This window comes from Streptomyces sp. NPDC040610, assembly GCF_055594065.1.
On sequence record NZ_JBVIXA010000011.1, the window covers coordinates 228153 to 284746 of the forward strand.

Sequence of the window (56594 nt, forward strand, 5' to 3'; positions counted from 1 at the left end):
GGGCGGAGATCAACACCGAGGGGATCATCAGCGAGGTCGAGGCGGAGCCGGACCTGCGCACCCGGGTCCGGCTGCTGTTCGCCGAGGCCATCAGCTCGGCGTCCGCCGACCCGCTGGAGGTCTCGCTGCTGGCGACCGCCTCGCACCCCCAGGTCGCCGCGGCGCTGCGGCGGGTCACCGAGCGCCGGGTGGCATACGTCGCCGGCCTCTTCGCCGCCCTCGGCTTCCCGGAGGGCGAGGCGCGCCGCCGCGGGCTGCTCGCGTACTCGGTGTATCTGGGCCACGCCCAGCTCGGCCACGCGGCGCCTTCGGTGCTGCCCGGCGAGGACGAGTTCGCCGCCTATCTGGACGAGGCGCTGGATGTGCTGATGGCCCGGCCCTGAGACGCGCCGCCGTCCCGGGTCAGGGATGCGCTAGGGTGCGGGGCATGTTCGCGCACTCGACCCAGAACTGGTGGTGGCCCGCTCCTTCGGCGGCCCACTGACTGCGCGTACCCAGACATCGCGAAGGCCGCCCGAGGGGCGGCCTTCGGTGTTTTCCGGCAGCGTTCCGGACCGGCCGTTCCTCCCCCGTCCGCTCACGGAGAAGGAACAGCCCCATGGATCCGCGGAACCTGCTGACCGACGACCGCCCGTCACCCACCACCACCCTCGACCGACTGCTCCAGGAGCAGACCCCTTTCGCTCTGCTGCGCCGCCGCACCCCCGGCCGTGACCACGACACGGTGGAGGTCCTGCGCGGGCCGGTCACGACCTGCGACCGCCTCGCCGACCTGCCAGACGGCCTCGCCCTCATCCCCTTCCGGCAGATCAGGGAGCGCGGCTTCGAGGTGACCGACGACGGCACGCCGCTCGCGGTCCTCACGCCCGAGGAGACGTACGAGATCCCGCTCGCCGAGGCCCTGGCTGCGCTGCCCGACCACGAGGTGCGGGTGGCGGAGGGCGCCTTCGACGTGAGCGACGAGGCGTACGCGCGGACCGTCGGCCGGGTGCTGCGGGAGGAGATCGGCGGCGGCGAGGGCGCCAACTTCGTGATCCGGCGGACGTACCGGGGCGAGATCCCCGGGTTCGGACGGGCCGACGCGCTGGCGCTGTTCCGCAGGCTGCTCGTGGGTGAGCGCGGGGCGTACTGGACGTTCGTCGTGCACACCGGAGGCGAGGACGGGCGGACGCTGGTCGGGGCGAGCCCGGAGGTGCATGTGCGGATGTCCGGCGGGACGGTCGTCATGAACCCGATCAGCGGGACGTACCGCTATCCGCCCGAGGGCCCCACGGCCGACGACCTGCTGCGGTTCCTCGCCGACGGCAAGGAGACCGAGGAGCTGTCGATGGTCGTCGACGAGGAGCTGAAGATGATGTGCACCGTCGGCGACCGCGGCGGGGTGGTCGTCGGCCCCCGGCTGAAGGAGATGGCCCACCTCGCGCACACCGAGTACGAGCTGCGGGGCCGTTCGTCGCTGGACGTGCGGGAGGTGCTGCGGGAGACGATGTTCGCGGCGACCGTCACCGGCTCGCCCGTGCAGAACGCGTGCCGGGTGATCCGGCGGCACGAGACGGGCGGGCGCGGCTACTACGCGGGCGCGCTCGCGCTGATCGGCCGGGACGCGGGTGGCGCGCAGACCCTGGACTCGCCGATCCTGATCCGCACCGCCGACATCGACGCGCGCGGGGGTCTGCGGGTGCCGGTCGGCGCGACGCTGGTGCGCGGCTCGGATCCGGCCGGGGAGGTGGCGGAGACGCACGCGAAGGCGGCCGGGGTGCTCGCCGCGCTCGGTGTGCGGCCCGGGCGGCCGCGGCACGAGAGCGCGCGGCCCGCGCTCGCCGACGACCCCCGGGTGCGGGCGGCCCTCGACGGGCGGCGGGCCGGGCTCGCCCCGTTCTGGCTGCGGATGCAGAAGGGGGCCTCCCCTGCTCGAACGGAGTCGAGCGCTCGGGGAACGTCGGCGGAGCTGTCCGGGCACGCGCTCGTGGTCGACGGCGAGGACACGTTCACGGCGATGCTCGCGCATGTGCTGCGCTCGTCGGGCCTGACGGTGTCGGTGCGCCGCTACGACGAGCCGGGCCTCGCGGACGCGGCCCTCACGCATGCGGGACCCGTCGTCCTCGGCCCCGGTCCTGGCGACCCCGCCGCCTCGGGGGACCCGAAGATGCGGTTCCTGCGGGCGCTCGCGGCGGAGCTGGTGCGCGGCCATCGGCATCCGGTGCTCGGGGTGTGCCTGGGCCATGAGCTGATCGCGGCCGAGCTGGGCCTGGAGATCGTGCGCAAGGAGGTGCCGTACCAGGGGGCGCAGACGACGGTCGACCTGTTCGGGCGGGCGGAGACCGTCGGCTTCTACAACAGCTTCGTGGCGCGCTGCGACGAGGAGGCGGCCCTCGAACTGGCGGCGCACGGGATCGAGGTGAGCCGGGACCGGGCGAGCGGGGAGGTGCACGCGCTGCGCGGTCCCGGGTTCGCGGGCGTGCAGTTCCACCCGGAGTCGGTGCTGTCGCTGCGTGGGGCGGACGTCGTGCGGGAACTGCTCGGTCAGCTGCGGGGCGCGGCGGGCACGAGGACGTTCTCGGAGCGGCGGCCCGCCTGATAGTCGAGGACGTTCTGGACGGTGGTGTCGATGATCTGGCTCACGGCGTCGACCGTGTAGTACGCCTGGTGGGAGGTCACGACGACGTTCGGGAAGGTGACGAGACGGGCCAGGGTGTCGTCCTCGACGGCCTCCAGGGACTTGTCGAGGAAGAACAGCCCGGCCTCGGCCTCGTACACGTCGAGGCCGACGCCGGTGAAGCGGCCCGCGCGCAACTCGCTCACCAGCGCGTCGGTGTCGATCAGGCCGCCGCGGCTGGAGTTCACCAGGATCGCGTCGTCCTTCATCGCGCGCAGGGCGCTGGCGTCGATGAGGTGGTGGGTGGCGGGCAGCAGCGGTACGTGCAGGCTGATCAGGTCGGACTCGGCGAACAGCTGTTCCTTGCCCACGTACTTCATGCCGAGCGCGACGCACGCGGGGTTCTCGGCGACGTCCCAGCCGAGGAGATTCATCCCGAAGCCGTGCGCGATCCGGGTGAAGGCCTCGCCGATCTTGCCGGTGCCGAGCACTCCGGCGGTGCGGCCGCGCAGGTCCCGGCCCATCAGGCCGTCGAGGCGGAAGTCGAAGTCGCGGGTGCGGTTGCTTGCGCGGACGATGCGGCGGTTGACGGCGGTCGCCAGGGTCCAGGCGAACTCGGCGACGGAGTAGGGCGAGTAGTACGAGACGCGGGCGACCGTCAGGCCCAGGCGCTCGGCGACCTGGAGGTCGATGTTGTTGAAGCCGGTGGAGCGCTGGGCGATCATCTGCGTGCCACCGGCGGCGAGGGTCTGCAGGACGCGGTTGTTCAGGCTGGCGTTGACGCTGGTCGAGATGATCTCGTACCCGGCGGCGATGGGGGCGGTGTCCTCGTTCAGGAAGACGTCCAGGCACCGGGTGTCGTGGTGCGGCGCGAAGGCCTTCTCGATGAGGGGGCGCTCGTCCGCCTGGACGCCGAAGGCAAGGATCTCCACGGTTGCTCCCGGTCTCGCGTGCGTTGCCCCCGCGCCGCCGAATATACGGTCCCGCCGCTCCACCCGCCGCCCGACGGCGCGATGCGGCCGGGGGCCGGTCGCGCGGGTCAGCCGAAGAAGACGCCCACCTCCTTGTAGAGGGTGGGGTCGACCGTCTTGAGCTTGGCGGTGGCGTCGGCGATGGGGACGCGGACGATGTCCGTGCCGTGCAGGGCGACCATCTTGCCGAAGTCGCCGTCGCGCACGGCGTCGATCGCGTGCAGGCCGAAGCGGGTGGCGAGCCACCGGTCGAAGGCGCTCGGCGTGCCGCCCCGCTGGACGTGCCCGAGGACCGTGGTGCGGGCCTCCTTGCCGGTGCGCTTCTCGATCTCCTTGGACAGCCACTCGCCGACGCCGGAGAGCCGCACGTGCCCGAAGGAGTCGAGGGTGCCGTCCTTGAGGACCATCTCGCCGTCCTTGGGCATGGCGCCCTCGGCGACGACGACGATCGGCGCGTAGGAGGCCTTGAAGCGTGAGGTCACCCAGGCGCACACCTGGTCGAGGTCGAAGCGCTGCTCGGGGATGAGGATGACGTTGGCGCCGCCCGCGAGCCCGGAGTGGAGCGCGATCCAGCCCGCGTGGCGGCCCATGACCTCGACGACGAGGACGCGCATGTGCGACTCGGCGGTGGTGTGCAGGCGGTCGATGGCCTCGGTGGCGATGCCGACGGCCGTGTCGAACCCGAAGGTGTAGTCCGTGGCGGACAGGTCGTTGTCGATGGTCTTCGGTACGCCGACGACGTTGATGCCGTACTCGTCGGTGAGGCGGGCGGCGACCCCGAGGGTGTCCTCGCCGCCGATGGCGATCAGGGCGTCGACCTCGTACTTGGCGAGGTTCTCCTTGATCCGTCGGATGCCGTTCTCGACCTTGAGGGGGTTGGTCCGCGAGGAGCCGAGGATGGTGCCGCCGCGCGGCAGGATGCCGCGGACGGCGGGGATGTCGAGCTGGACGGTGTCGCCTTCGAGCGGTCCGCGCCAGCCGTCGCGGAAACCCACGAAGTCGTACGCGTACTCCTGCACGCCCTTGCGGACGACGCCCCGGATGACGGCATTGAGTCCGGGGCAGTCGCCGCCTCCGGTCAGAACTCCGACCCGCATGGAAATGTCCCTTCGCCGCGATTGCGCTGACGCGGGCCACGCTAATGGTGATCCGCGTCACTTCGGCATGGGACGAACCGTGAATTCCGGGGCGTGGTACGGGAGTTGCGGTGGAGAGCGGGGCTCCGGTTCACCCGAAGGAGGTCATGTCCCGGCGGAGTCGTCGGTGTCGAGGCCGCGCTCGATCGCGTACCGCACGAGTTCCACCCTGTTGTGCAGCTGGAGCTTGCCGAGGGTGTTCTGGACGTGGTTCTGCACGGTGCGGTGCGAGATGACGAGGCGTTCGGCGATCTGCTTGTAGCTGAGGCCCTTGGCGACCAGGCGCAGGACCTCGGTCTCGCGGTCGGTGAGGCGCGGGGCGCCCGGCTCGTCGGGGGTCGCGGGCGCGGGCTCGGAGGCCAGGCGGCGGAACTCGCCGAGGACCAGGCCCGCGAGGCCGGGGGTGAACACGGCGTCGCCGACGGCGGTGCGGCCCACGGCGTCGATCAGCTCGGCGGTGGACGCGGACTTCAGGAGGTAGCCGGTGGCGCCGGACTTGACCGCCTCCAGGACGTCGGCGTGCTCGCCGCTGGCCGACAGGACCAGGACGCGCAGGGCGGGGTTGGCGCCGACGAGTTCCTTGCAGACCTGCACGCCGGGCTTCAACGGCAGGTTCAGGTCGAGGACGAGGACGTCGGGCGCGGCGGCCTGGGCGCGACGCACGGCCTGTTCGCCGTCGCCCGCGGTCGCCACCACGTCGAAGCCGGACTCGGCCAGGTCCCGGGCGACGGCGTCGCGCCACATCGGGTGGTCGTCGACGACCATGACCTTGACCGGTGCGGCGGCGCCCGCCCCGGTCGACGCGTCGGGTCCCGCCGCGCCCTGTTCGTCGCGCTCGTGCTCGCTGCTCTTGCCACTCATTGGGTCGCTTCCGCCTTCCCCCGTACGTCCCGCGCGGCGCGCGGGACTCTCAGTTCCACTTCCGTGCCCTGGCCCGGCACCGAGATCAGCTCGGCCGTGCCCCCGATGTCCCGCAGCCGCCCCCGGATGGACAGCGCGACCCCGAGCCGCCCCTCCCCCTCGGCCTGGGCGAGCCGCCCCTCCGGGATGCCGGGGCCGTCGTCGCGCACCGTCACGACGACGGCGTCGGGCTCGTCCTCGACCAGGATCCAGGCGCGGGCGTCCGGCCCGGCGTGCCTGCGGACATTGTCCAGGGCGGCGCCGACCGCGGCGGTCAGCTCCCTGGCGGCGTGCGGCGCGAGCGGCACCGCGGCGCCGGGCTCCGACAGGGTCACCTTCGACCCGGCGAAGGGCCCGAGGAGCAGGCGCAGGTCGCAGCCGGTCGCGCCGGTGGTGCCGTCGTCGCCGGGTCCTTCGGGGTCGTCGGGTTCCTCGACGACCCGGACGACGGCGCCCTGGGAGACGTCCTCCGAGGCGTACGAGATGGGGATCAGGCCCCCGGCGACCAGGGTGCGCAGGGCGACCTCCTGCTCGCCCGCCATCCGGCCGAGCTCGGCCGCCTCGCCGCCGATGGCGGTGCCGCGGCGCTGCACCATGGCGAGGACCTGGAGCACGCTGTCGTGGATGTCGCGGGCGAGGCGCTCGCGCTCGCGGGTCGCGGCCTCGATCTCCAGGGCGCGGGCGAGGGTGCGCTCCGAGGCGCGGGCGACCTCCACGACGTAGCCGATGGCGATGGAGGCGATGCAGACCAGGAGGACGTTGTGGACGGTGTCGCGGCTGAACGCGCCGCGCTGGACGACGTTGGCGACGCCGACGAGCAGCGAGGCGAAGGCGGCCCAGCGCCAGCCGCCCTTGATCGCGAAGGCGAGCACGGCTCCGGCCGTCCATATGGACGGCAGCGTCGGCCCGCCGTCGACGACCCGCCAGTGCTCGACCGCGACCGGCGTCAGGAGAATGCCGGTGAGCGCGACCCCGAGGTCGACGGCGAGGAAGCGCTTGGTGCAGCTCGCGGCGCCGGAGACCTTGGGGACGGTGGCGAGGGTCCAGGCGGCGAGCACCGCGTAGTAGCCGATGGCGAGCCAGGGGCGGGCGAAGGTGGAGTACCCGGCCACGAAGAGGCCGATGGCGTACAGCATGGTCAGCACGCGGTACGCGGTCAGGGCGCGCCACAGCGGCTGCTCGACCGACATTCGCATGACCTTTTCGCGCCTGGCCACTACCCCACCCCACAGGACGCCGTCGTGCGCCCCTCTCCCACGGACGCCCCTCTACACGGACGCGGCTACGCGCCGGACCGTTCCTTGGCCGCCGCTTCCTTTACGGCCGCTTCCTTGGCCGCCGCTTCCTTCTTGGCCGTCTCCTTCGCCGCCTTGGCCGCCTCGCTGAGCTGACGCTTCGCGGCGGTCGCGTAGATGTCGACGTACTCCTGGCCGGAGAGCTTCATGATCTCGTACATGACCTCGTCGGTCACGGCCCGCAGGACGAAGCGGTCGTGCTCCATGCCCTGGTAGCGGCTGAAGTCCAGGGGCTTGCCGATGCGGATGCCGGGCCGCATCAGCTTCGGCATCACCTTGCCGGGCGGCTGGATCTTCTCGGTGTCGATCATCGCGACGGGGATCACGGGCGCGCCGGTGGCCAGGGCCACCCGGGCGAGGCCGCCGGGCTTGCCGCGGTAGAGGCGGCCGTCGGGCGAGCGGGTGCCCTCCGGGTAGATGCCGAACAGCTCGCCGCTCTCCAGGACCTCGATGCCGCTCTTGATGGCCGCCTCGCCCGCGCCGCGCGCGCCCGAGCGGTCCACCGGGAGCTGGCCGACGCCCTTGAAGAACGCGGCCGTCATCCGGCCCTTGATGCCGGGCGTCGTGAAGTACTCGGCCTTGGCGATGAAGGTGACCTTGCGGTCGAGGACCGCGGGCAGGAAGAAGGAGTCCGAGAAGGACAGGTGGTTGCTTGCCAGAATGGCGGGGCCCTCGGCGGGAATGTTCTCGAGGCCTTCCACCCAGGGCCTGAAGGCGAGCTTCAGGGGCCCTCCGATGGACAGCTTCATTGCGCCGTAGATCAAACCGAGTGCCTCCTGTGTCTGTGGATCAGACCATAACCCGAGTGGGGCCCGCGCTCCTTCCGGAGCGGGCCGACCGCCCCGGCCGGTGCCGGTGCCGGGGGCGTCCGGTATGCGCGACGGCCCTGGTCGGTGTCAGTCCGGTCGCGTACGGTGAAGTACCCCCCGCTCTCTCGAGAAGGAGACCGAAGGTGCCGGTCCTCCCCGGAGCCGAGCCGTACCGCCACGAGGGCGGCGAGGTCGGCGTCCTGCTGTGTCACGGCTTCACCGGATCCCCGCAGTCGCTGCGCCCCTGGGCGGAGTATCTGGCGTCGCGCGGCCTGACGGTCTCGCTGCCGCTGCTGCCCGGCCACGGCACCCGCTGGCAGGACCTCCAGGTCACGGGCTGGCAGGACTGGTACGCGGAGGTGGACCGCGAGCTGCGGACGCTGACGGAGCGGTGCGCGGAGGTGTTCGTCCTCGGCCTGTCCATGGGCGGCGCGCTCGCGCTCAGGCTCGCCGCGCGGCACGGCGACGCGGTGCGCGGCGTGGTCGTGGTCAACCCGGGGAACAAGGTGCACGGCCTGGCCGCGCACGCCCTGCCGGTGGTCCGCTTCCTGGTGCCGACCACCAAGGGCATCGCGAGCGACATCGCCAAGCCGGGCTCGGAGGAGATCGGGTACGACCGGGTGCCGCTGCACGCCGCGCACTCGCTGCGCCGGTTCTTCCAGGTCGTCGACGCCGACCTGCCGCAGGTCACGCAGCCGCTGCTGCTTCTGCACAGCCCGCAGGACCATGTCGTGCCGCCCGCCGACTCCGCCCGCGTGCTCAGCCGGGTCTCGTCCACGGACGTCACGGAGATCCTGCTGGAACAGAGCTACCACGTCGCGACGTTGGACCACGACGCGGACCGGATCTTCGAGGAGAGCTTCTCGTTCATCGGCCGGCTCGCCCCCAGCGCAGGCAAGGAAGGGACGGCCACCGGTGGCTGAGCAGCATGACGCGGAGGAGAGCCGCGAGGACGACAGCCGCGAGCCGCAGGAGCAGGCGGTGCCCCTCGACGAGGACGCGGCCTGGCGCGCCATCGTCGCCGGGTACGGCGAGGAGCCCGCGGACCCGCCCGGCGCCAAGCCGTTCAAGTCCGTGGAGGACCTGGCGCTCCTGGAGCCGGAGACCAACGGCCCCGCGGGCGGCGACACCGACGGCGCCGGGAGCGGCGGCAAGGGCGACGGCGCCGGGAGCGGCGGCAAGGGCGACGGCGCCGACAAGGGTGCCGACGGCGCGGGCAAGGCGCTCGGCAGCTCCGTCTCCTTCGCCCCGGGTGTGGGCGGCGGGGGGCCGCGGGACTACAGCGCGGCCGAGGCGTCCGAGGACGACTTCGACGCGGACGACGAGGGGCACTTCGTGCCGCCCGAGCCGCCGCCGCTGCCGGACGCGGAGGTCACCGCCAAGTTCGCCTGGCTCGCCGTCATCGGTGGCCCGCTGCTGCTGTTGCTCGCGGTGCTGCTCGGGTGGCAGATGACGTGGTGGCTGACGACGCTCGGGATCGGTGGGTTCCTGGGCGGGTTCGCCACGTTGGTGCTCCGCATGAAGGGGGACGACGAGGACGACGAGGATCCTGGCCGGGGGGCCGTGGTCTAGGGGCGGTTGCCCCGGTCGGGGGGTGACCCTTGGCCGGGGGCGCCGTCGATCGCGCTTCGCGCTCGTCCTCAAGCGCCGGACGGGCTGATATTGGGCCGGACTCCCCTGCGGGTGGGACAGCGTGCCGCCGAATCGGCCTCCGGCCTCGTCCTCAAACGCCGGACGGGCTGGTGGGTGGTACCCGTAGGGCCGCCAGGACCGGCAAGTGGTCCGTTGCCGCGCGGAGGTCCGCGTCCGTCACGCCCTCGTGGCCCAGCGGGACTCCGCAGCCCAGGATCTCGATGCCCTTGGTGGCGAAGATGCCGTCGATGCGCTGGTGCGGGTCGGTGGGGGTCGAGGTGTACTCGCCGCCCCAGGGCTCGGTGGCCCAGCAGTCGCGGAGGCCGTCGGCGAGTCTGCGGAAGGAGCGGCCGTCGGGGCGGTCGTTGAGGTCGCCGCCGGCGACGGCGTGCTCCACGCCCATCCCGGCGAGCTGGTCGAGGAGCATCCCGCTCTGCTCGTACCGCTCCTGGCTCTGCAGGCTCAAGTGGCAGCTCAGCACGCCGAGCCGGGCGCCGCCGAAGCGCACCACCGCCGTCGCGAAGCCGCGCCGGTGCAGCCCGGGGGTGAGCGGGAGCAGCACGTCCTCGGTGCGCTCGACGGTGGCCCGCAGGGAGCACAGCAGCGCGGGCCCGGCGGCGGTCCCGCCGCCGGAGAGCATCACCAGGTCGGTGGCGCGGGCGAGCCGGGCCAGCTTCTTGCGCCAGCGGAAGAAGCGGGGCGCCTCCTGGATCAGGACGAGGTCGGGCGCGCACGCGTGGATGACGCGGGCGAGCGCGTCGGTGTCGTCGCGCATGGAGCGGATGTTGTAGCTGAGCACCCGGACGACGGCCGAACCGTCCTGTTCGGTGCGGGAGTTGGGCAGCGCGGGTGTCGGGCTCGTCGGCATGGCGATCAAGATACGGGAAACCCCGGGCGGGCCGGAGAATTCCGGCCCGCCCGGGGTTTCTGCGCTGCGCCGGGGCTCACCCGTGCGCCGGGCTCACATGATGGGGTCGGGCTCCCGGGCCAGGTCGGCCGCGCCGACCATGCCCGCCTTGTTGCCCAGCTGCGCGGCGATCACCTCCGCCTGCGGACGCCACTGCGCCCCGACGAGCCACCGCTTGAAGGACTTGCGGATCGGGTCGAGCACCAGCTCGCCCTCGTCCGAGAGGCCGCCGCCGACGATGAACGCCGAGGGGTCGAACAGCGAGGCCAGGTCGGCGAGTCCGGCGCCGACCCAGCGGGCCAGCTCGCGGTAGGAGTCCACGGCGACGAGGTCGCCCTGGCGGGCGGCCATGGAGATGTGCTTGCCCTCGATGCCGTCGGGGGTGCCGTCGCCGAGGGAGAGCAGGTACTCGGCGTTCTCCGGGGTGGCGTTGGCGCGCTGCTTGGCGTACCGCACGAGGGCGCGGCCCGACGCGTACTGCTCCCAGCAGCCCTGGCTGCCGCAGCCGCACAGCAGGCCGTCCGGGACCATCCGGATGTGGCCGAACTCGGCGGCCACGCCGAAGTGGCCGCGGCGCAGCTTGTTGCCGATGATGATGCCGCCGCCGAGGCCGGTGCCGAGGGTGATGCAGATGGCGTTGCGGTGGCCCTTGCCGCCGCCGAACTTGTACTCCCCCCAGGCCGCGGCGTTCGCGTCGTTCTCGACGACGACCGGCAGGCCGACGCGCCGCTCGACCTCGTCCTTCAGCGGTTCCTGGCGCCAGTCGATGTTCGGTGCGAAGTAGACCGTGGAGCGCTGCCGGTTGACGTATCCGGCGGCGCCGATGCCGACGCCGACGATCTCGTGCCCGGCCCGGGCGCCCTCGACGGCGGAGGCGATCGCGTCGACGATGGCCTCGGAGGTGCCGGGGGTGGGCACCTTGAACGTCGACAGGATGTGACCGTCCTCGTCGACCACTCCGGCCGCGATCTTCGTGCCGCCGATGTCGACGCCGATGGTGAGTCCCATGAATCCCTCAGTTCGATCGAGCCCCGCTACGGCCCACCGTACCCGAGGGGGGTCAGTCCAGATCGATGTGTTCCCCAGGTCCGGGGCCCTCGTCGCGGCGATCCGAACCGTCCGGGGCGCCGGGGGCGGTGTCGTCGCGCGTCCAACGGGCCTCCTGGCCGGTGACCGCGCTGCGGTAGGCGGCGAGCAGCTCCGCACCGGCCGCCGCGAGGTGGTCGAAGACGTCGGGGTTGCGTTCGATGACGGGCTCCACGGCAGCCTTCGCCTGCCGGACGACCTGCTGCACCGTCTCCTGCACGGCGCCCTGGGCGACCGCGCCGAGCAGCGGTGACTGGAGCCCCGAGAGTTTGTCGGAGACGGCGTCGACGAGCTTGCGCAGCTCCTCGGCGGCGGAGCCGGGCGGCGGCCCGTACTGGGCGCGGCGGCGGGCCTTCTCCGCGGCGAGGTCCTCGGCGCAGGCCGTGGCCCACGCGTCGGCGTCGGCGGGGGCGGGCTCGGGGCGCTCCGGCTCGGAAGCGTCGCGCTCGGTGGCATCGCTCATGACGGGCTGACTCCTGCGCAGGGCCGACGAATTCGTACTCTCGACGTTACCCGAATGGCGGCAGGCCGTTCACCGGGTCCGGGGCCACAGGTCCGGGTCGGGGGCGAAGCGGATCCGCAGGGTGCCGTCGCGCAGGGCCGCGCCGGTGACGGTGCAGCGGCGCAGCGCGGAGGGCAGCGGAACGATCCGCCGGAACGGTCCCGCGGTGATGACGAGGTCGTCGCCGCGCCGGACCAGGCCCAGCTCCTCGCGCACGGCGCCGGGCAGCGGGATGGTCCAGTGCAGCAGGGAGTCCGTGGCGAGCGCGTCGGTGACGGGCCAGTCGACCGGGTCCGGGGCCGGTCCGGGGGCGGGGGCGCCGAGGGCGGCGAGGTCGTCGGCGCCGCGGGGGTCGGGGCCGAGGTGGGGGATCTCGTGGGTGCGGTACGTGTGCGTCCACTCGCCGAGCGTCTTGTGCTGCTGGGCGCGCAGGGCGGTGAGCCAGGGCGCCTGCTCGGGGCCCTGGGGCGCGGGCAGGGCGCGGTTGGCGAGGAGGCCGTCGAGGGTCAGGCCGTGCAGGGCGAGGCCCGTGGCGGTGCGGGCGACGGCGTCGGCTCCGGCCGGGCCCGGCTCGGCGACCAGGCGGACGCTGGTCCCCGGGTCCTCGATCACGGCCTGCGCGGCGGCGAGCGCCGCGTCCCAGCGGTCGGCCGCCTCGTACAGCGACCCGGCGGGCACGGGGACGCCCGCGAGGCGGCCGAGGACCGGGCGCAGGGCGCGGGCCGCCCGCCGCTCGGGGGGCAGCAACCGGCGCAGATAGCGGCGCAGTTGGGCGGGCAGGGCGAGGAGCGCGAGGGCGCGGGGGGCGGCGGGCAGGTCGACGACGACGGTGTCGTACGACTCCGGGGCCGCGCGCAGGGCGCCCAGGAGGGCGAGGTCCTCGGCGCCCGGCAGCGGGGTCAGCTCCTCGTCGTCGAGGCGGCCGGCACCGAGCAGGTCCAGGGCGGGACGGGCGTGCTCCTGGAGCGTGAGCAGGCCCGCGCGGAAGCCGGGGTCCGGGTCCGGGCGCAGGGCAGTGAGGCCCGGCGCGACCTGGACCGGGCGGGGCCCGGTGGGGGTGCCGAGTGCCGCGCCGAGGGTGTCGGCGCGATCGGCGGACAGGAGCAGGGTGCGGGTGCCCTCGCGGGCGGCGGTGAGGGCTGTGGCGGCCGCGAGGGTGGTGCGGCCGGCTCCGCCGGGGCCGGTGAGAAGGAGGGTGCGCATGCGGTGGGACTCTACGTCGGCGGGGACGGGGGTGCCCCGCCCCCCACGTCGGAGGCGCCGCAGGGCCAGGCCCTGCCGCGGACTACGCCTTGGTTTCCACGCGCTTCTTCAGACCTGCCAGGGCGCGGTCGATGATGACCTTCTCCGCCTTGCGCTTGATCATGCCGAGCATGGGGATCTTGACGTCGACGGTCAGCTGGTAGGTGACCTCGGTGCCGGTGCCCGCGGGCTTCAGCAGGTAGGAGCCGTCCAGGGAGCGCAGCATCTGGGACTTGACCAGGGTCCAGGACACCTCGTGCGCGCCGCTCCAGGTGTACGCGAGGGTCTGGTCGTCCTTGATCGCTCCGGCGTCCATGACGAGCCGGACCTGCTCGGCGCGGCCGGAGTCGTCGGCCTGGAGGACCTGGGCCTCCTTGACCTCGCCGGTCCACTCCGGATAGCGGGCGAAGTCGGCGATCACGTCCATGACGTCGGCCGGTGCCGCCTCGATCGTGATGCTCGAGCTGGTGTATTCCGCCATCGCGGTGGCTCCTCCAGATGCGGTCCGGTGCGGGCGCTTGTGTCTGCCCGCTGAAGGCTACCGCGCACGCGACCTGCGACGGTCACCCCGTCCACTCCAGCGCCCAGGGTCGCCCGGACCCCGCGAAGTGTCCGACGTTCACGCACTCGGTCGCCCCGATCCGCATCCGGCTGACCAACGGCTGGTGCACATGGCCGAAGAGCGCGTACCGCGGCCGGGTGCGCCGGATCGCGTCGAGCAGCGCGCGGCTGCCCCGCTCGAAGCGGCGCGCCACCGTGTCGTACACGAGCTCGGGCACCTCCGGCGGGATGTGGGTGCAGAGCACGTCGACCTCTCCGACGGCCTCGATCTTGGCGGCGTACTCCTCGTCGCTGATCTCGTACGGCGTGCGCATCGGGGTCTTGAGGCCGCCGCCGACGAAGCCGAAGACGCGGCCGCCGATCTCCACGCGCTCGCCGTCGAGGACGGTGGTGCCGGGACCGGCGTATTCGCGCCACAGCTGTGGCATGTCGACATTGCCGTACGTGGCGTACGTAGGGGTGGGGAAGGCGGCGAACAGCTCGGCGTACTGCTTGCGGACCGCCTGCTCCACGGCCGGGCCGCGGTCGAGGCCCGCCCACAGCGAGGCGCCGAAGGCGCGGGCCTCCTCGAAGCGGCGGGCGGTGCGCAGCTCGACGAGTCGGGTGGCGTTCTCGGCGCCGAACAGATCGGGGAAGATGCCGCGCGCGTGGTTCGCGTAGTCGAGGAAGAGGACCAGGTCACCCAGGCAGATCAAGGCGTCGGCGCCGTCCCCCGCGCGGGCCAGGTCCTCGGCGTTGCCGTGCACGTCACTGACCACATGGACCCGGAAACCTCGCATGCCGGTCACCTTAGGACGGCGGGGCCGGGGCCGACCAGGGCGGGGTGTCCGAGCGGGCACGGGCGGCGGACCTGCGGTTACTTCCGAGTCAGGAAGAGCGTGGCGTACTGTGCGGTTCAGACCATAACGTCGTGTGACGCACGGAACATCTGGCCCGGCCCCCCTACCGAACCAGCCATACCGGTGGGTAACGTCCGGGCAGTCCAGTAGTGCTCAGCCCCTCACGAAGTCCCGAGGAACCCCCAGAGCCCCCCGACTGAGCACCTGCCCGACCTTGGACCGCACCGTCGCATCGCACAACGTCGTGGCGTCGGCGCCCTATGTAGGAGCAGCAGTCTTGCGCGAGTTCAGCCTTCCGGCCCTGTACGAGGTCCCCGCGGACGGCAATCTGACCGACATCGTCCGCAGAAACGCCGCGCAGCACCCGGATGTGGCGGTCATCGGCCGCAAGGTGAACGGCAGTTGGCAGGACGTCACGGCCACGGCCTTCCGCGCCGAGGTGCGGGCCGCCGCGAAGGGCCTGATCGCGGCGGGCGTGCGGCCCGGCGACCGGGTCGGCCTGATGTCCCGTACGCGCTACGAGTGGACACTGTTCGACTTCGCGATCTGGAGCGCGGGCGCGGTCTCCGTGCCGGTGTACGAGACCAGCTCGGCCGAGCAGATCCAGTGGATCCTCGGCGACTCGGGCGCGGTGGCCTGCGTCGTGGAGACCGACGGGCACGCCGAGGCCGTCGAGTCGGTGCGCGACCGGCTGCCGGCGCTGACGCAGGTGTGGCAGATCGACCGGGGCGGTGTCGAGGAGCTGAACCGGGCGGGCGCCGAGGTCTCCGACGAGACCGTCGACGAGCGGGGCGCCGTCGCGGGCGCCGACGACCCCGCGACCATCGTCTACACCTCCGGCACGACCGGCCGCCCCAAGGGCTGCGTGCTCACCCACCGCAGCTTCTTCGCGGAGTGCGGCAACGTGGTGGAGCGCCTGAAACCGCTCTTCCGCACCGGCGAGTGCTCGGTGCTCCTCTTCCTGCCCGTCGCGCACGTCTTCGGGCGCCTGGTGGAGGTGGCCGCCCTGATGGCCCCCATCAAGCTCGGCCACGCGCCCGACATCAAGCACCTGACCGACGAACTGGCCGCGTTCCGGCCCACGTTGATCCTCGGCGTGCCGCGCGTCTTCGAGAAGGTCTACAACGGCGCGCGCGCCAAGGCGCAGGCCGACGGCAAGGGCAAGATCTTCGACAAGGCCGCGGACACGGCGATCGCCTACAGCCGCGCCCTCGACACCCCGGGCGGGCCCTCGATCGGCCTGCGTATCAAGCACAAGATCTTCGACAGGCTGGTCTTCAGCAAGCTGCGCGCCGTCCTCGGCGGGCGCGGCGAGTACGCCATCTCCGGCGGCGCGCCCCTCGGCGAGCGGCTCGGCCACTTCTTCCGCGGCATCGGCTTCACCGTCCTCGAGGGCTACGGCCTCACCGAGTCCTGCGCCGCCACCGCCTTCAACCCCTGGGACCGGCAGAAGATCGGCACCGTCGGGCAGCCGCTGCCCGGCTCCGTCGTCCGCATCGCCGACGACGGCGAGGTCCTGCTCCACGGCGAGCACCTGTTCAAGGAGTACTGGAACAACGAGGGCGCCACCGAGGAGGCCCTCGCCGACGGGTGGTTCCACACCGGGGACATCGGCACCCTCGACGAGGACGGGTATCTGCGGATCACCGGCCGCAAGAAGGAGATCATCGTGACGGCGGGCGGCAAGAACGTCGCTCCCGCCGTCATCGAGGACCGCATCCGCGCGCACGCGCTCGTCGCCGAGTGCATGGTCGTCGGGGACGGGCGGCCGTTCGTCGGTGCGCTCGTCACCATCGACGAGGAGTTCCTCGTGCGGTGGGCCGCCGAGCACGGCAAGCCCGCCGGGGCCTCCGCCGCCTCGCTGCGGGAGGACGCCGACCTTCTCGCCGCCGTCCAGCAGGCTGTCGACGACGGCAACGCGGCGGTCTCCAAGGCCGAGTCCGTCCGCAAGTTCCGCGTCCTGCCGGCCCAGTTCACGGAGGAGTCCGGGCACCTCACGCCGTCCCTGAAGCTGAAGCGGAACGTAGTCGCGAAGGACTACGCGGACGAGATCGAGGCGTTGTACCGGGGCTGAGGTCTGGGGCCTTGCCGGGGGCTCCCCAACCCCACCCCTTCCCGGCTGTGTCGATTTGCGGCTCCGCCGCGTGGGGGCTCCGCCCCCGGACCCCCGCTCCTCAAACGCCGGAGGGGCTGAAATACAGCAGCACATGATCTAGCCCGTCCGGCGTTTGAGGACGAGGCGCGAAGCGCCGATCAGCGGGGCAGCCCCCGGTTTCGGAGAAGGGGCGGGACTGGGGCGCCCCGCGAGGGCCTACAGCAGCTCCCGCAGCCTCTCCGCCAGGAGGTCCCACCGCCAGCGCTCCTCGACCCAGCGCCGCCCCCGCTCCCCCATCCGCACCCGCACCTCGGCATCCCCGAGCAACGCCACAATCCGGTCGGCGCAATCCTCGGCGGAGCCACCCCGCACGACCCACCCGGTCTCCCCGTCGAGAACGGCGTCCGGAGCCCCCCCGGAGTCCCCGGCGACGACGGGCAGCCCCGTGGCGGAGGCCTCCAGGTAGACGATGCCGAGCCCCTCGACGTCGAGCCCCCCGCGCCGCGTACGGCAGGGCATGGCGAAGACGTCCCCGGCGCCGTAGTGGGCGGGCAACTCGGCCCAGGGGACGGCGCCGGTGAAGACGACGGAGTCCGCGACCCGCGTCTCCGCGGCGAGCCGCCGCAACTCCTTCTCGTAGGGCCCCCCGCCCACGATCAGCAGCACCGCGTCCGGCTCCCGAGCCAGAATCCGCGGCATGGCGAGGATCAGCGTGTCCTGCCCCTTGCGCGGCACGAGCCGCGAGACACACACGACGACCGGCCGGTCGGTGAGCCCGAGCCGGGCCCGCACGGCGTCGCCGCCGGAACCGGGGTGGAAGGTCTTCTCGTCGACACCGGGCGGCAGTTGGACCATGCGCCCGGCCGCGGCGGGCGTGAGCGCGGCCGCGATGCGGGAGCGGGTGTACTCGCCGAGATACGTGATCGTGTCGGTCGACTCGCCGATCCGGCGCAGGAGTTGGCGGGATGCGGGCAGCTGCGCCCACCCGGCCTCGTGGCCGTGCGTGGTCGCCACGAGCCGCCGCGCCCCGGCCCGCCGCAGCGCGGGCGCCATCAGGCCGAGCGGCGCCGCCGCCCCGAACCACACGGACGTGCAGTCGTGTTCACGCAGCAGCGAGACGGCACGGCGGGTGACGCGGGGCGTGGGGAGCAGCATCGTCGTGGGGTCGCGCACGACCTGGAAGGGCTGTTCGGCGTCGAAGGCCGCGGTGGCCTCGACGCCCTCGCGGCCGCGCTTCCAGGTGGAGGCGTAGACGACGATCTGGGCGGGGTCCAGGCGCAGCGCCATGTTGTGCAGGAACGCCTGGATGCCGCCGGGCCTGGGCGGGAAGTCGTTCGTGACGATCAGGGTCTTGTGCATCGCCGCCGACAGTACCGGCCGGACGCCCGCCCGCGCCGCACGGCCCCGCCTCGCCCGCCCGCGCCGCCCCGCCCGGCATCATGACCCACCAAAACCTACTTAAACGCGTCAAAAGCGGGCGAGGCAGATATGACGGGCACGGGACAGACGGAGACAACGGAGGCCCTCACCGCACGGGCCGAGCCCGGGAAAACGAAGCCGAACGGATCTGGCCCGGACGGACCCGGCCCAGATGGATCTGGTCCGGGTGGACCTGGCCCGGACAGAGCTGGCCCAGACGCCCCCAAGCCGGACAGACCCGGCCCGGACGGCCCCGAGCCGCACAGAACCAGCCCGGACGGCCCCGGACCGCCCGGCGAACCACCCCACCCGCCCCACCACTCCCCCCACCTCTCCTCCCTCACCACCCTCACCCCCGACCTCCGCCTCCTCTTCCTCTGGGTCCCCACCCGCGCCCTCCTCCTGCTCTGCGTCTTCCGCGTCATCGTCATCCCCGGCCCGGACGTCACGAGCGACGTCTCGTTCATCTACCAGGGCTGGTACGAGGTCCTGCGGACCGGCACGTTCCCGCTCGACGACGTCACCTGGCAGTACCCGCCCGCCGCGGCGCTGGCGATCCTCGGCCCGGCGGCGCTGCCGTTCCTCGGCTATCCCGCCGCGTTCTTCCTGCTCGCGTTCCTGGCCGACGCGGTCGTGACGGGGCTGCTCGTGTACGCGGGCGGGCGGCCCGGCAGGACGCTGCGGGGGGCCTGGGTGTGGACGGCGGGCGTCGCCCTGCTCGGGCCGACCGCGTACGCCCGCTACGACCTCATGGTGACCGCCGTCGCCGTCGCCGCGCTGCTCGCCGGGGCGCGCCGGGCCCGCACGGCGGGGGTGCTCGCCGGGTTCGGGGCGGTGGTGAAGGTGTGGCCGGTGCTGCTGCTCGTCGGTGCGCCGCGGGGGCGGGCGGCCCGGCGTTCCTGGGGTGCCGCGGTCCTCACGGCGGGCGCCGTCACGCTGGTGTTCGTGGTGACGATGCCGGGGGCGCTGGCGTTCCTGACGTTCCAGCGCGACCGGGGCACGGAGGTCGAGTCGCTCGGCGCGCTCGTCTTCCACGTGGCGCGCCAACTCGGCTGGCCCGGGGAGGTGCGGCTCAACTACGGCTCGGTGGAGTTCCTCGGGCCGTACGTCCCGCTGGTGAGCGGGGTGGCGCAGGCGCTGTCCGTGGCCGCGCTGGGATGGCTGGTGCTGTGGCGGGTCCGGGCCCGGGTGTGGACGGCCGCCACGGCTGCGGACGCGGCGTTCGTGGCGGTGCTGCTCTTCACCACGACGAGTCGGGTGATCAGCCCCCAGTACATGCTGTGGCTCGTCGGGGTGGCCGCCGTCTGCCTTGCCTCGCGCGGCAGCCGGATGGGGTGGCCCGGTGGGCTCCTCCTCGTGGCCACGTTCGTGACGTTCCTGGAGTTTCCCGTGTGGTTCGCGCATGTGGTGGCCAGCGACGGGTTGGGCGTGACGCTTCTTGTCGTACGCAATGGCCTGCTGGTCGCGGCGACGGCACTGGCGTGCCGGGCGCTGTGGCGGGGGGCGGTGCCTCGCGGGTGCGCCCCGGTACCGCCCCTCCCCGATCCCGGGGCTCCGCCCCACGGACACCTACCGGCCCGCCCCGGCGAAGTCTCAGCCCGTCCGGCGATCGAGGACGAGGCGCGAAGCGCCGACAGCGGGGGCCCGGGGGCGCAGCCCCCGGTTTCGGGAAGGGGCGGGGTTGGGGAGCCCCCGGCAAGGCCCCGGCCTCAGCCCAACTCCTCCCGCACATAAGCCCGCCACCGCCCCGTGAAGTCCTCCCCCGTCGTGCCGAGCACATCCCGCAGGGCCCCCTCCACCGCCCCGGCCCGCCCCCGATGCCGCCCCACGGCCTCGTAGAAGGCCCGGAGCTTCTCCTCGCCCCACTCCTCCGCGATCATCCGGCAGGCCAGCCAGGAGCCCTCGTAGGCCCGCGCGAGCCCGGCCGCGTCGCCGCTGAAGCCGAAGGCGTCGTCGGCGGGGAGGGCGGCGGGCAGCCGGCCGTCGACGACCGCGCGGCGCAGTTCGGGGGCGGCCTGGTGGGGGGCGCGGTCGGTGCCGCGGTAGCCGACCCAGTCGGCGAAGCCTTCGGAGAGCCAGAGCGGGGTGGCGCGGGAGGTCCGGGCACGGGTGGCGACGTGGGTGGTCTCGTGGGTGAGGACGACCTGCTTGCCCAACTCGCCGAGGACGCCGTACGCGTCGGGGTTGATGACGATCCGGTCGGCGGCCGTCCGCCCGGAGCCGCCCGCCTCGCCGGTGGTGACGGCGGCGATCCCCTGGTAGCCGGAGGCGGGCGCGCCGAGGAGGTCGGCCATGCCGTCGAGGGACTTGGGCACGAGGACGACGACCTTGCCGGGCCAGTCGCCGCGCCAGGCGTCCCGCACGGCGGGCACCGCGCGGTCGGCGAGCCGCGCGTACCGCCGCAGCTCGGCCCGTTCGCGGCCGACGCCGAGGATGAGGCTGTGGGTGCCGCGCACGGCGTCGACGCGGCCCTGGTCCCAGAGCTGCTCGGTGGCCTTGTCCGCGGGACGCTCGGCGGTGACGTACCAGCGTCCCCCGCGCCGCTGGAGGGACAGGGTCCGCTCGGCGGTGAGGGGCGCCCGGTCGTAGCCCGCGACGCGGTAGCTCAGATCGGCGGTGGCGGTGGCCCGGGTGCCGTCACGCTCGAAGTCCTTGAGGCGGTACGTCCAGGACTTCAGGGGGACGTCGCGCAGGCGGTCGTAGGCGGCGGTGGGACCGCCCGTCGCCCGGTAGGCCCGGGGGTCGCGCTCCAGGACGGCGTCGGCGCGCCGGTCGAGCAGCCGCCGCACGTCGGCGGGGGCGGCGTCCGCCGTGTCGTCGCGCCCGCAGCCCGCGAGCGCGGCGGGGGCGAGCACCGCGAGGCACACGCCCGCGCCCGCCGCCGCCCGCGCGCTCCGCCCACGCCCCTGCCCTCGACCAGCCACGTTCCCGATCGTACGGGGGCGCGCGGCCGCCGCCCCGGCCCGTGCGGCCGAAGACCGTCGCTCAGACCCGGGTCACGGACGACACCGGCATCATCCCCACCGGGTCGTAGCGCACCGCCGCGCCGGGGTAGGGCGCGTGCACCACCTGGCCGTTGCCGACGTACATGCCGATGTGGCTGGCGTCGTCGCGGTAGGCGACGAGGTCGCCGGGCTGGGCCTGGCCGAGCGGCACCCGCTGTCCCGCGCCCGCCTGGGCCTGCGAGGTGCGGGGCAGACCGACGCCCGCCTGCGCGTACGACCACTGGGTCAGGCCCGAACAGTCGAACCCGGTGGGGCCGTTGGCGCCCCACACGTACGGCTTGCCGACCGCCGAGCGGGCCGCGGCGATGGCGGCCGCGGCGCGGCCCGACGCCGGGGCTCCGGCGCCCGCGAGGTCGGGCATGTCGGCGCGGCCCGAGCGCGACGACCTGTCGTCCCGCTCGCGCTCCGCCTCCGGCAGCGAGTTGAGCAGCTGCCGGGCCTTGGCGAGCTTGGTCTCGACGGTGCGCTTGTGGTGGGCGACCGTCTTGCGGCTCTCCTCCAGCTCGGTCAGCTTGCGGGTGGCCTCGGAGCGCTCCTGGGCGAGTTCGCGCTGGGCCCGCTGGAGCTTGGTGAGTTCGCCGCTCTGCCGGGCGCTGATGCGGTCGAGGGCCGAGGCCCGGTCCAGATAGCCGTCGGGGTCGGAGGAGAGCATCAGGGCGAGCGCGGGGTCGATGCCGCCCGAGCGGTACTGGGCGCCGGCGAGCGTGCCGAGGGCGCCGCGCATCGCGTTGATGCGCTCCTGGCCCCGCGCGACCTTGTCCTTGGCCCGTTCGACCTGGTCGCGCAGTGTGTCCGCGCGCTCGTCCGCCTTGTTGTACGCCTCCGTCGCCTTCTCGGCCTGCTCGTAGAGGCGGTCCACCTTGGCCAAGGCATCGGACCGCGGGTCCTGCGGGGCGGCGCCCGCGGGTGCCGCGGCCAGGGCCGCCGCGGCGGCCGCGGCGGACAGGACGGTGATGGTGGCGGTGCGTACGCACCGGTCGGGACCGGTGGGTGCTGCGGGACGGCGATGGGATCCCACGGGAAGCCGCTCTCCCTTCCGCTGGAACGGACCCCCGCCGGAGCGGGGGACTGTCGGTCCCCCGCGCGGAGCGGGGGCCGCTCCCCGGGTGTCGGGGAACGCGCGCGACAGTAGCGGCGTGATCAGGTCGCGACCAAAGACCCTGAACGTCCACGCACAGTGACGCCCCGCCTCAGACGCAGGTCATCGGCGGGGCGCGGGGTCAGCGGAAGTTATCGGAATTCGCCCGATCGGACGGTGCGTCGGACGCCGTCCGGGGCGGTCGGCCCCGGTACCGGCGTCGGCGCGGCCCGGACGTCAGATGCGGACGCCGAACTGGAACGGCATGTTGTTGATCGACTCGTAGCGGACCACGGTGCCGGTGCGCGGCGCGTGCAGGACCTGGCCGTTGCCCGCGTAGAAGCCGACGTGGTGCAGGTCGCCGTAGAAGATCACCAGGTCGCCGACGCGCAGGTCGCTCTGCGAGGCGATGCGCGTGCCGTAGTTGGCCTGGGCCTGCGAGGTGCGCGGGATGTCCATGCCGGCCTGGGCGTAGGCCCAGGAGGTGAGGCCGGAGCAGTCGAAGGAGGAGGGGCCGGTCGCGCCGTAGACGTAGGGCGAGCCGATCTTGCTCTGCGCGGCGGCGTACGCGGACGAGGCGCGGCCCGAGCCCTTGGCGGGGGCGCCGCCCTTGGAGTCGGGCTTGTCGAGGGCCTGGCGCTCGGAGTCGCGCGAGGCGCGGTCCTCCTTGGCCTTCAGGGCGGCCCGCTCGGCGGCGGACAGGGAGTTGAGCAGGCGCTGGGCCTCGCCGAGCTTGCCCTGGACTTCCTTCTTCTTCTTGCCGAGTTCGGTGCGCGTGGTGGCGAGGTCGCCGAGCTTGTCCGCGGCCTCCTTGCGCTGCTGCGCGAGGGTGCGCTGCTTGGCCTGGATCTTCTTCAGGGACTCGGCCTGCTTGGTGCTCAACTGGTCGAGCGCGGAGGCCTTGTCGAGGTAGTTGTCCGGGTCGGAGGAGAGGAAGAGCTGCAGCGAGGGGTCGATGCCGCCGGAGCGGTACTGGGCGCTGGCGAGCGAACCGACGCCGCTGCGCAGCTCGTTGAGGTCGTCCTGGCCACGGGCGACCTTGTCCTGCAGGTTGTCGACCTGCTTCTCCAGCTTCTGCTGCTTCTCCTTGGCGCCGTTGTACTTCTCGGTCGCCTTCTCGGCCTCTTCGTAGAGCTTGTCGACCTTGGACTTGACCTCGTCCTTGCTCGGCTTCTCGTTCGGCGCGGCGTTCGCGGCCTGGGAGGTGAGCGCGACGGCCGCGGCGGCGGTCGCGGTCAGCACGGTCACACGGGCGCGGCCCGGCTGCTTGGGTCGACGGTGTGACGCCACGAAGGCGGCTCCTTCGATGAGTGATCAACAGAGCGGAGGTCTGGGGTGACCCTAGTGACCAGCCGATGATCAGATCAAATCCTGACCATGAAAAAGTCGGCCGCCGAGCGTTTTCTTTACGAAGAATCAACGTTCGGTAGCGGTCATTTGACGCTCCGTCCCGGGCATCCGCGACCCAATTCGGGCATACGGTACGGGAGTTACGGATGGGGCTCAGCCCCGCGAAAGCCTCTTCAGGAGCACCGCGGACGCCACCGGGCGCGCCCCCGCCTTCGCGATCCCGTCGGCCACCTCGCGGTCGGTCGACACCACGATGACGGGGCGGCCCGGCGGTTCGGCGCGCACCAGCTGCCGGATCAGCTCGTCCGCCGTCACCCCGGCCTTGGAGAAGAGCACCCGCACCCCGCGCGGCGGCGCGAGCAGCACCGGCGCGGCCAGCTCGGCGCCGTCGAAGACGCAGGTCACCTCGGCCCCGCTCTGCAGCGCGAGCTGGGAGAGGGAGCCGAGCAGGCGCAGCCGCTGCTTCTCCAGGGGCATCGTGGGATAGCCGGTCTTGGTGACGTTGTAGCCGTCGACGACCAGATGCGCCTGCGGCAGGGCCAGCAACTGGTCGAGAATGGCCGGATCGTTCTCGGACAGCGCGCGGGCGGCGATGTCCTTCGGCGTCATCCGGCCGGGCTCGACGGCGTCGACGGTCTCGGCGGGCCGCACGGACACCGGCGGCAGGGCCAGTTCGCGGCGCAGCCCCTGGGTCGCCTCGAGGACCGTGTCGAGCAGCAGCCGCACCCGCATGTCCTCGACGCTGCGGCCCTCGCGCGCGGCCCTGCGGGTGGCTTCGAGGGCCGCCTCGGCCTCACCGAGACGGGCCTTGAGGCGCCGCGTCTCGCTCTCGGCGGCGGACAGCTGGGTCTGGCCCTCGGAGCGCACGGCGTCGGCCTCCGCGGCCGCCTTGCGCAGCGCCGCCTCGCCGCGCTTGATGTCGCTGAGCGCGGCGCGCAGCTTGCGGTGGGTGGCGTCGGCCTCGCGCCTGGCCGCGTCCAGCTCGGCGCGCAGCCGCTCGGTCTCGGCCTTGGTGTGGGTGCGGGCGGCGGCGAGCTCGGCGCGCAGCCGCTCCAGTTCGGCCCGGGTCTCCTCGTCGGCGCGCTCGGCGTCCGCGCGCTGGGCCTCCTCGCCCGCGGCGGTGACGAGCTTCACCCAGCCGAGCGGGCGCAGCACATAGGCGGCGGCCGCGACGTCCAGCGGGTCGGCGGCGGGCGGCGGCGTGCCGGCGTCCAGGGCCTCGGCCAGCTCGGGCTGTGCCTCGCGCAGGCGTTCGCCGATGCGCTGGCGGAACAGGGGGTCGCTCTCCAGGGCGGCGGCCATGGCGTTGGCCGCGAACTTCACCCGCCTGCTCGGGGTGAAGCGCGCGTACTGACGCAGCTGGGGTGGCAGTTCGGCGACCGTGAGGCCGCCGAAGCCGTCCGACACGATCTGTACGACCGCCCGCCGCACGCCGTCGGGCAGCGGACGGTCGAGCACCTCAGCGGCGCCGTCCTCCGGCGTTCCGCCCGCGCTCTCCACCATCGGTCACCCCACTAGCTGTGCGGGGCCCGCTCCCGTTTCAGGAGCCGGCCCCGGGCCTGTCCACGAGTTCCACCTGGTCCACCGCGTTGCACCAACGGCAGCGGACCGACTCGATGGTCTCACTGACGACCTCGCGTTCTTCGACCTTCGGCGCTCCGGCCAGGTCGAGGTGCACATATTCGACGACCTTCGAGGAGCGGGTCACGTCGAAGCGCGTGAGGTTGCCGCAGAGGGCGCAGCGCCATCGGGTGGTTTCGGTCGGCAGGGGAACCGTCATCGTGACGTTCGCTTTCCTTCGGGAACCGTGGTGCGTATTGCCCGTAACCCTAAGGCCTGCGTAAGGGGCTCCGTACGCACATGGGTGGGCGAGGCGATCTGCGGAGATCGCTGCCGTTACGTCATGCTCTGTCCATGATCACTGCGTGGGTCCCGGCCGCCGGCCGGATGGTCGGGCGACAGGCGGCTCCGGTGACGTACGCGCTGATCGTCGCGTGCTGTCTGATCTTCCTGATCTCCCCGGGCTCCGGCCTCAACCCCTCCTACGGCACCGGCGACGAGCTGATCGCCGCGCAGCGGGCCTACTTCGAGCGCTGGGGGGTGGTACCCGTCGAACTCCTCAGCGGGAAACCGCGGGCCGCGCTCACCGCCGTGACGGCGCTGTTCGTGCACGGCAGCTGGCTGCATCTGCTCGGCAACATGCTCTTTCTGTACGTGTTCGGGGTGATGGTCGAGGAACGCATGGGCCACCTCCAGTACACGCTCTTCTACCTCGGCTGCGGATCCCTCGCCCTGCTCGCCTACGCGATCGCGCACGCGGACTCCGGACAGACCCTGGTGGGCGCCTCGGGGGCGATCTCCGCCGCGCTCGGCGCCTTTCTGTATCTCTTCCCGAAGGCGCGGGTCACCAGCCTCTTCCCGTTCCTGTTCTTCCTGCCGCTGCGGTTTCCCGCGTGGGTGGTGCTGCCGTTCTGGGTGGCGCTGCAGTGGGCGGCGGCGGGGCAGGAGCGGCAGGGGCCCGGGGTGGCGTATCTGGCGCACCTGGTGGGCTTTTCCTTGGGGTTTGTCTACGCCTGGGGGCGGCGTCGGGGGCCAAGTAGAGTGAAAGCCTCTGGAACGGCCACCGAGGGAGACAGTCAGCCGTGATCACCGCGATCGTGCTCATCAAGACCAGCGTGGACCGGATCCCCGAGATCGCCGAGTCGATCGCCGCCCTCGACTGCGTCAGCGAGGTCTTCTCCGTCACCGGTACGTACGACCTGATCGCGATGGTCCGGGTGGCCCGCCACGACGACCTCGCGGACGTCATCCCCGGCAGGATCAGCAAGATCCCCGGCGTGGAGGGCACGGACACGCACGTGGCGTTCCGCACGTACTCGCAGCACGACCTGGAAGCGGCGTTCGCGATCGGCCTGGACTCCTAGCCCCGGTCCGGTCCGGGCACGCGTGCCCGGCCGCCCCCGGATGAGGGATTCTTCATCTGCGGCTCATGCTGACGACGCGGTACGCCACGCACCATCGCCGCCATGGTCTTCTCCCATCGCATCGCGGCCCTGGCGGCCGTCGTGGCGATTCCGCTGGGCATCGCCGTGACGAGCTACGCCCTCACCGACAGCCCCTCGTCGCCCAAGGTGCCGCCCAAGGTCGAACTGGACAGCGGCTCCCCGTCCACCGCGCCGACGAAGCCCCAGCCCACCCCCAGCGACCAGGTGGTCTCGCCGCCCCCGGTCGGCGAGAACTCAGGGGACGGCAGGGGCAACCAGGACGATCAGGGCGACGATGACGACGACGGCAGCACCGGATCCCACTCCCCCGGACCGACCGGCGAGTCCGGCTCCTCCGGGGACGACGACGCGGACGACGGGCCCGGGGACGACTGACCTTGGGACGTCCGGCCCAGGGACGACCTCCCCGGCGGCGACCGCCGAGCCGCCCGGCGCCGCGCACCGCCGCATCTCCGCGCGCGTCCGCATCCTGCTCTGGCTGCTCCTGGTGATGGCGGTCGCGCTCGCCGCGGTGGCCGCGACCACCCGCTCGATCCTGCTGCGCGACGTCGACCACCGCGTCGACCGGCTGCTCACCCAGGAGACCGGCGAGTTCACCAACTTCGTGGACCGGGGCGTCGACCCGGTCACCGGCGAGCGCTTCACCGACCCGCGCCGCCTGCTCAAGGTCTTCCTCGAGCGGCAGTACGCGGACCCCGACGAGGAGCTGATCGGTCTCGTACGCCGCGAGGGCGCGGGCCCGGCCCAGTTCACCCAGCCCCGGGAGCTCTCGGTGCGCCACCCGCTGCACAGCGACCCGGCCGCCCGGCGTGCGATCTTCGCGGCGGACGGCTCCACGGGCACCCTGGACCGCCGCTCCGGCGAACTGCGCTGGGCGAAGGTCGAGGTGGCCCGGCACGGCGACGAGCCGGAGGCGGCGTTCGTCGTCGCCTTCCACCCGGCCGCCGAACAGGCCAAGGCGGACGACGTGTTCCGCATCCTGCTCGCCATCTCCGGCGTCGCCCTCGTCCTGACCACGGGCATCGCGTGGGCCGTCGCCGGGCGCATCCTCAAACCCGTACGCCTGGTGCGCACCGCGGCCGCCCAGCTCACCGAGCAGGACCTGACCCGGCGCATCCCCGTGCACGGCAAGGACGACATCGCCGCGCTCGCCGACACGTTCAACGGCATGCTGGACCGCCTGGAGCGGGCGTTCGCCGCGCAGCGCGAGTTCGTCGACGACGCCGGGCACGAGCTGCGCACCCCCATCACCATCGTCCGCGGCCACCTGGAGCTGATGGGCGACGACCCCGCGGAGCGCGAGGAGACGGTCCGTCTGGTCACCGACGAGCTGGACCGGATGAGCCGCATCGTCGAGGACCTGCTGCTCCTCGCCAAGGCCGAGCGCCCCGACTTCATCAGGCCGGAGCCGGTGCAGCTCGCCGAGCTGACCGCCGATGTCTTCGTGAAGGCCCGCGCCCTCGGCGAGCGCCGCTGGGAACTGGCCGAGACCGCCGACCGCGAGGCCAGGCTCGACCCGCAGCGCATCACCCAGGCGATGGTCCAGCTCGCCCAGAACGCCGTGCAGCACACCGTGCCCGGCGGGCCGATCCGCGTCGGCTCGCGCCTGGTGCCCGGGCGGATCGAGCTGTACGTCGCCGACAACGGCCCCGGCGTCCAGGCGCAGGACGCCGAGGTCATCTTCGAACGCTTCCGGCGCGGCACGTCCCGGCGCGGGGCCAGGACCAGCGGCGCGGGGCTCGGGCTCTCGATCGTCCGCGCGATCGCCCGCGGCCACCGCGGCGAGGTCCGGCTTCGCCCCACCGACGGCGGCGGCGCCACCTTCGTACTCGTACTGGAGGACCAGACATGAGCCGTGCGGCGACCACCGGAGGCCGGACGTGAGCCGGGTGCTGATCGTGGAGGACGAGGAGCGCATCGCCTCCTTCGTCGACAAGGGGCTGCGGGCCAACGGCTTCACGACGACGATCGTGGGCGACGGCGACGCGGCGTACGACTACGCCCTCACCGGCGGCTTCGACCTGATCCTCCTGGACATCGGCCTGCCGGGCCGGGACGGCTTCACCGTGCTCCGGGAGCTGCGCGAGGCGCGGGTGTCGGCTCCGGTGATCGTGCTGACGGCGCGCGACTCCGTGCGGGACACGGTCGCGGGGCTCGAGGGCGGCGCCGACGACTGGATGACGAAGCCGTTCCGGTTCGAGGAGCTGCTCGCGCGGGTGCGCCTGAGGCTGCGCACGGCGGCGCGGGCGCCCGAGGTGACCGTGCTCCGCAGCGGCGAGGTGACGCTCGACCTGCGCACGCGCAGGGCCCGTTCCGGCGAGCGCACGGTGGACCTGACGGCGCGCGAGTTCGTGCTCCTTGAGCTGTTCCTGCGCCATCCCGGGCAGGTGCTCTCCCGGGAGCAGATCCTGTCCCACGTGTGGGGCTACGACTTCGACCCGGGGTCGAACATCGTGGACGTGTACGTACGTGCGCTGCGCAAGAAGCTGGGGGCGGAGCGGGTGGAGACGGTGCGGGGCATGGGGTACCGGCTGCCCGGGTGAGTGCCGGACCCTGGTGCCCGGGCGAGTGCCGGGGCCCGGTGCGGGCCGCCGGTGAAGTTCCTTTCATCTTCGGCTCATTGGGGGCTCACGGCGCGCCTGAACGCTGAGTGCCGTGACCCTGACCCCGCGGCAAACGATCCTGCTCTGCCTGGCGCTGAGCCTGTGCGCACTCCTCGTCGTCCCCGGCAACTTCCCCGGCCTGAGCGGTGACGCCCGCCTCACCCTCGCCGTCTTCGCCCTGGCCACCTGCGCCTGGATCGGCACGCCGATCGACGACACGTACATCGCGCTCGGCGCGGGCCTCGCCCTCACCGCCACCGGCGTGATCAGCAGCGACACCCTCTTCGGGACCCTCGGCGACGAGACGGTGTGGCTGCTGATCTGCGCGTTCGTGCTCGCCGCCGCCGTGGCGCGCAGCGGGCTCGCGGGGCGGGCGGCGGCGTTCCTGGTCAGCGGGGCGCGCAGCGTCCGGCAGTTGACGCACCTGACGACCGCCGCCCTCGTCGTCACGGCCTTCGCGGTGCCCGCCACCTCCGGCCGGGCCGCGCTCGCGGTGCCCGTCTTCCTGGCGCTCGCCAAGGTCCTCGCCGACCGCAAGCGGCTCGTCGTGATGCTGGCGCTGCTGTTCCCGACCGTGATCCTGCTGTCCGCCGTCGCGACCCTGATCGGCGCGGGCGCGCATCTGATCACCGTGTCGGTGCTGTGGGAGGCCACCGGTGAACGCATCGGCTTCACCCAGTGGTTGCTGCTCGGCCTGCCGCTCGCCATAGCGTCCTCGCACCTGGCGGCCGAGGCCGTGCTGTGGACGACGACCCGCCGCGCCGACCGCACGGGCCCCGTCCACATCACCGCCGAACAGATCCAGGAGCACAGCGAACACCCCGTCACCGGCCCCTGGGAGCCCGCCGAGACGCGCTGCGCCCTGCTCCTGGCCACCGTCGTCGCCCTGTGGTGCAGCGAGCCCCTGCACCAAGTGCCGCCCGCCGTGGTCGCGTTGATCGGCGCGGTCGTCGCGTCCTCGCCCGCGCTCGGCACCGTACGCCTGAAGGACGCCCTGAAGACCGTGCCGTGGGCGCTGCTGCTGTTCATGGCGGCGACGATGGCGATGGGCGTGGCGCTCGCCGACTCGGGCGCGGCGAAGTGGCTGGTGTCGGGGCTGCCCGTCGATCTGCCGCCCGGCCTGTTCCTGGCCGCCGTCATCGCGATCAGCACGGCGGCGCACCTGGTCCTCCAGTCCCGCTCGGCCCGCTCGTCGGTCCTGGTGCCGCTGGTGGTCGCGGCCGCCGTGGGCGCGGGCGTGAACCCGGTCGCGGCCGCGCTCGCGTCCACGGCGGCCGCCGGTTTCTGCCACACCCTGCCCGCGTCCGCGAAGCCGGTGACGCTCTTCGCCGAGATACCCGGCACACCCACCTACACCCCGCGCGACCTGCTCCGCCTGTCCGCCGTCCTGGCTCCCCTGACGGCCGCGCTCGTCCTGCTGTTCGCCCTCGCGGTGTGGCCGCTGCTCGGCGTGCCCGTCGTCCGCTGAGCCCCACTCCCTCGCCGCTCGCTCACCACTTCAAGGAGTACGTCCATGCCCCTCACCCGTTTCGCCGTCGCCCCCAGCGGCTTCAAGGAGTCCCTGTCCGCCCAGTCCGTGGCGGAGGCCATCGCCGCCGGGGTCAGGCGCGTCGTGCCGGACGCCGCCGTCGACCTGATCCCGCTGGTCGACGGCGGCGAGGGCACCGCACAGGCACTGGCCGCGGCTTCCGGGGGCCGCCTGGTGGCGCTGCCCGCGACGGGCCCCGTGGGCGAGCGCATCGGCACCCACTTCGCGCTCCTCGGCTCCGGCACCGCCGTCGTGGAGATGGCCGCGGCGGCGGGCCTCAGCCTGGTCCCGCGGGACCTGCGCGACCCGGGCGCCACCACCACGTACGGCGTGGGCGAGCTGATCCGCGCCGCCCTCGACACCGGCGCCCGCCGCATCCTGGTGGGCTGCGGCGACTCGGGCACGTCGGACGGGGGCGCGGGCGCGCTGCAGGCCCTCGGCGCCCGGCTCCTGGACGAGGACGGCTGGGAACTGCCGTACGGCGGGCGCGAGCTGATGCGGCTGCACCACATCGACACCACCGGCCTCGACCCGCGCCTCGCGGACACCGAACTGCTCGTCGCCTGCAACCCGCACAACGTCCTGTGCGGCGAGCACGGCGTGGCTCGCGTCTTCGGCCCGCAGAAGGGCGCGACCCCCGCCCAGGTCGAGCAGCTCGCGGCCGGCCTCGAACGCTGGGCGTACGTCCTGACCCGCGACCTGAACGTCACCACCGACCTCTACAACGGCGTCGGGACCGGCGCGTCCGGCGGCCTCGGCGCCGGGCTCGCCGCGCTCGGCGCCCGGCTCCTGCCCCGCTTCGACGTGCTCCTGGACCATCTGGACCTGGACGCCCGGCTCGCCCGCGCCGACCTGGTCGTCACCGCCGAGGGCGCCCTGGACCACCAGACGCCGCGCGGCAAGGTCCCGGCGGAGGTGGCCCGGCGCGCCAAGCGGTTCGGGCGGCCCGTCCTGGTGCTCGCGGGCACCATCGGGGACGGGGCGCACGCGGTCCGGGAGCTCGGTGTGGACGCCTACAGCGCGATCCTGCCCGCCCCGGTGTCGCTCCCGGAGGCGCTGAGCCGGGGCGGCGAGTTCCTGACGGACGCGACGGAGCGCGCCCTGCGCATGATCGTCCTGGGGTCCCGGCTGCGGCGTCAGGCAGCGGCCGCGTCCGCGGGACCGACGGCGGCACTGTCCGCCGCGCCGGCCGCCACCGCTCCGACCGCCACCGCACCCGTCTCCGCCACGCCGGTGTCCGGCACGCACCGCCCGTCCTCCGTGCGGTAGTTCCAGCGCGCCCCGTCGGTCACCAGCTCGCGGACGGCGCGCACGAAGCGCTCCACGTGCTCGTCGGGGGTGCCCGCGCCGAAGCTCACCCGGATCGCGTTCAGGGACCGCTCGCCGGGCGCGGCCTCCGGGGCGCCGCACTCGCCGGGCTCGTCGGGGGCGCCGCCGAGCAGGGTGCGCACGAGCGGGTGGGCGCAGAAGAGGCCGTCGCGCACCCCGATGCCGTACTCGGCGGACAGGGCGGCGGCGAAGTGCGAGCTGTTCCAGCCGTCCACGACGAAGGAGATGACGCCCACGCGCGGCGCGTCGTCCCCGAACAGGGAGAGCACCCGCACCTGCGGCACCGCGGCGAGCCCTTCGGTGACCTTCGCGATCAGGTGCCGCTCCCGCTCCACGAGCGCGTCGAACCCGGCCTCGTCCAGGGCCTTGCAGGCGGAGGCGATGGAGTAGGCGCCGATGACGTTGGGCGAGCCGGCCTCGTGCCGGGCGGCCGTGTCGTGCCACTCGACGTCCACTCCCCCGTCGGCGCGCCGCGCGACCTTCCGCGAGGCCCCGCCACCTGCGAGGTACGGCTCGGCGCCCTGGAGCCAGTCGGCCCGCCCCGCGAGCACGCCGGAGCCGAAGGGCGCGTACAGCTTGTGCCCGGAGAAGGCGATCCAGTCGACGTCCAACTCCGCTACGTCCACGGGGTGGTGGGGCGCGAGCTGGGCGGCGTCGAGGACGATGCGGGCGCCGTGCGCGTGCGCGGCGGCGGCCAGCTCGCGCACCGGCCACAGCTCGCCGGTGACGTTCGAGGCGCCGGTGACGCACACCAGGGCGGGGCCGTAGGGGTCGCGGTCGGCGAGGGCGCGCTCCAGGGTGTGGACGGCCTCGTCGTGGGTGCGCGGGGCGTCGAGGTAGGTGACGCGGGCGTCCCGCCAGGGCAGCAGCGAGGCGTGGTGCTCGGTCTCGAACACGAAGACCTGGCAGTCGGCGGGCAGCGCGGCGGCGAGCAGGTTCAGCGAGTCGGTGGTCGACCGCGTGAACACCACCTGGTCGCCCTCGCGGCAGCCCAGGAACTCGGCGACGGTCTTCCGCGCGTTCTCGAACAGGTCGGTCGACAGCTGCGAGAGGTATCCGGCGCCGCGGTGCACGCTCCCGTAGTACGGCGCGTACGCGGCCACGTCGTCCCAGACCCGCTGCAGGGCCGGGGCGCTGGCGGCGTAGTCGAGCGCGGCGTAGGTCACCTCGCCGCCGGTGACGAGGGGGACGGTGACGTCGCGGCCGAGGACCGGCAGCGGGGCGGCGCAGCAGGGGTCGGCGGAGTCGGTGGCGACGGCGTGCGGGCGTGCGGACATGGCGGTATCTCCCGGCAGGACAGGGCGGAATGGCTGTGAAGGACCCGCACGACGGCACGATGGCCACTTCGCGTACGGGGGGTGCCTCGACGCACGGCCGTACACGGGCCGGACGGAGGATTCTCAGAACGGGGCCGAAGCCCTAGCGCATTCGCTGAACCACGAGACTGCTCCCTCGACGACCAGGACCCCTGGTGACGCGAGGGGTCCGCGCTTGCGGCGGACCTTGCTGTCCACCGCCTGGTCTTCACCCGGGGCACCCCGCCACGGACGGAGGGTTGCCGGACAGCGGGCCGGGGCCTAGTCGCTGTCGCTCATGACCTGCGCAGCATCTTGCCACACGATCTTGGACGCGCAACACCGCAGTCCACAATCCGGACTGGCGAGCCCCGTAAGGGGCGCGGGGAACTGCGCGGCCAGCCACGAAAACGCCGCAGACGCGTCTGCTCAGTACTCGGCAGACGCGTCTGCGGCATTTCGCGCGCTGAGCGCGCAGTTCCCCGCGCCCCTTACGGGGCTCAGCTGTTACTGGCCGTGACCCAGCGCGCCAGCGCGGCCTTCGCCGCCCCGGAGTCGATGGCCTCGGCCGCCTTGGCCATCCCCGCCCGCACCTGCTCCGTGAGCGGCCCGTCGCCCGGCTCCAGGGCGACCAGCGCCGCCGCGGAGTTCAGGAGCACCGCGTCCCGCACGGGCCCCGTCTCACCGTCCAGGAGCCGCCGTGCGACCTCCGCGTTGTACGAGGCGTCGGCGCCCCGCAGCGCCTCGACCGGGACCAGGTCGATGCCGACGTCCCGGGGGTCGAAGGCCTCCTCGCGGACGCCCCCGTCCCGGACCACCCACACCCGCGAGGTGGCCGTCGTCGTCAGCTCGTCGAGTCCGTCGTCACCGCGGAAGACGAGCGCCGACGAGCCACGCTCGGCGAGGACACCGGCGAGGATCGGCGCCATCCGGGCGTCGGCGACACCGGTGGCCTGGGCCCGCACCTTGGCCGGGTTGGTGAGCGGGCCGAGGAAGTTGAAGGTGGTCCGGATGCCCAGCTCGCGCCGGGCGGGCGCCACGTGCCGCAGCGCGGGGTGGAACTTCACCGCGAAGCAGAAGGTGATCCCGGCCTCCTCGGCGACCTCGCGCACCCGTCTGGGGGTGAGCTCCAGGTTCACGCCGAGCTTCTCCAGGACGTCGGAGGCGCCGCTCGCCGAGGACGCGGCGCGGTTGCCGTGCTTGACGACCTTCGCGCCGGTCCCGGCGACGACGATCGCCGACATGGTGGAGATGTTCACGGTCTTGGCGCCGTCGCCGCCGGTGCCGACGATGTCGACGCTCGGCCCGGGCACCTCGATGACATGGGCGTGCGCGTACATCGTCCGGACCAGACCGGAGATCTCCTCGACGGTCTCGCCCTTGGCGCGCAGCGCCACCGCGAAGCCCGCGATCTGCGCGTCCGTGGCCTCGCCGCTCATGATGCGGTCCATGGCCCAGGCCGTGTCGTCCGCGCTCTGGTCGCGCCCGTCGAGCAGCCCGTTCAGTACGTCGGGCCAGGAACGGGCCGCCGCGGTGTCGCCTCCTGCGGGGGTCACAGCGCTCATGGCCGCTCCTGGGTTCGTAGACGAAGACATCCCAAGCTCTTGGGGTGGGTCCACCCTATCCAGCCCCCAGCACGGCAAAGAGCCCCGTCCATGCACTGGACGGGGCTCCTGCCGTGGCGACCTTCGGGTCAGCGCCTGGAAGCGCTCAGGTGATCAGTGGTGGCCGTGGCCGCTCGTGATCTCCTTGTACTCCTCGGCGGTGGGCTTCGGGATCTGGCTCTCCTCGCCGTACATGCCCTTGGAGAGCTTCGCCCGCAGCTTCTGCGAGCCCGTCACCTTGCGCTCGACGCCGTTCTCGTCGACCGTCGGGCCGATCTCGAGCGGCGCGTACTGCTCGTGCGCGGTGAGGGTGTGCAGCTGCTCCTTGTTGAGCGGCTCGTGCACCTCGATGAACTCACCGTGCGGCAGGCGCTTGATGATGCCGGACTCGCGTCCGTGCAGCACCTTGTCCTTGTCGCGCCGCTGCAGGCCCAGGCAGATCCGCTTGGTGACGATGAAGGCGATGACCGGTCCGACGAAGAAGAAGATCCGGACGAACCAGGTGATCGCGTTCAGCGACAGGTGGAAGTGCGTGGCCCACAGGTCGTTGCCACCACCGACCAGCATGATCATGTAGGCGGTGATCCAGGCGACACCGAAGCCCGTGCGGGTCGGGGCGTTGCGCGGGCGGTCCAGGATGTGGTGCTCGCGCTTGTCCCCGGTGATCCAGGACTCGATGAACGGGTAGACCGCGAGCGCGACCAGGACCAGCGGGAAGATCGCCAGCGGGATCATCACGCCCAGGACCAGCGTGTGGCCCCAGATGTTGATCTCCCAGCCGGGCATCACTCGGATCAGACCCTCGGCGAAGCCCATGTACCAGTCGGGCTGGGCGCCGGTGGACACCTGGTCCGGCCGGTAGGGGCCAAGAGCCCAGATCGGGTTGATCGAGGCGATCGCCGCGATGGCCGCGATGATGCCGAAGACCAGGAAGAAGAAGCCTCCGGCCTTGGCCATGTAGACCGGGAGCAGCGGCATGCCGACGACGTTCTTGTTCGTCTTGCCGGGGCCCGCGAACTGCGTGTGCTTGTGGTAGAAGACCAGGATCAGGTGCGCCACCACGAGGCCGAGCATGATGCCCGGCAGCAGCAGGATGTGGACCGAGTAGAACCGGGCCACGAAGTCGCCGCCGGGGAACTCTCCGCCGAACAGGAACATCGACAGATACGTGCCGACGATCGGCACCGACAGGATCGCGCCCTGCATGAAGCGCACACCGGTACCGGAGAGCAGGTCGTCCGGGAGCGAGTAACCGGTGAAGCCGGTGAACATGCCGAGGACGAACAGCAGGAAGCCGAACAGCCAGTTGACCTCACGCGGCTTGCGGAACGCACCCGTGAAGAACACGCGCATCATGTGCACGAACATGCCGGCGAGGAAGATCAGCGCCGCCCAGTGGTGGATCTGCCGGATCAGCAGACCACCGCGCACATCGAAGGAGATGTGCATGGTCGAGTTGAACGCCTCGGACATCAGCTGGCCCTGCAGGGGCACGTAGCTGCCGTGGTACTCCACCTCGTTCATCGACGGGTGGAAGAACAGCGTCAGATACACACCCGTGAGGATGATGATGATGAAGCTGTAGAGGCAGATCTCACCGAGCATGAAGGACCAGTGGTCCGGGAAGATCTTGCGCATGTTGGCCTTGGCCAGGGAGTAGATCCCGAGGCGGCCGTCGGCCCAGTCCGCGACCCGCTCACCGGCGGGTGCTTTCTTGCGCGAGTCGGCCGCCGGGGCGGCCGTCGCCGTGGTGTTCTCGGTGCTCATCCGCGCTCCCAGAAGGCAGGGCCGACGGGCTCTTCGAAGTCGCCGTGCGCCTCGAGGTAGCCCTCCTCGTTCACGCCGATCTTCAGCTGCGGCAGGGCGTGACCGGCGGGGCCGAAGATGACTCGGGCGCCGTCGGAGAGGTCGAAGGTGGACTGGTGGCACGGGCAGAGGACGTGGTGCGTCTGCTGCTCGTACAGGGAGATCGGGCAGCCCACGTGGGTGCAGATCTTGGAGTACGCGACGACGCCCTCGTGCGACCACTCCAGCTCGCGCTTGTCCTTGATGTTGTCCGGCTGGATCCGGACGATCATCAGGGCCGCCTTGGCGATCTGGGTCTGGAAGTCGTGGTCGTGCTCCTCCAGGCCCTCGGGCTTGGCGAAGGTGAGCGAGCCGACCTGGACGTCCGAGGGGCGCAGCGGCTCGTTCGTGTTCATGTTCACGAGCAGCTTGCCCTTGGACCACAGGGTGTGCCGCAGCTTGTCCTCCGGCAGCGGACCGAGGTCACGCAGCAGGACGACACCCGAGAGCGGGACCATGGCGAGCGCGCCGAACATGGTGTTGCGGATCAGCTTGCGCCGACCGAGCTGGGACTCCTTCGCGCCCTCCGCGAAGTCGGCCATGACCTTGGCCTTGACCTCGGGCTCGGCCTCGATGGGGTGCCGGTCGTCGGCGACCTCCACGTCGGACATCAGGGTGCGGGCCCAGTGGACCGCGCCCGCGCCGATGCAGAAGAGCGCCACACCGAGGGTCATGCCCAGGGCGAAGTTGAGCGCGCTGATGTGGCCGATGGGCCAGATGAACACGCTCTTGTCGACCGGGAAGGCCACGAACGAGGCGATGAAGCCGACCGTGGCCAGCATCGAGATGGTGAACAGGAGCGCGACCGTGCGCTCGGAGCGCCGGGCGGCCTGCTCGTCGATGTCCTGGACGCGGTGCTCGTGGGGCGGCAGCCCCGGGTCCGCGAACGGGTCGGCGTCGTCGGCCACGGCTACCGCGCCGTGGGCGGCTGATTCCTGCTCGCTGGGCAGGTTCTCTTCTGGATTCTCTTGGCTACTCATGACTTCTTGGCCTTTGCGGTCCGGGCGGCGACCCACACGGCGACCGCGATCAGTGCGCCGAGGCCGAAGATCCAGGCGAACAGGCCTTCACTGACCGGTCCGAGACCGCCCAGCTTGAGACCGCCGGGGCTCTCGGTCTTCTCACCGTTGACCGCGTCGAGGTACGCGATGATGTCCTTCTTGTTCTTCTCCGGCATCGTCGTGTCGGGGAAGGACGGCATGTTCTGCGGGCCCGTCTGCATGGCCTCGTAGATGTGCTTGGGGCTGACGCCCTCCAGGCTCGGGGCGTACTTGCCGTGCGTCAACGCGCCGCCTTCACCAGTGAAGTTGTGGCACTGGGCGCAGTTGGTACGGAACAGTTCGCCGCCCTTGGCGATGTCGGCGCCCTCAGGGCTGACCTGCTTCTCGGTGGGGATGTTGGGTCCCGCGCCGAGCGAGGCGATGTACGCAGCGAGCTGGTCGATCTGGGCCTGGCTGTAGATGACCTTCTTCTTGGGCGCCTGGGCGCCCTGCTGCTGGAGCGGCATCCGGCCGGTGCCGACCTGGAAGTCGACAGCGGCGGCGCCCACGCCCACCAGGCTCGGGCCGTCGGAACTGCCCTGACCGCCGGTTCCGTGGCAGCTGGAGCAGCCCACGGCATAGAGCTTCTTGCCCTCGTCGATGGCGAGGGACTGAGCGGTTTCGTCGGCCTGCGCCTTGTCCGCCGGAGCGAACGCGGCGTACAGCCCCCCGGTGGCCGCCAGCGCAAGGAGTAGGACGACGACCGCCGCCAGCGGATGGCGTCGTCGTGCGGAGAGCTTTTTCACGGATTACCCCGGTGTCAGGATCTTCTGCGTCGATGCTTCTGGAATGTGTCGGTATGTCGGGTGCGTCAGCGCGGCCGAGGGCCGCCGCGGTCCCCGCTACCGTCTACTTGATCATGTAGATCGTGGCGAAGAGGCCGATCCAGACGACATCGACGAAGTGCCAGTAGTAGGACACGACGATGGCGGCGGTCGCCTGCTCGTGGGTGAACCTCCTGGCCGCGTAGGTGCGGCCGAGGACCAGCAGGAAGGCGATCAGGCCGCCTGTCACATGCAGTCCGTGGAAGCCGGTGGTCAGGTAGAACACCGAGCCGTACGGGTCGGACGAGAGCGAGAGGCCCTCGTGCTTGACCAGCTCCGTGTACTCGAAGACCTGACCGCCGATGAAGATCGCACCCATGATGAAGGTGACGATGAACCACATCCGGAGCTTCTTCACATCACCGCGCTCGGCGGCGAAAACGCCGAGCTGGCAGGTGAGGGAGGAGAGCACCAGGATCGTGGTGTTCGTCGCCGAGAACGGGAAGTTCAGGCTCGACGCCATTTCCTTCCAGTGATCGGGACCCGTAACCGATCGCAGGGTGAAGTACATCGCGAAGAGGGCCGCGAAGAACATCAGCTCGGAACTCAGCCAGATGATGGTTCCGACGCTGGTGAGGTTCGGTCGATTGACCGGCGGGTGCGCGTGCCCGGTATCTACTGTCGTTGCTGTCGCCACGACCGACATTATGTCGGTCGCTTATCCCGCCCTCACCCCGGGGGGTGCCGTTCGGAGTGTCTGTGGGGTGTGTCCTGCCCGGATGGCCCATCGGAGCGGCGTCCGAAGCGCTGTTGACGGGGTGTCGGGAGGAGTAGCATCCGCGCGAGATGCCCTCGACCAAGCGGAGGAACCATGCAGCCGACCGCCACGGTGCTGGTCTACAGCGACAACGCGAACACCCGTGAGCAGGTCCGCCTGGCCACCGGCCGTCGGCCGGCCAGCGATGTCCCAGAAGTCCGCTTCATCGAGTGCGCGACGCTGCCCGCGGTCCTCGCCGAGCTCGAACGGGGCGGGATCGACGTGTGCGTCCTGGACGGCGAGGCCGTTCCCGCGGGCGGCATGGGCGTGTGCAGGCAGATCAAGGACGAGATCTTCCAGGCCCCGCCGGTGCTGCTGCTCATCGGGCGCCCACAGGACGCCTGGCTGGCCACCTGGAGCCGCGCGGAGGCAGCGGTGACCCTTCCGGTCGACCCGGTGGAGTTCGCGGCCTCACTGGCCGCCCTGCTGCGTGACAGGACGGCCCTGAGCGCCTGACGGGGCCCTGCCGGACCGGCGGGACTCAGACCGACTGAGGGCGCAGTCTCGCCACGTCCGCGGGCTTGGAGCCCTCCTTGGCGCCGCCGAGGAGGGCACTGCCCTCGACCCACTTCTTCCAGCTCACGTTCCAGTCGCCGAATCCGTTCCCGAACGGGTCCATGTCGGCGCCGTAACTGTTGACGACCTTCACGATGTCACCCTGACGGACGGTCTCGTAGAACCACGCGGCGTTGCCGGTGCTCATGCCGGTGCAGCCGTGGCTGGTGTTCGCGTAGCCCTGGGAGCCCACCGACCAGGGGGCGGCGTGCACGTACTCGCCGCTGTCGGTGACCCTCGTCGCGTAGTAGACCATCTTGTCGTAGAAGTCCGAGGCGCCGATGCTGGCGCTGGTCATGCGGACCGCGTACTCCTTGCCCAGGACCACCTTGATGCCGTTGCGGGTGGCGTAGCCGGGCTTGCCGGTGGTGACCGGGATGGAGTTGATCTCCTCGCCGTTGCGGTAGACGGTCATCCAGTGCGAGCCCGCGTCCGTCACGGCCACGATCTTGTCACCGGTGGTGAACCGCAGGGGCTTGGTCCCGGCGCCCCAGAGCTTGTCGGTGACCTTGATGCCCTCGAGGTTGCTGTGGACGTCCACGGTGGCGTCGGTGGGCCAGTAGTCCTTGGGGCGGTAGTGCAGCGTCTGGCTGTCCACCCAGGTCCAGGCGCCGTCCGTGGCGGGCTGCGAGCGGACCTTCAGGGCGCGTTCGACGACGGCCCTGGCCTCCTTGCCCTTGACCTTGGCGCTGAGCTTGGCCGTGACCGGCTGGCCGACGCCGTACTTGCCCGCCTCGGGGCCGAAGGTGACCTTCAGCTGCTTCTTCTTGGCTGCCTTGTCCGTGGCGAAGTTCAGGACCTTGCGGCCCGGTGAGCCCTCGTCGTCCTCGGTGCTGACCCGCACCGTGTAGTCCGCGCCCGCGGCGAGGGGCGCCGTGCTGTGCCACCGGGAGCCGTCGGCGGTCAGCTCGCCCGCCACGTACCGGCCCATGGCGTCGGTGGCCGTCACGTCGGTGATGCGGCCCTCGTCGCCCTCGGCGGTGATTTCGAGCGGCTTGTCGGGGTCCGCCTTCTGGCTGCCCGCGGGGCCGTTGAACGCGATCTGGCTCGCCGCGTCGTACGGCTTGGCCGAGAGCGGATGGCCGTCGCTGCCGCAGGCCGTGGCCCCCGCACCGAGGGCGACCACCAGCATCGTGCAGCTCAGTACCGTGCGGATTCGCGGTGAGTGTCTCATGAGCACACGCTATGAAGATTCGTCAGGACCGGCGCGCCGAGTGACCCGTACGAGGTCCCCCGAAAGGCCGAGCGGGCGAACGGCCGAGGGGCCCGGACGCTCCTGACGGAGTGTCCGGGCCCCTCGGGACCGCTGGTGCGGGAGAGCTACTGGTTCTGGTTCTCGCCGCGGTAGTACTCGAAGACCCAGCCCCACAGTCCGATGAGGAGCAGCGGAGCGGAGAAGTACATCAGCCACCAGCCGAAGACGACGCCCATGAAGGCGAGCGCGCCACCGATGGCCAGGGAGAGCGGCTGCCAGCTGTGCGGGCTGAAGAAGCCCACCTCGCCGGCCTCGTCCGCGACGTCGGCCTCGGTGTTGTCCTGTGCGGAGGCGTCGACACGCCGGGCCGTGAAGGCCAGGTAGTAGCCGATCATGATGCACAGGCCGAAGGCCAGGAAGAGCGCGGTGGTACCGGCGGGCTCCTTCGACCACCAGCCATAGACGATCGCCATGGCCAGTACGAAGACGCTCAGCCAGATGAACATCTTGCCCTGGATCTTCACTTGCCGGCCTCCTTGTTGCCAGCGAGCGCCTTCTCGCCGTGACCGGCGTTCTCGAGCTGGTCGAGTGCGGCGATCTCCGGGTGGTGCAGGTCGAACGCCGGGGATTCGCTACGGATGCGCGGCAGCGTGAGGAAGTTGTGCCGCGGCGGCGGGCAGGACGTCGCCCACTCCAGCGAGCGGCCGTAGCCCCACGGGTCGTCGACCTCGATCTTCTTGCCGTACTTGGCCGTCTTCCAGATGTTGTAGAAGAACGGCAGGATCGACAGGCCGAGCAGGAACGAGGCGATCGTCGAGATCGTGTTCAGCGCGGTGAAGCCGTCCGCGTCCAGGTAGTCCGCGTACCGGCGCGGCATGCCCTCGGCGCCCAGCCAGTGCTGGACGAGGAACGTGCCGTGGAAGCCGATGAACAGCGTCCAGAACGTGATCTTGCCGAGCCGCTCGTCCAGCATCTTGCCGGTGAACTTGGGCCACCAGAAGTGGAATCCGGCGAACATCGCGAACACCACGGTGCCGAAGACGACGTAGTGGAAGTGCGCGACGACGAAGTACGAGTCCGACACGTGGAAGTCCATCGGCGGCGAGGCCAGGATGACACCCGTCAGACCACCGAAGGTGAAGGTGATCAGGAAGCCGATCGCCCAGAGCATCGGGGTCTCGAAGGACAAGGACCCCTTCCACATCGTTCCGATCCAGTTGAAGAACTTCACGCCTGTTGGCACGGCGATCAGGAACGTCATGAAGGAGAAGAACGGTAGGAGTACGCCGCCTGTGACGTACATGTGGTGCGCCCACACCGTCACCGAAAGACCGGCGATGGCGATGGTCGCGCCGATGAGACCCATGTAGCCGAACATCGGCTTGCGGGAGAAGACCGGGATGACTTCGGAAATGATTCCGAAGAATGGTAGGGCGATGATGTACACCTCTGGATGGCCGAAGAACCAGAAGAGGTGTTGCCACAACAAGGCCCCGCCATTGGCCGCGTCGAAGATATGCGCACCGAATTTACGGTCCGCCTCAAGGGCGAACAGCGCGGCGGCCAGGACCGGGAAGGCGAGCAGCACGAGCACCGCGGTAAGGAGCACGTTCCACACGAAGATCGGCATGCGGAACATCGTCATGCCGGGGGCGCGCATGCAGATGATGGTGGTGATGAAGTTGACCGAGCCGAGGATCGTGCCGAAGCCGGAGAAGGCCAGACCCATGATCCACATGTCGGCGCCGATGCCGGGCGACCGGACCGCGTCCGAGAGCGGCGAGTAGGCGAACCAACCGAAGTCCGCGGCGCCGTTCGGGGTCAGGAAGCCGCCGACGGCGATCAGCGAGCCGAACAGGTACAGCCAGTAGGCGAACATGTTCAGACGCGGGAACGCGACGTCGGGCGCGCCGATCTGGAGCGGCATGATCCAGTTCGCGAAGCCCGCGAACAGCGGCGTCGCGAACATCAGCAGCATGATCGTGCCGTGCATCGTGAACGCCTGGTTGAACTGCTCGTTCGACATGATCTGCGTACCCGGGCGGGCCAGCTCGGCGCGCATGAACAGCGCCATGACGCCGCCGATGCAGAAGAACGCGAACGACGTGACCAGATAGAGCGTGCCGATCGTCTTGTGGTCAGTGGTGGTCAGCCACTTGATGACGACGTTTCCCGGCTGCTTGCGCCTGACCGGCAGCTCGTCCTCGTACGAGTCGGCTGCTGCCGCGGCACCCTGGGGTTCGTTGAGGATGCTCACAGGTTGTTCGTCTCCCGGTTCTTCTCGTGGCCCGTCTGCTCGATGCCGGCCGGGATGTAACCGGTCTGGTTCTTCTTCGCGAGGTCCTCGAGGTGCTTCTGGTAGCGCTCGGGAGAGACGACCTTGACGTTGAAGAGCATCCGGGAGTGGTCGACGCCGCAGAGCTCGGCGCACTTGCCCATGAAGGTGCCCTCCTTGTTCGGAGTGACCTCGAAGGCATTGGTGTGACCCGGGATGACGTCCTGCTTCATGAGGAACGGAACCACCCAGAAGGAGTGGATGACGTCACGCGAAGTCAGTACGAAGCGGACCTTCTCGCCCTTGGGGAGCCAGAGGGTCGGGCCGGGGTTGCCGTTCTGCGGGTTCCGCTCGCCGGGCGTACCGACCTGGTAGACGCCGCCGGCGTTGGCCGGGAAGTCCTTGCGGAACCGGTCCGGAATGGCGTCCAGTTCCTTGGCGGTCCTGGCGTTGTCCTTGTTGGAGCCCTTCACGTTCTCGATGTAGTTGAAGCCCCAGCTCCACTGGAAGCCGACCACGTTGATGGTGTGGGCGGGCTTGTCGTCGAGCTTGAGGAGCTTGGACTCATCGCGTGCCGTGAAGTAGAAGAGCACCGAGACGATGATGAGCGGGACCACCGTGTACAGCGCCTCGATGGGCATGTTGTAACGCGTCTGCGGAGGGACCTCCACCTTGGTGCGGCTGCGCCGGTGGAAGATGATGCTCCACACGATCAGGCCCCAGACCAGCACGCCCGTGGCGAGCGCAGCCGCCCACGAGCCCTGCCAGAGGGAGAGGATCCGCGGAGCCTCCTCCGTGACCGGGGTCGGCATACCAAGGCGGGGAAAGTCCTTGTATGTGCAACCGGTGGCGGTTACCAGGACCAGGCCCGCAGTCAATGCCTGCAGCAGCTTCCGCCGCATCGGGCGCCGCGGCGAGCGGTCGGAGCCGTTGGGACTCACGTAGCGCCTTCCCGAGAGTCTCGCCCGCGCTGTTGGCTGCGGCCTTCTCGGTGGTCGGTCGCCGCCCTGCGTCGGGCAGGGGTTTGGATGTTTATGCGGACCAAACCCTACTGGACGCTATTTGGGGTCGCGCGGGGAGGGTGCCTAACGCGCCGCGGGTCACTCTGAAGAGGTGGGATGCCCCTCCGTCGGCCGGTATCTGACGGAGGGTTGGGGCGCCTTTTGGCTCGGGTCCACCGGGGGTGCGGCGGTCGCGGGTCCGCTGTGGCCGGTCGCGCAGTTCCCCGCGCCCCTACGGGGCACGCCCCCTGCGGAGCGGATTCCTCGGGCCACGTCTTAGCGTTGCCGTGTGTCCTACTTCGACGTTGCCTCCGCTGCTCCTCTTCATCCCGTTGCCCGGCAGGCGCTGATGGCCTCCCTCGACGAGGGGTGGGCCGATCCGGCGCGGCTGTACCGGGAGGGGCGGCGGGCCCGGATGCTGCTCGACGCGGCGCGGGAGGCGGCCGCCGAGGCGGTGGGGTGCCGGGCGGACGAGCTGGTGTTCACGCCTTCGGGGACGCGGGCGCTGTACGACGGCATCGCGGGCGCCCTCGCCGGGCGGCGGCGGGTGGGGCGGCATCTGGCGGTGTCCGCCGTCGAACATTCGGCCGTACTCCATTCGGCCGCGGCGCACGAGCAGGCGGGCGGCGCGGTGACCGAGGTCGGTGTGGACCGGGCGGGCGCGGTCGCGGCGGCGGCGTTCGCGGACGCGCTGCGCGAGGACACGGCGCTCGCGTGTCTGCAGTCCGCCAACCACGAGGTCGGCACCGAGCAGCCGGTGGCCGAGGTCGCCGACGTCTGCCGGGCCGCCGGGGTGCCGCTGCTCGTGGACGCGGCGCAGTCGCTGCCGTGGGGCGCGGTGGACGGCGACTGGTCGCTGCTCGCCGCCAGTGCGCACAAGTGGGGCGGGCCCGCCGGGGTCGGGCTGCTCGTGGTGCGCAAGGGGGTGCGGTTCGCGCCGCGGGGGCCGGTGGACGAGCGGGAGTCGGGGCGCTCCCCCGGCTTCGAGAACATTCCGGCGATCGTGGCGGCCGCGGCGGCGCTGCGGGCGGTGCGGGCCGAGGCGGTGGCGGAGGCGGCGCGGCTGCGGGAGCTGACGGAGCGGATCCGGGCGCGGGTGCCTGCGCTGGTGCCGGACGTGGAGGTCGTCGGCGATCCGGTGCGCCGCCTTCCGCACCTCGTCACCTTCTCCTGTCTCTATGTCGACGGGGAGACGCTGCTGCACGAGCTGGACCGGGCGGGCTTCTCGGTGTCGTCCGGCTCGTCCTGTACGAGCAGCACGCTGACGCCGAGCCATGTGCTCAAGGCGATGGGGGTGGTCAGCGAGGGCAACGTACGGGTGTCGCTGCCGCCCGGCACCGAGGCCGCCGAGGTCGAGCGCTTCCTGGAGGTGCTGCCCGGCGCCGTGGCCGGGGTGCGCGAGAAGCTGGGCGCGCCGGTCGGGGAGACCGCCGCGGGCACCCTGGACGAGCTGACCGTCGACGCCCTGGGCGAGCGCTGCCCGCTGCCCGTGATCGAGCTGGCGAAGGCGCTGCCCCGGGTCCGGGTCGGCGGCACGGTCACCGTCCTTTCGGACGACGAGGTCGCGGCCGTGGACATCCCGGCGTGGTGCTGGACGCGGCGGCAGGAGTACGTGGGGGCGCGGGAGCTGCCCGACGGGGCGGCCGGGGTGGCGTACGAGGTGCGGCGGCTGGTGTAGCCGGGCGGCGGCCCGCGAGGGGGCCGCGGTGCGGCCGGGTGCGGGGCCGGTCGGCGCCCGCACCCGGCGGCACGGTTACGGCAGGTGGACCTTGACCTCGGCCGCGGCCTCGTCGCCGTACTGCTTGGTGAAGCGCTCCATGAACTGGACGCGGTGCAGCTCGTACTCCTGGGTGCCGGTGGTCTCGATCACCAGGGTGGCGAGCATGCAGCCGACCTGGGCGGCGCGCTCGTGCGAGACGCCCCAGGCGAGGCCGGAGAGGAATCCGGCGCGGAAGGCGTCGCCGACACCCGTCGGGTCGGCCTTGGCCTTCTCCTCGGGCACGCCGACCTCGATCGGGTCCTCGCCGGCGGCCTCGATGCGCACGCCGTTCGCGCCGAGGGTGGTGACGCGGTGGCCGACCTTGGCGAGGATCTCGGCGTCGGTCCAGCCGGTCTTGGACTCGATGAGCCCCTTCTCGTACTCGTTGGAGAAGAGGTACGTCGCGCCCTCCAGGAGGGTGCGGATGTCGTCGCCGCTCATGCGGGCGATCTGCTGGGAGAAGTCCGCGGCGAACGGGATCTCGCGGGTGCGGCACTCCTCCGTGTGGCGGAGCATCGCCTCCGGGTCGTCGGCGCCGATCAGGACCAGGTCGAGGCCGCCGACGCGGTCGGCGACCGTCTTCAGCTCGATGAGGCGGGCCTCGCTCATCGCGCCGGTGTAGAAGGAGCCGATCTGGTTGTGGTCGGCGTCCGTGGTGCACACGAAGCGGGCGGTGTGCAGGGTCTCGGAGATACGGACCGAGGCGGTGTCCACCCCGTGCCGGTCGAGCCAGGCGCGGTACTCGTCGAAGTCGGCGCCGGCGGCGCCGACGATGACGGGGCCGGTGCCGAGCTGGCCCATGCCGAAGCAGATGTTCGCGGCGACGCCGCCGCGGCGGACGTCTAGGGCATCGACCAGGAAAGAGAGGGAGACCGTGTGCAGCTGGTCGGCGACCAGCTGGTCGGCGAAGCGGCCGGGGAAGGTCATGAGGTGGTCGGTGGCGATGGAGCCGGTGACTGCGATTCGCACGGCGAGAAGCTCCTGCGGCGAGGCGAGGGGTTGACGGTTAACGCTATCCGGTCGACCACCCATCATTGAACTGGCCAAAAATACCCAATAGTAGGTCTTTCTTCTTCGCCGTAGCGGTGCATACGGTTCCGGTATGGCCGTCATCCCGAAGCACAGCGTCCCGCAGCACTCCGCCGAAGCCGTGGAGGTGACGCGCGCCGAGACCCTGGAGACGCTGCGCGGCGACTGCGCCCGCATGGCCCCGCACTGGGTGGTGCCCGCCGTGGCGGCCGCGCCCGTGCCGCCGTCGCTGATCCACGGGGTCACGGTCCCGGCCGCGTCCGCCCGCGTCATCGACCGCATGTCGGAGTACGGCAACTGAGACCGGGGCAAGGGCCCCGACACGCCCGCGCCGCCCGGCGCGCGCTGAGGGAACCGTGCGCTCCCCCGCCGCGTCCCACCGCTGTCCCCTTCAGAGGGGATGCGATGTACGCCGAGACCTCATGGGTGGGGTTTCTGCGACCAGGGACGGCTGGGCGTTCTAAGGAGCGATGCGGTGAGCAGCGAGCAGACGCAGGACGGACAACGGCGGCGGTCACCGCTGATGGTCGCCTCGGTCGCGGCCGCGGTGCTGCTCGCGGGCGGCGGCGGGGCGTATCTGGCGACGGTGTCGTCCGGCTCCGACGGGGGCCGCGACTCGGCGACGGGTGACGGCGGCGCGCCGCCGCCGCTCACCCTCGACGCCTACACGGGCGACCGCGACGGCCGGAGCAGCCAGGGCCCCGACGGCAGCACCGAAGGGATCGCGCCGGGCGAGCCCGACCCGAGCGGCGCTACGTACAAGGCCGTGGGCGAACTGCCCGACGGGCCGGACTCGGCGGCCGTGCACCAGGTGCGCGGGGACGTCCCCCGGGACCGGGTGGAGCGGCTCGCGAAGGCCCTCGGCATCTCCGGCACCCCGGTCACCCGTGACAGCGCCTGGTGGATCGGCCCGTCGAACGACGGCGCGGGCCCCTCGCTGCGGGTGAGCAAGGCGGCGCCGGGCACCTGGACGTACACGCGGCACGCGACCCCCGGCGGCGACAACTGCCTGAAGGGCAAGCGGTGTCCGGGCACGGGGACGGGCCCCGATGGGGGTACGAGCACCGGTGCCGCCGACCACCGTCCGGCCGACGACTCCGGCGGCGCCGTCAGCGAGGCCGCCGCGAAGAAGGCGGCCGCCCCCGTCCTGAAGGCCGTCGGCCTGGACGACGCGAAGCTCGACGCGCGCCAGCTCATGGGGGCGGTACGGGTGGTGAACGCCGACCCCGAGGTGGGCGGCCTGCCGACGTACGGCTGGTCGACGGGTGTCCAGGTCGGGGCCGACGGCCAAGTGGTCGGCGGCAGCGGTCACTTGACCGAGCCGGAGAAGGGTGCGACGTACCCCGTCGTGGGTGCGGACAAGGCGCTCGACCTGCTGAACAAGTCCGGCAGGGGCGACGGGCGCGGGGGCATCGGCGGCTGCGCGCGTCCGGTGCCGCACGCGGACGGCGGCGACACGCGGCAGGGGCGGGGCACGGACGGCGGCGACGCGCCGCAGGGCCAGGGCGCCGACGGTGTGGCGCCGGGCGAGCCCGCCCCCGGCAAGGACGCTCCGTGCCCGCCCTCCCCCAAGCCGCCGACGCCGCAGCCGATCGCGGTCGAGGACGCCGAGTTCGGACTCGCGGCGCAGTTCGTGGACGGGCGCACCGCGCTCGTGCCGTCGTGGCTGTTCGAGGTGAAGCCCGCGGGCGCGCCGGACGCCTACACGGTGACGCACCCCGCGGTGGACCCGAAGTATCTGCGGGCGCCGGGTGAGTCCGGCACCGTCGGCCCCTCGCAGGGGCCGACCGTCCGGCCCGGCGACCCGGACACCCGCACCGAGGACGTGAAGGTCGACAGCTACAGCGCGGCGGGCCGGACCCTGACCCTGCACTTCACGGCCGGGGTGTGCAGCACGTTCGCGGCCTCGGCGCAGGAGCGCGGCGGGCAGGTCGAGGTGAAGGTGACGTCGACCACGAAGAAGGGCACGGTGTGCGTCGCCATGGCGCAGGCCTACGTCCTGTCGGTGAAGCTGGACGCGCCGCTCGGCGACCGGAAGGTCGTGGTGGAGGGCGGCAAGGCGGTGCCGCGCGACGACGGCACGCACCAGGGCACTCCGGCACCCCGGAAGTAGCGCCCGCGCCGGGCACGACGAAGGCGGCGGCTCCCCCTCAAGGGGAACCGCCGCCTTCGTACCGCTCTGCCTGGCCGCCGCCCGCGCGGGGCGGGCGCGGACCGGCTTAGCTGAACGAGTCGCCGCAGGCGCAGGAGCCGGTGGCGTTCGGGTTGTCGATCGTGAAGCCCTGCTTCTCGATGGTGTCGACGAAGTCGATGGAGGCGCCGCCCAGGTACGGAGCGCTCATGCGGTCGGTGACGACCTTCACGCTGCCGAACTCCTTGACGACGTCGCCGTCGAGCGAGCGCTCGTCGAAGAAGAGCTGGTACCGCAGGCCCGAGCAGCCACCGGGCTGAACGGCCACGCGCAGCGCCAGGTCGTCCCGGCCTTCCTGGTCAAGGAGGGCCTTGACCTTCTCCGCGGCGGCGTCGGACAGGAGGATGCCGTCGCTCACGGTGGTGGTCTCGTCCGATACGGACATCTGCTTCTCTCCCGGGTTGTACGGAGACTGCTTGCCGACGGTTGCAACCGGCGGAGCCGCGTGTTCATTCCCATGCTCGCACACGGGCGCCCACGGGGGATGCGTCACATCGACACTATGGCCATCGTCAAACTGACGTGAAGCAGTTATGATAGATAGCGTCAAATCGACGAAAAGGATCCGTGGTGCCGACCTCCGGCCCACTTCGGACGCGGCCCAGGCCGTGTCCATCACAGAAGAAAGGGTGTGTGTCGTGACCACCGCCCAGCCCACCGTGGACCGCTCCGAGCTCGACGTACAGCCGACCCCGCTCGCCCTGCTGCTGCTCGGCCGCGAGGCCGACCCCCGCAGCGAGCGCGGCGTGGAGTGCCCCGGCGACCTGCCCTCGCCCTCGGACCCCGGCCTGGTGGAGCGCGCCCGCGCCGCCAAGGAGCGGCTCGGCGACAAGGTCTTCGTGCTCGGCCACCACTACCAGCGCGACGAGGTCATCCAGTTCGCCGACGTCACCGGCGACTCCTTCAAGCTGGCCCGGGACGCGGCCGCCCGCCCGGAGGCCGAGTACATCGTCTTCTGCGGTGTGCACTTCATGGCCGAGTCCGCGGACATCCTGACCGGCGACGAGCAGAAGGTGGTGCTCCCGGACCTGGCCGCGGGCTGCTCGATGGCCGACATGGCGACGGCCGAGCAGGTCGCCGAGTGCTGGGACGTGCTGAGCGAGGCCGGCATCGCCGAGCAGGTGATCCCCGTCTCGTACATGAACTCCTCCGCGGACATCAAGGCGTTCACGGGCAAGCACGGCGGCACGATCTGTACGTCGTCGAACGCGAAGCGGGCCCTGGAGTGGGCCTTCGAGCAGGTCGACGCCACGACGGGCAAGGTCCTCTTCCTGCCCGACCAGCACCTCGGCCGCAACACCGCCGTGCGCGACATGGGCATGTCCCTGGAGGACTGCGTCGTCTACAACCCGCACAAGCCGAACGGCGGCCTCACCGCCGAGCAGCTGCGGAACGCGAAGATGATCCTGTGGCGCGGGCACTGCTCGGTGCACGGGCGCTTCTCGCTGGAGTCGGTCGAGGACGTGCGGGCCCGCATCCCCGGTGTGAACGTGCTCGTCCACCCGGAGTGCAAGCACGAGGTCGTGGCCGCGGCGGACTACGTCGGCTCGACCGAGCACATCATCAAGACCCTGGAGGCGGCCCCGGCCGGCTCGAAGTGGGCGATAGGCACCGAGCTGAACCTCGTACGGCGGCTCGCGAACCGGTTCGCCGCCGAGGACAAGGAGATCGTCTTCCTCGACAAGACGGTCTGCTTCTGCTCGACCATGAACCGCATCGACCTGCCGCACCTGGTGTGGACCCTGGAGTCCCTCGCCGACGGCAAGCTCGTCAACCGCATCGAGGTCGACCGCGAGACCGAGCAGTTCGCAAAGCTCGCCCTGGAGCGGATGCTGGCGCTGCCGTAGCCGTCCCCGCTCCCTCCCGGTAAGGGGCGTCCGCCATTGCGGACGCCCCTTACCGCGTCCTACGCTGCTCCAGCACCCGGGCGTTCTCGACCAGGGCCCCTCGCCCTGCTCCGCCTCGAGGTTGCCCCAAGCCGCGCCCTCTCGGCTCTCTCGGCCTTCTCGGCCCTCTCAGCCCCTTCATGCTCTCGGTCCTCTCCGTCCTTGAAGGGTCTCCTCGTCATGCCTTCGCTCACCGCGGCGCTCGTGCTGCTGTCCTTCGTCGGTCCGCTGTCGACCGACATGTATCTGCCCGCCTTCCCGCGCATGGCCGAGGAGTTCGGCACGGACGCGCCCGGGGTGCAGCTCACGCTCACCGCGTTCCTGGTCGGGATGGCGGTCGGGCATCTGGTGTTCGGGGCGCTCTCCGACCGGTACGGGCGGCGCCGGCCGCTGCTCGTGGGGGCCTTCGTGTGCGCCGTGGGCACCGCCCTGTGCGCGGTCGCGCCGTCCCTGGAGAGTCTGGTGGCGCTGCGGTTCGTGACCGGGTTCGGCGGGGCCGCGGGGGTCGTGATCAGCCGGGCCGTGGTGACCGACGTGGTCCAAGGGGCCGCGGCGGCACGGATGTTCGGGATCCTGATGACGCTCGCCGGGACGGCGCCGGTCCTCGCGCCGCTCGCGGGCGGCGCCGTGATCGGGGTCGGCGGCTGGCGCGGCGTGTTCTGCGTGCTTGCCGGAGTCGCCCTGGTGGTGGCCCTCGGCGTGCTGGTGGCGGTGCCGGAGAGCCTGCCGAAGGAGCGGCGGCGGGCGGGCGGCGCGGGGCGGCTCGCCGCCGCCGTGCGCGAGGTCGTGGGCGACCGGGCGTACGTCGGGTACACCCTGGCCTTCACCTTCGGCTTCGGGGTGCTCTTCTGCTACATCGCCGGGTCGCCGTTCCTGCTCCAGAACGTCCTCGGGATGGGCGTCGGCGTCTCGTCCCTTGCGTTCTCCGGCGGGGCCGTGGTCGTCACGGCGTCCAGCGCGGTGGGGGCCCGCCTCGTCGGGCGGGTCGCCCCCGAAGCGCTGCTGCGCACCGGGCTGCTCGCCATGTTCGCCGGTACGGGCACGCTGCTCGCCGTGACCGTGGCCGGGCTGCTCGGCGTGGTGGTCTGTCTGGCGCTGATGACGGTGGTGTGCGGTGGGCTCGGCCTCGTGGTCGCGAACGCGGCGGCGCTGGCGATCGCCCGGGTGCCGGGGGCGTCCGGCACCGGCTCCGCGCTCCTCGGCACGGCCCAGAGCGCGCTGGGCGCGGTGGTGGCGCCGCTGGTCGGCCTCGGCGGCGAGCACACGGCGGTGCCGCTGTTCGTGGGGATGACGGTGTGCGGCGGGCTCGCGGTGGCGGCGCTGCGGCTGGCCCGGGGGGCTGGGATGGTGCGGGCGAGCGAGGGGGCGGAAGCGGGCGGGTGAGGCGCCTGGCCGCGGCACGCGCCCCGAGGCCGTACGGGCCCTGCTCAGTCCCCCGCAGCCGTACAGGCCCTGCTGCCGTACAGGCCCTGCTCAGTCCCCCCGCGGCCGCACCAGACCCGACTCGTAGGCGATGACGACGAGTTGGGCCCGGTCGCGGGCGCCGAGCTTGGCCATCGCGCGGTTCACATGGGTCTTCACCGTGAGCGGGCTGACCTCCAGGCGTTCGGCGATCTCGTCGTTCGAGTGGCCGCCCGCGACCTGCACCAGGACCTCACGCTCCCGTCCGGTGAGCGCGTCCAGGCGCTCGCTGCGGGCGGGCGCGTCCCCGTCGGAGCCCTCGCCCTGCGCGAGGAACCTGGCGATCAGGCCCTTCGTCGCCGTGGGCGAGAGCAGCGCCTCGCCCGCCGCCGCGATCCGGATGGCCCCGAGCAGTTCGTCCGGCTCCGCGCCCTTGCCCAGGAAGCCCGACGCCCCCGCCCGCAGCGACTGCACGACGTACTCGTCGACCTCGAAGGTGGTCAGCATCACCACACGTACGTGGGACATGGCCGGGTCGTCGCTGATCATCCGGGTCGCGGCCAGGCCGTCGGTGCCGGGCATGCGGATGTCCATCAGGACGACGTCGGCCGACTCGGACTTCGCGAGCCGCACCGCCTGCGCGCCGTCGGAGGCCTCGCCGACGACCTCCATGTCGGGCTCGGAGTCGACGAGGACCTTGAACGCGCTGCGCAACAGCGCCTGGTCGTCGGCGAGCAGCACCCGGATCGTCACGCGGTAGTCCCTCCCTTGACCGGGGCCGGACCCCGATCGCCCTGTTTCGCGGTCGTGACGGGCAGGATCGCATGTACCCGGAAACCACCTCCGTAGCGGGGCCCCGCACTGCACCTCCCGCCGAGGGCACTCACGCGCTCGCGCATGCCGAGGAGCCCGTGCCCGCCGCCGCGGTCCGGGTCGTCGGCGGCCTGGGCGTCCTCGCCGGCGCCGTCGTCCACGACGGTGATCTCCAGGTTCGGCCCCACGCGCACGACGCTGACCTCCGCCTTGGCGTGCTCCCCCGCGTGCTTCTGCACATTGGTGAGGGCTTCCTGGATGATGCGGTACGCGGCCAGGTCGACGGCCGCCGGGGGCTTCAGGTCGGCGTCGCCGCGGGCCACCTCCACGGGCAGGCCCGCGTTGCGGAAGGTGTCGACGAGGTCGTCTAGGCGGCCGAGGCCCGGCGCCGGTTCGGTGGGGGCCTCCGGGTCGCCGGTCTGGCGCAACAGGCCGACGGTGGCGCGCAGTTCGCCGAGCGCGGAGCGGCTGGCGTCGCGGACGTGCGCGAGCGCCTCCTTGGCCTGGTCGGGCCGCTTGTCCATGACGTGTGCCGCGACCCCGGCCTGCACATTGACCAGGGCGATGTGGTGGGCGACCACGTCGTGCAGATCGCGGGCGATGCGCAGCCGCTCCTCCGCCACCCGGCGCCGGGCCTCCTCCTCGCGGGTGCGTTCGGCGCGCTCGGCCCGCTCCCTGATGGCGTCGATGAAGGCGCGGCGGCTGCGGACGGCGTCACCGGCGGCCGCGGCCATGCCGGTCCAGGCAAAGATGCCGAGGTTCTCCTGCGCGTACCAGGGCAGGGGGCCCGCCAGCATGGCGACGCCGGTCAGGCCCGTCATGGTGACCAGGCCGATGCGCCAGGTGGTGGGGCGGTTGGTGGTGGCGGCGACCGTGTACAGGGCGATGACGGCGCACATCACGACCGGGGCGCGCGGGCCGCTGGTCACCAGTTCCACGATGGAGAAGCCGCAGCTGGCCGCGAGCACGGTCCAGGGGGCGCGGCGACGGAAGACCAGGGTGGCGGCGCCCGCTCCCATGAGGGTGAGGCTCAGGCTGCCCGGGGCGTGGACGTTCCAGGTGGAGCCGTGCTCTCCATAGGGCTCGGCGAAGGAGCCGATGACCATGCAGACGAGGGCGACGGCGGCAAGGATCGCGTCGACGGCCAACGGGTGCGTTCTGGCCCAGCCGCGGCACCGTTCAAAGTTGGTCACGTACTAAACGGTACGGGCCCGCTCAGACGGAGGGAACGGAAAGGGGGTTCCCCGGGCGAGCGTTGACGCGCCTCGTTGACGCGCCCGGTGCCGCCCGGGCCCGGCGTGACGCGCGGCGGCCGCGGACCGGCCGTCGCCCGGCGCTCGACCGGTCCTGGTCCCGGCCCTCCGACCACCCCGGGGCTAGCCCGGGATGAGTCCGTCGTCGGAGAGCATCTCGCGGACCTCGTCCAAGGTCGCGTCGGGCGCCGGGAGGATCAGCTCGGACGGCTCCAGGGCGTCGTCGGGCAGTGGCTCGCCCAGCTCGCGCACCTTGTCCAGGAGCGCGTGCAGCGTCCTGCGGAAGCCGGACTCGTCGCCGCTCTCCATCTCATCGAGCAGCTCGTCGTCCAGCTTGTTCAACTCGGCGAAGTGGCTGTCGGCCAGCTTCACCTGTCCCTCCCCCATGATCCGTACGATCATGACGCCCTCCTCGGACGTGCGCGGTTCGGTCAAGGCCCGAGCGACTACTGCTTGTCGAAGCGCGGGGTGTCCCGCGGCTGCACCTGCTGGCTCTGGCCCTGACCGCCCTCGATGGCCTGCTGCGACGTGCTGGAGCCGCCGGCCAGCTCGGCCTTCATGCGCTGCAGCTCCAGCTCTACATCCGTACCACCGGAGAGCCGGTCCAGCTCGGACTGGATGTCGTCCTTGGCGAGGCCGGAGGAGTCGTCGAGGGCGCCGGAAGCGAGAAGTTCGTCGATCGCGCCGGCCCGCGCCTGGAGCGTCGCGGTCTTGTCCTCGGCGCGCTGGATCGCCATGCCGACGTCGCCCATCTCCTCGGAGATGCCGGAGAAGGCCTCGCCGATCCGGGTCTGGGCCTCGGCGGCGGTGTACGTCGCCTTGATGGTCTCCTTCTTCGTGCGGAAGGCGTCCACCTTGGCCTGCAGGCGCTGGGCCGCGAGAGTGAGCTTCTCCTCCTCGCCCTGCAGCGTCTGGTGCTGCACCTCCAGGTCGCTGACCTGCTGCTGGAGGGCGGCCCGGCGGGACAGGGCCTCGCGGGCCAGGTCCTCACGGCCGAGCGCGAGGGCCTTGCGGCCCTGGTCCTCCAGGGTGGAGGACTGCTTCTGGAGCTGGTTGAGCTGCAGCTCGAGGCGCTTGCGGGAGGTCGCCACGTCGGCGACGCCGCGGCGCACCTTCTGCAGCAGCTCCAACTGCTTCTGGTACGAGTAATCGAGGGTTTCGCGCGGGTCCTCGGCCCGGTCAAGGGCCTTGTTCGCCTTCGCGCGGAAGATCATCCCCATACGCTTCATGACACCGCTCATGGGCTTCGCGCGCCCCCTTCTGACGGACTTCCAGCTCCAGCTACTGCAACAGAACCCACGGTACGGGGTCTGTATCCATTACCGCACTGTTCGCGAGCGGATGCGCTCATCCCCAAGGACGACTGCACCGCCCGACTCTCCGGCGCAAGGAGTAGGTGCGCCCCCGGGAAACCGCCCCGCAAGGCCCCTTAGCCACATAATCAAGACGTCCGGTGTTGCGGGATCGTTCCCCATGCGACCGCGGTCCATGCCCACCCGTCTCCCACCACCACCCTTGCAAAGAGGCGCCTTCGGCCCCGCACCTCCTGACCCCGTCTCCCACCACCGCCCCGGCAAAGAGGGGCCTTCGGCCCCGCACCCCTTGACTACCCCGTACCCTTGGGCTTTGTGTTCCGTAGCCGATCCAAGGACGAGAAGGCCCCGGCAGCCAAGGCCCCGGTGACCGACTCTTCGTCCGAGCCCCGTGACCCGCAGGCCCCCAAGGGCCGCCCCACCCCCAAGCGTGCCCTGGCCCAGTCCCAGCGCCGCAGCGTGATGAACACGCCGACGACGCGCAAGGAGGCAGCCAAGCGCCAGCGCGACGAGCGCCGCGCCGCGATGGCCAAGCAGCGCGAGGCGCTGGCCAGCGGCGACGAGCGGTATCTGCCCGCGCGTGACAAGGGTCCGGTGCGCAAGTACGCACGTGAGTTCGTGGACTCGCGGTTCTGCGTCGCCGAGTTCTTCCTGCCGATGGCCGTGATCA

The 56594-nt window shown here is 72.0% G+C and carries 52 protein-coding genes, 1 pseudogene and 1 riboswitch (2 of these 54 cut by a window edge); of the genes and pseudogenes, 20 read left to right on the top strand and 33 right to left on the bottom strand.

Annotated elements, in window-relative coordinates; all coding sequences use genetic code 11:
* Both ACZ6AA_RS31870 and ACZ6AA_RS31875 read left to right on the top strand, forming a co-directional pair.
* Window positions 1–383, top strand: partial view of a TetR/AcrR family transcriptional regulator gene (locus ACZ6AA_RS31870; protein ID WP_471461777.1) — the 3' portion only. It extends 223 nt beyond the left edge of the window; only the last 383 of its 606 coding nucleotides appear in the window; its start codon lies beyond the left edge, outside the window; its stop codon occupies window positions 381–383.
* Window positions 384–598: 215 nt separating this feature from the next.
* Window positions 599–2578, top strand: a complete 1980-nt coding sequence (locus tag ACZ6AA_RS31875; protein WP_471461780.1) for an anthranilate synthase family protein — start codon at window positions 599–601, stop codon at window positions 2576–2578.
* Here the strand turns inward: ACZ6AA_RS31875 and ACZ6AA_RS31880 are convergent.
* The 5 genes from ACZ6AA_RS31880 to ACZ6AA_RS31900 form a co-directional block, all read right to left on the bottom strand.
* Window positions 2524–3528, bottom strand: a complete 1005-nt coding sequence (locus tag ACZ6AA_RS31880) for a 2-hydroxyacid dehydrogenase (protein WP_468449135.1) — start codon at window positions 3526–3528, stop codon at window positions 2524–2526. The two genes, ACZ6AA_RS31875 and ACZ6AA_RS31880, sit on opposite strands and share 55 nt — an antisense overlap.
* Window positions 3529–3635: 107 nt before the next feature.
* Window positions 3636–4664: a 6-phosphofructokinase gene (locus ACZ6AA_RS31885; protein WP_468449137.1), complete on the bottom strand. Its 1029-nt coding sequence runs from the start codon at window positions 4662–4664 to the stop codon at window positions 3636–3638.
* 144 nt (window positions 4665–4808) lie between these two features.
* Window positions 4809–5468: a response regulator gene (locus ACZ6AA_RS31890; protein ID WP_468450119.1), complete on the bottom strand. Its 660-nt coding sequence runs from the start codon at window positions 5466–5468 to the stop codon at window positions 4809–4811.
* Window positions 5469–5560: 92 nt separating this feature from the next.
* Window positions 5561–6820 carry a MacS family sensor histidine kinase gene (macS, locus tag ACZ6AA_RS31895; RefSeq protein WP_468449139.1) on the bottom strand — a complete coding sequence of 420 codons (1260 nt, stop codon included), beginning with the start codon at window positions 6818–6820 and terminating at the stop codon, window positions 5561–5563.
* A 65-nt stretch (window positions 6821–6885) separates the two neighbouring features.
* Entirely contained in the window at window positions 6886–7647 is a 762-nt protein-coding gene (locus ACZ6AA_RS31900) for a lysophospholipid acyltransferase family protein (protein WP_468450121.1), read from the bottom strand.
* Window positions 7648–7850: 203 nt separating this feature from the next.
* Here ACZ6AA_RS31900 and ACZ6AA_RS31905 point away from each other — a divergent pair, with 203 nt between their 5' ends.
* Together ACZ6AA_RS31905 and ACZ6AA_RS31910 are read left to right on the top strand one after the other, a co-directional pair.
* On the top strand, window positions 7851–8630 hold the full coding sequence (locus ACZ6AA_RS31905; protein WP_468449141.1) for an alpha/beta hydrolase: 780 nt from the start codon (window positions 7851–7853) through the stop codon (window positions 8628–8630).
* Complete coding sequence (locus ACZ6AA_RS31910; protein ID WP_471461785.1) at window positions 8623–9279, top strand: hypothetical protein; 657 nt, start codon at window positions 8623–8625, stop codon at window positions 9277–9279. Before ACZ6AA_RS31905 ends, ACZ6AA_RS31910 begins: the two co-directional genes overlap by 8 nt.
* 151 nt (window positions 9280–9430) lie before the next feature.
* Here ACZ6AA_RS31910 and ACZ6AA_RS31915 read toward each other — a convergent pair whose 3' ends face one another.
* The 6 genes from ACZ6AA_RS31915 to ACZ6AA_RS31940 form a co-directional block, all read right to left on the bottom strand.
* Window positions 9431–10207: an endonuclease/exonuclease/phosphatase family protein gene (locus ACZ6AA_RS31915; RefSeq protein WP_471461787.1), complete on the bottom strand. Its 777-nt coding sequence runs from the start codon at window positions 10205–10207 to the stop codon at window positions 9431–9433.
* A 93-nt stretch (window positions 10208–10300) separates the two neighbouring features.
* Window positions 10301–11254: an ROK family glucokinase gene (locus ACZ6AA_RS31920; RefSeq protein ID WP_087883749.1), complete on the bottom strand. Its 954-nt coding sequence runs from the start codon at window positions 11252–11254 to the stop codon at window positions 10301–10303.
* Between the two features lie 52 nt (window positions 11255–11306).
* Window positions 11307–11795 carry a DUF5304 domain-containing protein gene (locus tag ACZ6AA_RS31925; RefSeq protein WP_468449148.1) on the bottom strand — a complete coding sequence of 163 codons (489 nt, stop codon included), beginning with the start codon at window positions 11793–11795 and terminating at the stop codon, window positions 11307–11309.
* Between the two features lie 69 nt (window positions 11796–11864).
* Window positions 11865–13037: an ArsA family ATPase gene (locus tag ACZ6AA_RS31930; RefSeq protein ID WP_468449150.1), complete on the bottom strand. Its 1173-nt coding sequence runs from the start codon at window positions 13035–13037 to the stop codon at window positions 11865–11867.
* Between the two features lie 82 nt (window positions 13038–13119).
* Window positions 13120–13557, bottom strand: coding sequence for an SRPBCC family protein (locus tag ACZ6AA_RS31935; RefSeq protein ID WP_405653956.1), 438 nt, complete (start codon window positions 13555–13557; stop codon window positions 13120–13122).
* 82 nt (window positions 13558–13639) lie between these two features.
* A complete protein-coding gene (locus tag ACZ6AA_RS31940) occupies window positions 13640–14416 on the bottom strand; it encodes a metallophosphoesterase family protein (RefSeq protein WP_468449152.1) in 777 nt (258 codons plus the stop codon).
* A 337-nt stretch (window positions 14417–14753) separates the two neighbouring features.
* Between ACZ6AA_RS31940 and ACZ6AA_RS31945 the strand changes: the two genes are divergently transcribed.
* A complete protein-coding gene (locus tag ACZ6AA_RS31945) occupies window positions 14754–16550 on the top strand; it encodes an AMP-dependent synthetase/ligase (RefSeq protein ID WP_471461794.1) in 1797 nt (598 codons plus the stop codon).
* A gap of 237 nt (window positions 16551–16787) precedes the next feature.
* Here the strand turns inward: ACZ6AA_RS31945 and ACZ6AA_RS31950 are convergent, their stop codons facing one another.
* The gene (locus ACZ6AA_RS31950) at window positions 16788–17930 is read right to left on the bottom strand and encodes a glycosyltransferase family 4 protein (RefSeq protein WP_471461796.1); all 1143 of its coding nucleotides are present in this window, start codon (window positions 17928–17930) and stop codon (window positions 16788–16790) included.
* Window positions 17931–18392: 462 nt separating this feature from the next.
* Here ACZ6AA_RS31950 and ACZ6AA_RS31955 point away from each other — a divergent pair, with 462 nt between their 5' ends.
* Entirely contained in the window at window positions 18393–19724 is a 1332-nt protein-coding gene (locus tag ACZ6AA_RS31955) for a glycosyltransferase 87 family protein (RefSeq protein ID WP_471461902.1), read from the top strand.
* On the opposite strand, the gene ACZ6AA_RS31960 is transcribed toward ACZ6AA_RS31955, so the two are convergent.
* From ACZ6AA_RS31960 to ACZ6AA_RS31980, 5 genes are all read right to left on the bottom strand, one after another.
* Window positions 19700–20857 (bottom strand): hypothetical protein, encoded by a 1158-nt coding sequence (locus ACZ6AA_RS31960; RefSeq protein ID WP_471461904.1) that lies wholly within the window; start codon window positions 20855–20857, stop codon window positions 19700–19702. The genes ACZ6AA_RS31955 and ACZ6AA_RS31960 overlap by 25 nt on opposite strands.
* A gap of 118 nt (window positions 20858–20975) precedes the next feature.
* On the bottom strand, window positions 20976–22013 hold the full coding sequence (locus tag ACZ6AA_RS31965; RefSeq protein WP_468449159.1) for a C40 family peptidase: 1038 nt from the start codon (window positions 22011–22013) through the stop codon (window positions 20976–20978).
* A 297-nt stretch (window positions 22014–22310) separates the two neighbouring features.
* A complete protein-coding gene (locus tag ACZ6AA_RS31970) occupies window positions 22311–23363 on the bottom strand; it encodes a C40 family peptidase (RefSeq protein WP_468449161.1) in 1053 nt (350 codons plus the stop codon).
* A 213-nt stretch (window positions 23364–23576) separates the two neighbouring features.
* Complete coding sequence (locus ACZ6AA_RS31975) at window positions 23577–24926, bottom strand: NYN domain-containing protein (protein WP_468449163.1); 1350 nt, start codon at window positions 24924–24926, stop codon at window positions 23577–23579.
* A gap of 37 nt (window positions 24927–24963) precedes the next feature.
* Window positions 24964–25203 carry a hypothetical protein gene (locus ACZ6AA_RS31980; protein WP_030360887.1) on the bottom strand — a complete coding sequence of 80 codons (240 nt, stop codon included), beginning with the start codon at window positions 25201–25203 and terminating at the stop codon, window positions 24964–24966.
* A gap of 134 nt (window positions 25204–25337) precedes the next feature.
* Here ACZ6AA_RS31980 and ACZ6AA_RS31985 point away from each other — a divergent pair, with 134 nt between their 5' ends.
* The 7 genes and pseudogenes from ACZ6AA_RS31985 to ACZ6AA_RS32015 form a co-directional block, all read left to right on the top strand.
* Entirely contained in the window at window positions 25338–26069 is a 732-nt protein-coding gene (locus tag ACZ6AA_RS31985) for a rhomboid family intramembrane serine protease (RefSeq protein ID WP_468449165.1), read from the top strand.
* Window positions 26066–26347: an Lrp/AsnC family transcriptional regulator gene (locus tag ACZ6AA_RS31990; protein WP_055550052.1), complete on the top strand. Its 282-nt coding sequence runs from the start codon at window positions 26066–26068 to the stop codon at window positions 26345–26347. Before ACZ6AA_RS31985 ends, ACZ6AA_RS31990 begins: the two co-directional genes overlap by 4 nt.
* A gap of 102 nt (window positions 26348–26449) precedes the next feature.
* The gene (locus tag ACZ6AA_RS31995; RefSeq protein WP_468481028.1) at window positions 26450–26803 is read left to right on the top strand and encodes a small secreted hydrophilic protein; all 354 of its coding nucleotides are present in this window, start codon (window positions 26450–26452) and stop codon (window positions 26801–26803) included.
* Window positions 26804–26918: 115 nt separating this feature from the next.
* On the top strand, window positions 26919–28280 hold the full coding sequence (locus tag ACZ6AA_RS32000) for a sensor histidine kinase (RefSeq protein ID WP_471461806.1): 1362 nt from the start codon (window positions 26919–26921) through the stop codon (window positions 28278–28280).
* Window positions 28281–28308: 28 nt separating this feature from the next.
* Window positions 28309–28971, top strand: a complete 663-nt coding sequence (locus ACZ6AA_RS32005; protein WP_087883754.1) for a response regulator transcription factor — start codon at window positions 28309–28311, stop codon at window positions 28969–28971.
* 112 nt (window positions 28972–29083) lie between these two features.
* The gene (locus ACZ6AA_RS32010; RefSeq protein WP_468481027.1) at window positions 29084–30499 is read left to right on the top strand and encodes an SLC13 family permease; all 1416 of its coding nucleotides are present in this window, start codon (window positions 29084–29086) and stop codon (window positions 30497–30499) included.
* Between the two features lie 45 nt (window positions 30500–30544).
* Window positions 30545–31615 (top strand): annotated as a pseudogene (locus ACZ6AA_RS32015) (glycerate kinase family protein); the annotation flags it as partial.
* A gap of 80 nt (window positions 31616–31695) precedes the next feature.
* Here ACZ6AA_RS32015 and ACZ6AA_RS32020 read toward each other — a convergent pair.
* The 6 genes from ACZ6AA_RS32020 to ctaE form a co-directional block, all read right to left on the bottom strand.
* Window positions 31696–33165 (bottom strand): aminotransferase class V-fold PLP-dependent enzyme, encoded by a 1470-nt coding sequence (locus tag ACZ6AA_RS32020; RefSeq protein ID WP_471461813.1) that lies wholly within the window; start codon window positions 33163–33165, stop codon window positions 31696–31698.
* Between the two features lie 205 nt (window positions 33166–33370).
* Window positions 33371–33487, bottom strand: a riboswitch (SAM riboswitch).
* A 196-nt stretch (window positions 33488–33683) separates the two neighbouring features.
* Window positions 33684–34748 carry an anthranilate phosphoribosyltransferase gene (trpD, locus tag ACZ6AA_RS32025; RefSeq protein ID WP_468481025.1) on the bottom strand — a complete coding sequence of 355 codons (1065 nt, stop codon included), beginning with the start codon at window positions 34746–34748 and terminating at the stop codon, window positions 33684–33686.
* A gap of 153 nt (window positions 34749–34901) precedes the next feature.
* Complete coding sequence (gene qcrB, locus ACZ6AA_RS32030; protein WP_468449178.1) at window positions 34902–36554, bottom strand: cytochrome bc1 complex cytochrome b subunit; 1653 nt, start codon at window positions 36552–36554, stop codon at window positions 34902–34904.
* Window positions 36551–37612 (bottom strand): cytochrome bc1 complex Rieske iron-sulfur subunit, encoded by a 1062-nt coding sequence (qcrA, locus tag ACZ6AA_RS32035; RefSeq protein WP_468449180.1) that lies wholly within the window; start codon window positions 37610–37612, stop codon window positions 36551–36553. The genes qcrB and qcrA overlap by 4 nt, the downstream gene beginning before the upstream one ends.
* Window positions 37609–38418 (bottom strand): cytochrome bc1 complex diheme cytochrome c subunit, encoded by an 810-nt coding sequence (gene qcrC / locus ACZ6AA_RS32040; protein ID WP_468449182.1) that lies wholly within the window; start codon window positions 38416–38418, stop codon window positions 37609–37611. The genes qcrA and qcrC overlap by 4 nt, the downstream gene beginning before the upstream one ends.
* A 103-nt stretch (window positions 38419–38521) precedes the next feature.
* The gene (gene ctaE / locus ACZ6AA_RS32045; RefSeq protein WP_030360900.1) at window positions 38522–39142 is read right to left on the bottom strand and encodes an aa3-type cytochrome oxidase subunit III; all 621 of its coding nucleotides are present in this window, start codon (window positions 39140–39142) and stop codon (window positions 38522–38524) included.
* 165 nt (window positions 39143–39307) lie between these two features.
* On the opposite strand from ctaE, the gene ACZ6AA_RS32050 reads away from it, so the two are divergent.
* The gene (locus tag ACZ6AA_RS32050; RefSeq protein WP_385712522.1) at window positions 39308–39709 is read left to right on the top strand and encodes a DNA-binding transcriptional response regulator; all 402 of its coding nucleotides are present in this window, start codon (window positions 39308–39310) and stop codon (window positions 39707–39709) included.
* Window positions 39710–39734: 25 nt separating this feature from the next.
* Here the strand turns inward: ACZ6AA_RS32050 and ACZ6AA_RS32055 are convergent, their stop codons facing one another.
* The 4 genes from ACZ6AA_RS32055 to ctaC form a co-directional block, all read right to left on the bottom strand.
* Complete coding sequence (locus tag ACZ6AA_RS32055) at window positions 39735–40982, bottom strand: L,D-transpeptidase (protein ID WP_468449184.1); 1248 nt, start codon at window positions 40980–40982, stop codon at window positions 39735–39737.
* A 146-nt stretch (window positions 40983–41128) separates the two neighbouring features.
* The gene (locus ACZ6AA_RS32060) at window positions 41129–41527 is read right to left on the bottom strand and encodes a cytochrome c oxidase subunit 4 (protein WP_468449186.1); all 399 of its coding nucleotides are present in this window, start codon (window positions 41525–41527) and stop codon (window positions 41129–41131) included.
* Window positions 41524–43260 (bottom strand): aa3-type cytochrome oxidase subunit I, encoded by a 1737-nt coding sequence (gene ctaD, locus ACZ6AA_RS32065; RefSeq protein WP_468449188.1) that lies wholly within the window; start codon window positions 43258–43260, stop codon window positions 41524–41526. Before ctaD ends, ACZ6AA_RS32060 begins: the two co-directional genes overlap by 4 nt.
* The gene (gene ctaC, locus ACZ6AA_RS32070) at window positions 43257–44219 is read right to left on the bottom strand and encodes an aa3-type cytochrome oxidase subunit II (RefSeq protein WP_030360905.1); all 963 of its coding nucleotides are present in this window, start codon (window positions 44217–44219) and stop codon (window positions 43257–43259) included. The genes ctaD and ctaC overlap by 4 nt, the downstream gene beginning before the upstream one ends.
* Window positions 44220–44568: 349 nt before the next feature.
* Here ctaC and ACZ6AA_RS32075 point away from each other — a divergent pair, with 349 nt between their 5' ends.
* Window positions 44569–45957, top strand: a complete 1389-nt coding sequence (locus ACZ6AA_RS32075) for an aminotransferase class V-fold PLP-dependent enzyme (protein WP_471461832.1) — start codon at window positions 44569–44571, stop codon at window positions 45955–45957.
* A gap of 75 nt (window positions 45958–46032) precedes the next feature.
* On the opposite strand, the gene ACZ6AA_RS32080 is transcribed toward ACZ6AA_RS32075, so the two are convergent.
* Window positions 46033–47007 (bottom strand): carbohydrate kinase family protein, encoded by a 975-nt coding sequence (locus ACZ6AA_RS32080; protein WP_468449192.1) that lies wholly within the window; start codon window positions 47005–47007, stop codon window positions 46033–46035.
* A gap of 133 nt (window positions 47008–47140) precedes the next feature.
* On the opposite strand from ACZ6AA_RS32080, the gene ACZ6AA_RS32085 reads away from it, so the two are divergent.
* Together ACZ6AA_RS32085 and ACZ6AA_RS32090 are read left to right on the top strand one after the other, a co-directional pair.
* Window positions 47141–47368 carry a hypothetical protein gene (locus tag ACZ6AA_RS32085; protein WP_468449194.1) on the top strand — a complete coding sequence of 76 codons (228 nt, stop codon included), beginning with the start codon at window positions 47141–47143 and terminating at the stop codon, window positions 47366–47368.
* Window positions 47369–47542: 174 nt separating this feature from the next.
* Window positions 47543–49180, top strand: a complete 1638-nt coding sequence (locus ACZ6AA_RS32090; protein WP_468449196.1) for a hypothetical protein — start codon at window positions 47543–47545, stop codon at window positions 49178–49180.
* Between the two features lie 106 nt (window positions 49181–49286).
* Here ACZ6AA_RS32090 and ACZ6AA_RS32095 read toward each other — a convergent pair whose 3' ends face one another.
* Window positions 49287–49643, bottom strand: a complete 357-nt coding sequence (locus ACZ6AA_RS32095) for a HesB/IscA family protein (protein ID WP_030360910.1) — start codon at window positions 49641–49643, stop codon at window positions 49287–49289.
* Window positions 49644–49896: 253 nt separating this feature from the next.
* Here ACZ6AA_RS32095 and nadA point away from each other — a divergent pair, with 253 nt between their 5' ends.
* Window positions 49897–51105 carry a quinolinate synthase NadA gene (gene nadA, locus ACZ6AA_RS32100; protein WP_468481024.1) on the top strand — a complete coding sequence of 403 codons (1209 nt, stop codon included), beginning with the start codon at window positions 49897–49899 and terminating at the stop codon, window positions 51103–51105.
* Window positions 51106–51324: 219 nt separating this feature from the next.
* On the top strand, window positions 51325–52527 hold the full coding sequence (locus ACZ6AA_RS32105; RefSeq protein WP_471461842.1) for a multidrug effflux MFS transporter: 1203 nt from the start codon (window positions 51325–51327) through the stop codon (window positions 52525–52527).
* Between the two features lie 90 nt (window positions 52528–52617).
* On the opposite strand, the gene ACZ6AA_RS32110 is transcribed toward ACZ6AA_RS32105, so the two are convergent.
* From ACZ6AA_RS32110 to ACZ6AA_RS32125, 4 genes are all read right to left on the bottom strand, one after another.
* On the bottom strand, window positions 52618–53298 hold the full coding sequence (locus ACZ6AA_RS32110; protein WP_468449201.1) for a response regulator: 681 nt from the start codon (window positions 53296–53298) through the stop codon (window positions 52618–52620).
* Window positions 53295–54551, bottom strand: coding sequence for a sensor histidine kinase (locus ACZ6AA_RS32115; protein ID WP_468449203.1), 1257 nt, complete (start codon window positions 54549–54551; stop codon window positions 53295–53297). Before ACZ6AA_RS32115 ends, ACZ6AA_RS32110 begins: the two co-directional genes overlap by 4 nt.
* 183 nt (window positions 54552–54734) lie before the next feature.
* A complete protein-coding gene (gene pspAA / locus ACZ6AA_RS32120) occupies window positions 54735–55013 on the bottom strand; it encodes a PspA-associated protein PspAA (RefSeq protein ID WP_468449205.1) in 279 nt (92 codons plus the stop codon).
* A 44-nt stretch (window positions 55014–55057) separates the two neighbouring features.
* On the bottom strand, window positions 55058–55852 hold the full coding sequence (locus ACZ6AA_RS32125; protein WP_405653914.1) for a PspA/IM30 family protein: 795 nt from the start codon (window positions 55850–55852) through the stop codon (window positions 55058–55060).
* A gap of 387 nt (window positions 55853–56239) precedes the next feature.
* Between ACZ6AA_RS32125 and ACZ6AA_RS32130 the strand changes: the two genes are divergently transcribed.
* Window positions 56240–56594, top strand: partial view of a DUF3043 domain-containing protein gene (locus ACZ6AA_RS32130; RefSeq protein ID WP_468449207.1) — the 5' portion only. Its footprint extends 245 nt past the window's final position; the window shows 355 of its 600 coding nt (coding positions 1–355); its start codon is at window positions 56240–56242; the stop codon falls past the right edge of the window.

Bases quoted from the DNA above. Each gene is read 5' to 3' on its own strand.
- ACZ6AA_RS31875 (WP_471461780.1), top strand. From the start codon at position 599: ATGGATCCGCGGAACCTGCTGACCGACGACCGCCCGTCACCCACCACC.
- ACZ6AA_RS31885 (WP_468449137.1), bottom strand. From the start codon at position 4,664: ATGCGGGTCGGAGTTCTGACCGGAGGCGGCGACTGCCCCGGACTCAAT.
- ACZ6AA_RS31890 (WP_468450119.1), bottom strand. From the start codon at position 5,468: ATGGTCGTCGACGACCACCCGATGTGGCGCGACGCCGTCGCCCGGGAC.
- ACZ6AA_RS31900 (WP_468450121.1), bottom strand. From the start codon at position 7,647: ATGAAGCTGTCCATCGGAGGGCCCCTGAAGCTCGCCTTCAGGCCCTGG.
- ACZ6AA_RS31915 (WP_471461787.1), bottom strand. From the start codon at position 10,207: ATGCCGACGAGCCCGACACCCGCGCTGCCCAACTCCCGCACCGAACAG.
- ACZ6AA_RS31920 (WP_087883749.1), bottom strand. From the start codon at position 11,254: ATGGGACTCACCATCGGCGTCGACATCGGCGGCACGAAGATCGCGGCC.
- ACZ6AA_RS31925 (WP_468449148.1), bottom strand. From the start codon at position 11,795: ATGAGCGATGCCACCGAGCGCGACGCTTCCGAGCCGGAGCGCCCCGAG.
- ACZ6AA_RS31930 (WP_468449150.1), bottom strand. From the start codon at position 13,037: ATGCGCACCCTCCTTCTCACCGGCCCCGGCGGAGCCGGCCGCACCACC.
- ACZ6AA_RS31935 (WP_405653956.1), bottom strand. From the start codon at position 13,557: ATGGCGGAATACACCAGCTCGAGCATCACGATCGAGGCGGCACCGGCC.
- ACZ6AA_RS31940 (WP_468449152.1), bottom strand. From the start codon at position 14,416: ATGCGAGGTTTCCGGGTCCATGTGGTCAGTGACGTGCACGGCAACGCC.
- ACZ6AA_RS31950 (WP_471461796.1), bottom strand. From the start codon at position 17,930: ATGCACAAGACCCTGATCGTCACGAACGACTTCCCGCCCAGGCCCGGC.
- ACZ6AA_RS31975 (WP_468449163.1), bottom strand. From the start codon at position 24,926: ATGGTGGAGAGCGCGGGCGGAACGCCGGAGGACGGCGCCGCTGAGGTG.
- ACZ6AA_RS31980 (WP_030360887.1), bottom strand. From the start codon at position 25,203: ATGACGGTTCCCCTGCCGACCGAAACCACCCGATGGCGCTGCGCCCTC.
- ACZ6AA_RS31985 (WP_468449165.1), top strand. From the start codon at position 25,338: ATGATCACTGCGTGGGTCCCGGCCGCCGGCCGGATGGTCGGGCGACAG.
- ACZ6AA_RS31995 (WP_468481028.1), top strand. From the start codon at position 26,450: ATGGTCTTCTCCCATCGCATCGCGGCCCTGGCGGCCGTCGTGGCGATT.
- ACZ6AA_RS32000 (WP_471461806.1), top strand. From the start codon at position 26,919: ATGGCGGTCGCGCTCGCCGCGGTGGCCGCGACCACCCGCTCGATCCTG.
- ACZ6AA_RS32020 (WP_471461813.1), bottom strand. From the start codon at position 33,165: ATGTCCGCACGCCCGCACGCCGTCGCCACCGACTCCGCCGACCCCTGC.
- trpD (WP_468481025.1), bottom strand. From the start codon at position 34,748: ATGAGCGCTGTGACCCCCGCAGGAGGCGACACCGCGGCGGCCCGTTCC.
- qcrB (WP_468449178.1), bottom strand. From the start codon at position 36,554: ATGAGCACCGAGAACACCACGGCGACGGCCGCCCCGGCGGCCGACTCG.
- qcrA (WP_468449180.1), bottom strand. From the start codon at position 37,612: ATGAGTAGCCAAGAGAATCCAGAAGAGAACCTGCCCAGCGAGCAGGAA.
- ctaE (WP_030360900.1), bottom strand. From the start codon at position 39,142: ATGTCGGTCGTGGCGACAGCAACGACAGTAGATACCGGGCACGCGCAC.
- ACZ6AA_RS32050 (WP_385712522.1), top strand. From the start codon at position 39,308: ATGCAGCCGACCGCCACGGTGCTGGTCTACAGCGACAACGCGAACACC.
- ACZ6AA_RS32055 (WP_468449184.1), bottom strand. From the start codon at position 40,982: ATGAGACACTCACCGCGAATCCGCACGGTACTGAGCTGCACGATGCTG.
- ACZ6AA_RS32085 (WP_468449194.1), top strand. From the start codon at position 47,141: ATGGCCGTCATCCCGAAGCACAGCGTCCCGCAGCACTCCGCCGAAGCC.
- ACZ6AA_RS32095 (WP_030360910.1), bottom strand. From the start codon at position 49,643: ATGTCCGTATCGGACGAGACCACCACCGTGAGCGACGGCATCCTCCTG.
- ACZ6AA_RS32105 (WP_471461842.1), top strand. From the start codon at position 51,325: ATGCCTTCGCTCACCGCGGCGCTCGTGCTGCTGTCCTTCGTCGGTCCG.
- pspAA (WP_468449205.1), bottom strand. From the start codon at position 55,013: ATGATCGTACGGATCATGGGGGAGGGACAGGTGAAGCTGGCCGACAGC.
- ACZ6AA_RS32125 (WP_405653914.1), bottom strand. From the start codon at position 55,852: ATGAGCGGTGTCATGAAGCGTATGGGGATGATCTTCCGCGCGAAGGCG.